The organism is Marinobacter sp. L-13 (assembly GCF_056857715.1).
The window spans coordinates 1-54,672 of record NZ_JBSXNQ010000030.1; the positions used below are offsets into that span (position 1 = coordinate 1).

Genomic DNA, 54,672 nt, shown 5'->3' on the forward strand with positions numbered 1-54,672 from the left:
GCGTCATTGGTTCAAAGCCCCGGCTTCAGCTCAAAGTAAGAGTTGGGTGCTGTATGGCAGAACCAATCAGCGACTGTTCAGTGGAGCCATTCTGTACCGACTCGTCGGTGACGGGAAAAAGCGATTCCGGTCGCGTCTTCCGGAGGATGATCCCTACCTGAGGACACAACCCAGAAACACTTGCACCTCGCGCTTTCCTGAGGTCGCTATGGCAGTGTCCAGCGTTTAAACGGAGAGCCGGATGCGCTGAAAGGTGCACGTCCCGTTCGGAGAGGAGAGGCAGGGAAATACTCCGACTACGCGCTGGCTCTTACTCTACTGGGATCGAACTATGAAAATATTCCTGGCCAGATGGACCGGCTTTTCGAACAGCATGAAAGCATCCTCGAAGCCTACGGCTGGGATACGAGACTTGCGGGCGCTCAGTTGCTCGGCAAGGAAACGGCACAGATTGCCAACAAATCAACGATGAAAGTCCTGCGACGCCTGCTCAGTAAGGATCTGATTGCCCACCTGACTAGGGATTCGGGCAACACGTGCGGCGATTTCACCGAAGAAGTTGTGTCAGCGTTTATTGGCGGACTTTTTGGCTCAGAAGTAACAAATGTACAAAATTGACTCAGAAGCCAACCGCATAACACCAATGGCGGTAACTTCTCAGAATGCAAGATTTTAGAGCGAAATCACTGTCAGGAATGGCTCGAAAACGCTCCCGAAGCCTTCGGCGAAGAGCTTCCGATTATCCAGAAAGAGTTCGACGGTTTTGAAGATACCCGTGGACGCCGAGATTCACTTGTTCTCGACAAAGACGGCAACCTGGTCATTATCGAAAAGAAGCTGGATGACATCCGATCGTTATGTGGTCTGGCAGGCGCTGAAGTACGGCGGCTACTCCGCGAATCTGAGCAGTTCCTAGCGCCTGATATTCGTGGCGGCTAAATTCCGCAAAGAAGTCACCAATGTGGTGTTATGGCTCAGCCAGTTCTGATTGCATTCTCTTCCTTGCGCTTGTCTTCTACCGCCTGACACGGCCGGTTTCCTCCAGAAAACGGCAAAAAGGGGTAGAGGCGCAATCAGGTTTAGGTATCGATGCCATTCGCAATCTGATCAAAGCCAATCCCCTGGAGGCCGCGTTGATGGCGTTCGCAGTGGGTATCGCAGAGCAGAAGGATCCCAGGCTCAAATCATTGCTGATGGAAGGTGGCATGGTGCTGATGAAACGGGCCGAGTCGTCTGACCCCGACCGGGTCGTTGCATATAAGACTCCCGAGAACGAGAGTGAAACCAAGCCAGATTCTAATACCCCTCAATAAGTCAAAGTTGTTGTTTTTTCGAGGTTAATTGCGGATTACGGGATCTTAGTCCGGGTTTAACCCGGTAGGGCAGGAATTCCTAGTAGGGTGAGTTCAGGTAATTGAAAGGCAACTTTCGATTTCCATGGAATGAAAGGATATTTGAACTCATTAGGAGGAACGCCCTATGAATTCCGCAATCCGTTTTACCAGCGCCGCACTGTTCACAGCCTCGTTTGTTACTGCGCCCGTCGCATTAGCTCAGAGCAACGTGGAGAGGGACCAGTCAGGCCCGTATGTCAGCGGCAGCTACGGTGGCTACAAATCACACGGCGGCGAGTTCGAGGACGAAAACGATCTGCTTGGCGCCGCTGTTGGCTACCAGTTCAATCCGTTTTTTGCCTTGGAGGCGGAATACATTGATTTTGGGAACTTTGGCGAGGACGAGGTTGAAGGCAAGCTGAAAGGCTTTGGCCTGAGTGCTGTTGGCCGTCTGCCTCTGACCGACAGCTTCGGCGTCTATGGTAAGGCCGGCGCGTTTGCGTCTGCGTTCGATGTTGATGCATTCAACGAAAGTGAAACCTACGATGAAGTATCGCCCTTTGTCGGCGCCGGTGTGGATTTCCGGGTAACGCCCGCGCTGACGGCATTCGCGGAATACAATCGCTATAACGTCGACATTGATAAAGAGGACTTCAACGGCCAGGTAACCAACAGCGGACCGGAGTTTGATACCGGTCGGGTCGGCCTGAAATATCAGTTCTGATGAGTGCAGGGCGCAGCGCGAGGCTGCGCCTTTCTCTTTTACTGAACGTTTTCCTGCTCGCCAAACTGGCCGGCGAATAACGCGGTGGAAAGATAACGCTCGGCGGTATCCGGCAGCACCACCACAATGTTCTTGCCCTGGTACTCCGGCTGTTTGCTGATGCGTACCGCAGCCGCCACCGCTGCGCCGCAGGAAATACCGCAGAGAATGCCCTCTTCCTGCATCAGCCGATGGGCCATGTCCATGGCCTCTTCGTTGCTGACCGTCTCCACCTGGTCAACCATTTCCAGATCCAGATTTTTGGGCACGAAGCCCGCTCCGATGCCCTGAATCTTGTGGGGCGCCGGCTTGATGTCTTCGCCGTTCATCATCTGGGTGATCACCGGTGAGTCGGTAGGCTCGACGGCAATGGTGGCGATCTGTTTGCCCTTGGTGCCTTTGATGTAGCGGGAAACGCCGGTCAGCGTGCCACCGGTGCCTACGCCCGCCACGAAGATATCGATTTCACCATCAGTGTCTTCCCAGATTTCCGGGCCGGTGGTGTCCTCGTGGATTCGGGGGTTGGCTGGGTTCTGGAACTGCTGGGGCAGGAAATAGTTTTCCGGGTCTGACGAGAAGATCTCTTCGGCCTTGGCGATGGCACCCGGCATGCCTTTGGCAGGTTCGGTCAGCACCAGTTCGGCTCCCAGTGCCTTCAGGACTTTGCGACGCTCAAGGCTCATGGAGGCGGGCATGGTCAGGATCAGTTTGTAGCCCCGGGCGGCTGCCACGTAGGCCAGGGCGATACCGGTATTGCCGCTGGTGGGTTCCACAATGGTCATGCCCGCCTTCAGGGTGCCGCGCTTCTCGGCGTCCCAGATCATGGCAGAGCCGATCCGGCATTTAACGGAATAGGCCGGGTTTCGGCCCTCAATCTTGGCCCAGATCGTGGCGCCGTCGTTCACGCGGTTCAGTCTGACCAGTGGGGTGTTGCCGATGGACAGGGAATTGTCCTCGTAGATGCGAGCCATGGCGTTCTCCTTGTTACTTTGTTTTTATTCAGTCTAGCACCACTCAGGAACCCACTGAACGCGCTTCCAGCCGGTTGCGACCGTTCTGCTTGGCCTGGTAGAGCGCCTGGTCTGCCTGTCTGAGAAACTCTGCTGGCGAGTCGTCGGGGCCCGGTATGCCAGTGGCAAGGCCAATGCTGATGGTGAGGTGAACGTCGTGTTCTCCGCACACCGAGCAGCTTTTTTCGACGTGTTTGCGGAAGGATTCCAGTCGGTTACGGATTTCGCTGTTGTCCTCATAGCTGGCGAAAATAACGAACTCTTCGCCACCGAAGCGCGAGAGCCGGTCGGTTTCCCGCCGGAAATGTTTGCGCATAAGCTCTGCCAGTGTTTGCAGGCAGATGTCGCCCGCTTCATGGCCGTAATTGTCGTTGATCCTTTTGAAGTGGTCGGCGTCGACCATGGCCACTGCAAAGCCAGAATTGTGGCGCTGGCACCACTGGAAGCTCTTCCGGAATTCCTGGTCAAAGTAGCTTCGGTTGCCCAACTTTGTCAGGTCGTCGGTAACGCTGAGTTTCGCGAGCGTCTCGTTGGCCTCGGTCAGATCATGGTTGAGGCGATTCAGCTTTCTATTCCAGTAAACCAGTAGGAAAGCGATCACAATGGCGGCGATCGACAGTTGCCAGATCAGGGTGTAATCCACAGGCTCTTTGAGGCGGATGTTGCGCCATTGCCTTTCGAGGTCTTTGCGTTCCTGGGTGGTAAGACTGGATACCAGTTTCTGCATGATGCCCAGAACAACAGGCTCGTCTTTCCTGACTGCAATAGACAGCGACCAGTCTGCTGGAATCCGCCCGATGACCTTCAAATCAGCGAGGCCGAGTTCCTGCATATAGTAACTGGCGGTTGCCAGAGTGGTGATGTAACCATCCAGTTCGTTGTTCTGCAGTTGCCTCAGGCCAGCTTGTTCATTGGGAACTTCGACCAGGTTCAAGGAGGGATAGCGGCTTTGGAGCAGCTCTGCGAACGCGTAGTCCTCGACAACGCCAATTTTTTGGCCACGAAGATCGCCCACGCGCTCTATAAATGGAGCTTCGATCCTGCCCAGCACAACGGTAGGCACTTCGAGATAGGGTTCAGTAAAGTTGAGGAACTCCAACCGCTCCGGCGTTTGCATCGCCATGGTAAAAATCTGACATTTACCCTGTTTGATCGAGGCAATGGATTCGGTCCAGCTGTCCGTGGCAACCAGTTCGAAGTCCACTGGCGATCGTTTGGAGAAGAGTCGCGCAACCTCTGCGGATAATCCGGCATGCCTGCCTTCCTCGTCCAGGCCTTCCAATGGGAACCAGTCCGGATCAATACAGTAGCTGAGTTGATTGTTATGCGTCCCGAGCCAGGCGAGCTCAACGGCGTTCAGAGAAACCTCACCAGTTTCCTGGACTTCCATATCAACACTGGCGCCCAACCATCGGCTCTCGATGGTGTGCATTTCTTCCGGCGTTATTGCTGCCAATGCATCGTCAAGGATGTCCGCGAGCGGCGCGAGCCCCGGCCTCACACCGAACCGCAGATCTTCTCCCGTCTGTTCGTCCAGAACCAGCTCGCCGGCGATCCGGACACCCGGGATGCCCAACTCTCGAATCCAGAAGTTGCCATTGGGCAGGGCGGCCAGAACAACATCCACCTCGTCTCGGGATAGCGCCTGGAACATGGCCTCCTGGGTCGTGAATATTCGGGCATTTTCGCCCAGGGCCTCTCTGACAGGCTCTTCGTAGTAAATACCGGAACCGAGGGCAACACGCTGATTTTTGAGATCAGCCAGGGTCTCGGTTCTCAGGGTTGGGTCCCGGGTAAAAGCGACGTTCGGGATGGTGTGATAGGGCTCGGTGAAACGAGTGAAAGCCTGCCGTTCAGGTCTGAAAGACATGTTGGCCAGGACATCGATCTCGCCATCCCGGAATAATGGCAACAGTTCTACCCATTGCCCCTCAACCGGTATCACCTGTAATCCCGTCAGGTCCGATATCCGATTGAGGATATCAACGGTCAAGCCGTGAATTCGTGTCCCGCTTTCGAAGCTGTAGGGTGCGTAATCCCGCATCAGGCCAACGCGAACAGGGCCCGTTTCAGCAATGAACCGGCGCTGTTCTGGCGACAGGGAAAAACTGGTTCCGCTTACGAGGCTGTTACCTCCAAGGTCCTGCCAACGCTGAAGTAGTTGGCTGATTCGCTCTTTCGGGACCTGTTCCAAACCAGAGGCGATCTTCTGATACAGGTCCTCGTTGGACTTTAAAACGCCAATGCGGAAATCTTCGGTCGCCAGATCGCCGAGTGGCGCGGGGCCGGCAATTTCGAGAAAACCGAATCCGGCCTTGTTGGCATAGTATTGGAGCGTAAGCCTGGGGCCGACAACGACATCCACCCAGCCGAAGGCAAGGGCCCGAATGAGGCTGTGAACGGAATCGTAGCTCGTGAGGGAGACACCTTCTGCCTGGAGGGCGTCGCGGTAGTACACGTCGCGCACAATGCCGACCCTAAGTCCCTTGAGATCTGAAATGGTGTTGATGTCTCCCAGTGGCCTCTGGGTGTTGTGCATCAGATAGGTCTGGCGAAGGTGGTAGGGCTCAGTGAACAGGATGTTCTCTGCACGCTCGGCACTGAACGAGATGCCGTCGATAACATCCAGTTCGCCCCGCAAAAATGCATCGTAGATTTCCGGCCAGCTGCCGGCGCGAAACTGGAAGGTCAGATCGGCCTTGCGGGCGACTTCCCGAAGCACATCAACAGAAAAACCGGAGGCGCCGGGGCCATCGTCGAACGAGTAGGGTTTGTTGTCGCCCACGATGCCGACAGTCACGGTGTCGTCCGCCTGTTCGGACATCGCCAGTGGGGATGCGAGCAAAAGGCAAAGGGCCCAGAGGACTGTCGCGGCCACGCTCCGGTATCGAGTTTCTTTGTGAGTATCGGAAGTCTTCATCGGCGAGCCGGCGATCCTTTACAGCTTCACAGCTTCGACTTAAGTGTAGCCTTAACCGACTCGATTGAACATTACTCAGGTGCTCACTGGGCGGCCGGTGTAATCGGAGAAATCCGGCTTTTTCGGATGATGCTGGTCGTCTGTCATATACGCTGAGGTAAGAATGAATTCGGCAGTTGCGCGGTTGCAGGCCACGGGAATGTTCCAGAGCGCGGCAATTCGCAGCAGTGCCTTGATGTCCGGGTCATGGGGTTGAGGTTCCAGGGGGTCCCAGAAGAACACCAACAGGTCGATTTCTCCCTCGGCGATCTTGGCGCCAATTTGCTGGTCGCCGCCCAGTGGACCGCTTAGCAGGCAATGGATATCGTCCCGCTCCAGGTTATCCCGGAGCAGCCGGCCGGTGGTGCCGGTGGCGTAGAGTTTTAGCGGGGCGAAGCGGGTGCGGTTTTCGGAAACCCAGTCCACCAGTTCCTTTTTCTTGTTGTCGTGTGCCACCAAAGCGACGGATTTTACGGCCATTTGGGGTAAAGTCTCCTGTTATCAAGGTTTTTACGGTGTCAGTGTTTCACAGGCTGGCCCGGTTCGGAATAGGAAAGAGGTTTATGTCCGCGACAACATCGTTTGACTGGCAATCCACACCGGCGGCTGTCTGGCGTCGGCATCGCTCGGGGCTGCGCGCCATCCGCCGGCTCGATCCGGTGCAATGGCAGGATCTGAAGGGCATCGACCGACAGCAGCAGGCTCTGGCCCGCAATACCGAGCGGTTTCTGGCCGGTGAACCCTCCAACAACGCGTTGCTCTGGGGCTCACGCGGCACCGGCAAGTCGTCGCTGATCAAGGCCCTGTTGAACCGCTACCAGGAACGTGGGCTGCGGATGATCGAGGTGGACAAGGATGATCTGGTCAACTTGCCGGAAATCGTTGACGACATCTGCGAGCTGCCGTTCCGGTTTGTGATCTTCTGTGACGACCTGTCGTTTGACGTTGGTGAGTCCAGCTACAAGGCACTGAAAAGTGTGCTGGAAGGTTCCCTGGAACTGCCCCCGGAGAACGTAAGGGTGTATGCCACCTCCAACCGCCGCCATCTGATGCCGGAATTTATGTCCGATAACCTCAAGAGCGAGATGCGCGACGGTGAGCTGCACCCGGCCGAGGCCATCGAAGAGCAAGTGTCCCTGGCGGACCGGTTCGGTCTTCAGCTTTCGTTTTATGCGTTTTCGCAGGCTGTGTACCTGCAGGCGGTGGACGCGCTGTTCCCCGACTTTGATGATCGGGAAGGCCTGCATCGGGAGGCGATCCGCTTCGCCACTGCCAAGGGCGTACGCAATGGTCGCACGGCCCAGCAGTTTTACCGGCAGTTTGCCGGCGAGCAGGATCTCGGCAGGCTGAAGTAGCTACTGCCGTTTTGCCATCTTGATGAAGTGATGGTGGACCACCCGAACCCCGAGAAACACCAGGGTCATTACCACCGGAATGGCGATGCCCAGAACCAGGGTCTTGTTGAAGACGACACCGGCTTCGTAAACCGAATCCAGCCCGAATTTGAGCAGGCCGATCAGGTAATAGGTGATGGCCACCACCGAGAAGCCTTCCACCGTATGCTGCATCATCAACTGGATCTTGGAGCGCCGGTCCATGGAGCTGAGTAGTTGCTGGTTCTGGCTCTGAATGGCCAGTTCCACCCGGGTGCGCATCATGTCCGAGGCACGGTCGACCCGTCGGGAAAGGTCTTCCAGCCGTTCGCTCACCGCTTCGCAGGTTTTCACTGCCGGAGTCAGTCGGCGGGTCATGAATTCGGTCAGGGTCAGGTGGCCGGAGAGTTCGTCTTCCCGCAATTCTTCCAGGCGGGTCAGTACCAGCCGGTGATAGGCGCGGGTGGCAGAGAAACGGAACGTGGAGTGGGCCCGGAAGGCCTCGATACGGGCCGCAATGTTGGTCAGTTGGGCCAGCAGTTTTTCTTCGTCCACATCCTCATTTTCCGCCAGTGACCGGGTGATCACGGCCAGTTTTTCATCCATATCGTTCAGCGACGGTGTGATTTCCCGGGCAACGGGGAGTGCCAGCAGTGACATCAGGCGGTAGGTTTCGATTTCCATCAGGCGCTGGGTCAGACGGCCCAGCTGGCTGTCCGACATGTGGTGGTTCATCACCATGAACCGGCCAAAGCCGTCACTGTGTAGCCGGAAGGTGCCCCACACCCTGGCGGCACCCTCCTGGGGACTGCTCCCGACCAGTCGCATGCCTTCGAAGTGCTTGCGTACATAGTCCAGGTCGCCTTCGGTTCCGTCAGCGGCCGGCCGTACTTCCAGGTGGAATGCCGCAATCACTGTACCGGTCAGCTGTTCCAGCCACCCCTCCGGCAACGGTGTAATGCCGGTCTCGCTAAAGGGTGTTTCCTCACCCGCAGCCAGGTTGATAAAGGTGTAGGACGCGAATTCCATGTGCATCTCGCGACGCACCCGCAGGGCACCGAAGGTATGTTCAAAGCAGCCCACCTCGTTCTCCGGGACCGGATGCCCCATCAGCCGATGGAGTTCCTGCAGGTGCCGGAATTGTTCCTGCCGTTGCTCAGGTGTTGTCAGAACCGCCATCTGGGTAACCCGCGCCGGTGTCGGTAGCACCTGGAACGGCCTTGAGTGCAGCTCGTTGTAGAGATCGTTCCGAAGCGGGTGAATGTCGAGGGATTCCAGGCGTGCGCTCACGGCAGGGTGGTCCTGTGGTCAAGAGTGGATAGCTGGGATCATAACCCGGAAGCACACACCGTCAATGCCACCTTGGGCGCGGTTCCGGGCTTCCACATGGGCACCATGGTAGTCGGCAATCAGGTTGACAATGAGCAGCCCCTGTCCAAGGTGGCCCTGTTCCTGGCCGTCCCGCATTGAAACGAAGGGGCTGAAGATGTCAGTTGTTGTGTCTTCGGGCAGCGTTGAACCCTCGTTGAAGACCGATAGACACAGACCTTCCGAAGTTGTTTTCAGGCCCACCTGAATCAGGCCATCCTGTGGTGTGAAATCCCGGGCGTTATCGACCAGCTTGTCGAGCAGTTGCACCATCAGTTCTGGCGAACCCGTGATCTTGCAGCCTGTCTGCGGCCCCGAGTAGCGGATCTGATGGCTGCTGTCGAGGGCCTGATACGCAGCGGTTGCTTCTGCGGCCACCTCCGCCAGATCGAACTGTTCTTTATCCGCATGGTCCAGGCTCTGTTCCAGGCGCGTCGCTTCGCTCATGCCATGGAGTATCTGCCGGAGGCGTTCGGTGGCGGAAGCGGCCCTTTCGATGTATTGCCTGCGCTCTTCCTCCGAATCGCTGTGGTTGAGGTTTTCCAGCGAGGAACGAACCACGGCGACAGGTGTTTTAAGCTCGTGGGAGAGTCGCCGGGAGAAGCTTTCCAGGTACCGGTTGTACCCGTGGAGACGATCCACCATCAGGCTGAAGTGTCGCTGCAACTGGCCCAGTTCGTCCTTGCTTCGGGCATCCGGCACTCTGCCCGTGATCCGGCCGTCTTCATCAATACTGGCGCTGACAGCACGCTGCAGCCGGGTAATCCGCCAGGACAACCAGCTGGCATAGCCAAGCAGAACCAGGGTGAGAGCGACAATGATGAGGGTGCTGCGGGCAATGACCGAGCCCAGGGCAGAGCCGGAGAGAGTAAGAAGCTGATCCAGCGATTGCTCCAGAATCAGCGTGCGGCCACCGAAGACCTCCCGAGTGGTCAGCAGCCAGACGCTGTCATCTTCATGACGGACCAGGCTCGTTTCCGGTAGCGCCTCAACGTCCACACGGTTGGTGTCGGTTTCGATTGAGGTGGGTTCTGGCTGGTAGAGGCGTACCAGGCCTCTGAGTGCATTGAGACTGATCTTTTCGATCACCTGCACCGGGCTGAGACTGTCGAACTCTGGCGCTGTGACGGCTGAGTCAGCCTGTTGTCTCGCGATGACCCATCCGGCCGGTTCAACCAGTCGGGCCTGCTGGCCGGGGTTAAGTTGTGGTTCCAGCTGTCGCTCCAGGGCGAGATTTCGACTGACCAGCACCGGCAATGGGTCAACCGACGTGGAGACGCCGGTTACCTGATCACTGCCCCATAAGGCGGCAAAACCCAGGCGGCTGCGGTCGACAGGCATGGGCAGTTTCAGTTCCAGCTGCCAGCCATCGCCGGCGCCCTGCAAAAAGCCGGAGAGGCGATAGTCGGGTTGGCCGCCTTTCTCTTCAAGGCCATAGAGCTGGCCGGGAGCCGGTGTGCGCAGTAACCACGATTGCCGGCCGGATTCCTGGGCGAGGTTGCCGCCAGAGGTTTCCAGCCAGAGCCTCAGCCGGTCATGGGCCTGTTCCGGGCTGCCGGGATTAAAGAACACGGGTTGCCTATGGCTAACGCGAATCAGCAGATACAGGTTCCGTCTATCGGTAGCGGCCTGCCATTGCAGAGCCGTTTCCCCGGCTTTGCCGCTGGCGACTCTTTGCCAGTTTCTCGCCTGGTTTTCCTCGTCATACCCCGGCCAGTCATCGCCATAACCATCCAGATTCAGGTTGCCGGTCAGCGGTTCAACGTAGATGGCGGGTTCATCAGCCCTGACAACCGGGGTGCCGATGATCTGATCGCCGGCAGTCTCGGCCAGTCTCACGGCCTGGGCCTGCAGTTGCTGCCGGGCCTGTTGTCGGAGGGCATCGTCCAGTTCCAGGACAAACTGCAGGCCTGCCCAGGGAATCAGCAGCATCAGCAGGCTGGCAACGAACAGCTGGCGCTTGAGGTTCAAGAATCAGACCTCACGGGCGTTCCAGCGGTAACCCATGCCGTAGGCGGTCTGTATGCCGTCAAAGGTTGCGTCAATCTGCTGGAACTTGCGGCGGATACGTTTGATGTGAGAGGTGACCGTGTTGTCGTCCAGCACGGTGCTGGCCGCTTCCATCAGTTGTTCGCGGCTGCGCACATGGCCCGGATGCTGGACCAGCGAGTGCAGCATCCAGAATTCGGTGACGGTTAGGTCGATGGGGGTTTCGTCCCAGGCGACGGTCATGCGATCCACATTGAGGGTGAGCTTGCCCCGCTGGAGCACTTCGTCCGGCTTCTGGAGGGCTTCGGCCCAGGCATCGGCCCGTCTGAGCAGGGCGGTAACCCGGGCCAGCAGGTGGTCCAGGCTCATGTCCTTGGTGACGTAATCATCGGCCCCAAGGCGCAAACCGTGGACGGAATCGATGTCGCTGTCTCGGGCGGTCAGGAAGATAATCGGCAGGGTCTGGGACAGTGATCTCAGGTCCTGACACAGGGCAAAACCGCCTTCCGGTTCATCGCCCAGCCCGACGTCGATAATGGCCAGGTCGGGTAACGACTGACGCAGCACCTGCCAGGCGGAAGCCCGGTCGCCGTGTGCGCTCACACGATAGCCACGGCGCTCAAACGCAGCGCGATAGTTGTCGCGGATGGCGGGTTCGTCTTCGATCAGTACAACGTGTTTCTTCATGGTGGCGGCTGCTTCCCCTTGCCGGTGTGTGCCTATTTAACCACGGCAGGTGTTGATAACAAGTTTGAAGGGCGTTGTTGCCACAATTCATCATTTTTCGAGGGCGGTTTGTCGCAATCTGCCATGGGAGTTCCTTTCTGGATTGCTGAAATGGCGGTGTTTCGCACAGTCATGCAAGTCACAAGGATTCCCTCATGATTATTTCCAGTTCCCTTCTAAGGCTTTATTCACGTCCCTTCGTTAACAGCGGCCAGCGAATCCGGTTAAAGCGCTGCCTGGAGGGCATCAGCCTTTGGCTCGCCGTGATGTTGATGCTGTTTGTCCACCCACTCTATGCCGAGGCGAATGAGACCGACAACGTTGGCCAGTTCCATTTCGTTGACGGCCAGGGTCAGTGGCAGGAGCCGGCCCTGGTTCTGGAGAGCGATTTCGATGTGCGGATCAGCGGTTTGATTGCCGACTCCCGGCTGCTGAGGCGTTTCCGAAACACCAGCGACCAGTGGCGGGAGGGCGTGTTTGTGTTCCCGTTGCCGGAAAAGGCCAGTGTGTATGGACTGACCATGACAGTGGGCGAGCGGACGATCGAAGGCAAGGTGCAGCCGAAGGAGACGGCGCGCCGGACCTATGAGAAAGCAAAACAGGCCGGGCAGCACGCGGCGAATGTCGAGCAGCAGCGGCCGAATCTGTTTACTGCACGGGTGGCCAACATTCCCCCGGGGGAGACGGTATCGGTGGAGCTGAAGTATCAGCAACCGGTGCAGTATCAGGCCGGCGTGTTCGAACTCACTGTGCCAACCACGCTGACGCCCCGTTACATGCCGGGAAAGGCGCTCAGTGCAGCGCCGGATCAGTGGCAGGGTGGTTGGGCAGTGCCGACGACCGAAGTGCCGGACGCCGGTGCCATCAGTCCCTTTACGGTCAATCCGGGTGATGTGGCGGACGATAGCCATCGGGCGGTGATCAATCTGGTGATTGATTCCGGGCTCCCCCTTGAGAGCGTCTCCAGCCCGTCGCACCGACTTGCGACCAGTCAGGACGGCCAGACGTTCAGAGTTCGTCCCGATGGGGGCGAAATCCTTATGGACCGGGATTTTGTGGTGCGCTGGCGCCCGGTTGCCGGGCTGGAGCCCTCGGCAGCGGTGTTCCATCAGTCCTGGGAAGGAGAGGACTACCTCATGGCCATGCTGGTGCCCGGAGAAAGCGGCGCCATGGCGTTGCCCCGGGATCTGGTGTTCGTGATCGACACCTCCGGTTCCATGGCGGGCGAATCGATCCGCCAGGCCCGAGATGCTCTTCAGGCCGGTCTGGACACACTGACACCGAGGGACCGGTTCAATGTCATCCAGTTCAACAGCCAGACGCATTCCCTGTTCATGCAGCCTGAAGTGGCCACCGGTAACAACCTTGCCCGGGCGCGTCAGTATGTGGATCGCCTTCGTGCCGACGGTGGCACCGAGATGGCTCCAGCCCTTTCCAGAGCCCTGGAAGGCGGAGGCGAGACTGAAGACGGCGCACGGGTGCGCCAGGTCATTTTCATTACCGATGGCGCGGTGGGAAATGAAGCTGCGCTGTTCCGGCAGATCCGCCAGCAGCTTGGAAACCAGAGGCTGTTTACGGTGGCTATTGGCTCTGCGCCGAATCGGCACTTCATGCGCGAAGCCGCCCGCTGGGGGCGGGGTACCTACACGGCGATTCACTCGCCTTCCGATGTGGATGGACCTCTGCAGGCCCTGTTCTCAGCCATGGAGTCACCGGTTCTGACCGATATCGGGGTCAACTGGCCCGGCCAGAAAGCCGGTCAGGAGTCGTTTCCGAGACGCCCGGGCGATTTGTTCCAGGGCGAGCCGCTGATTCATGTGGTCCGTGGCGTCCCGGCCATGGGGCAGCTGGAGGTGTCGGGGCGCCTGCCGGGTGGCAGGGACTGGACCAGAACGCTCGATCTGCAGCAAGCCGCTCCCGCAACGGGGCTGCATCGGCATTGGGCGAGGGAGAAAATCGACAGTTTGGAGGATGAGGCTAAGGTCACAGGCCGGGAGCCGGATGAGGCCGGCCTGACCGAGCTGGCGGTTCAGCACGGCCTGATGTCTGCCTACACCAGTTTTGTGGCCGTGGATTCCACACCCGCCCGAAGTTCAGAGGCGCCCATGGAATCGGATAATTTGCCCACTCTTCTACCGGCGGGCAGCCAGGCGGGCATGCTGCGCTATCCACAGACGGCAACATCGGCGCCGTTGCTCATCGCGCTCGGTTTGGTGGGGTTGATGTTTTCACTGGCGATTGTGCTGCTGCAGAGGAGGGCGTTCTCATGACCCGGCTTCTGCTTCTGTTATTGACCAGCTCTGCTACCTTGTTGGTATTCGGGTTATGGATTCCGCTCAAGGCGGTTATCGCCCAGGAATTACTGGCGATCGCCTGGGCTGAAAGCCAGGCCCGGCAGACGGAATCGCGCCCCTGGCCGTGGGCGGACACCTGGCCGGTAGCCCGGCTGGCTATTCCGGAACTGAACGACTCGATGATTGTTCTGGCCGATACCCATGGTGAGAGCCTGGCCTTTGGGCCGGGCCGATTAACCGGGGGCGCAGATGTTGGGGGAGCCGTGATCATTGCCGGGCATAGGGATACACATTTCCGGAGCCTGAAAGCACTGGAGACCGGCAATGAGGTGCGTCTGCAGGGCAGGGATGGCCGTTGGCAGAGTTACCTGGTGGAGGGTGCCCGGGTGGTGGACAGCCGTTCAGAGCTGATCGATACCCAGCGTCTGCCAGAGGGGACGCTTCTGCTGGTGACCTGTTACCCGTTCGACAGTGTCGACGCCGGTGGGCCGCTGCGATACGTCGTCAGAGCCTCGGCAAAGGGTAAACAAAGGGAACAAATTGACACTGTTGCCGGAATATAAAGTTGGCGTACACTTGTGCGCCAAAATTTCGCTGCAGAGTTTGGTTGCATGGGTATTATCAGAAAACTGCTGGCGTGGCTGAGCGTACCGATCATTTGCCTGTTCGCGCTCGTGTTCTACGCGGCGAGGCCGTTCAATCCGGACAACAACCGTATCCTGGCGCGCGTCGTCGCTCGTTTCGGGCGGGCGGTTCTGGGTATGGAGCGCCCTCTTGAAGGCTGGGAAAACATGCCGCAGGACCGGCCTACCGTCGTCATTGCCAATCACCAGCACAATGACGATCTGTTTGTTGTGGGCGACTTGTTGCCGCCGCGCACCGTCACGGTTGGTAAATCGTCACTGGTCTGGGTGCCTTTCTTTGGCCAGGTCTTCTGGCTGGGCGGTAACGTTATCCTTAATCGCGGACGCTCCCACAAGGCCATTGCGGTCATGAAGGCCACAAGCAGCGCCATCGCACGGGATCGAAAGAGCCTCTGGGTGTTCCCCGAAGGCACTCGCAGCAGAGGCCGGGGACTGCAGAAATTCAAGAAAGGCGCGTTTCACGCAGCGGTAGCATCAGGCGCGCCCATCACCATGGTCTGTGTTCAGGAGTACGCCGATGAGGCCGTCGGCTGGACAGGCCGGCGTGAGTCAGTGGCCATTCGGGTTTTACCGCCCATCGAAACCGAGGGTCTCACGGTTGATGATATTCCGGAGCTGATCGAGCGTTGCCACAAAAAAATGTCGGAGACGATTGCCACATTGTAATCGCCTCGTCTGGAAGTGCTTGAAGCACTTCGGTAAACAGGGCAGTCTTGCGGGACTGATCGTTTCGTTCAACGACCCTCAGGGAGAGGCAAGAGATGAATCTGATTCTGTTTTTGATTATAGGCGGTGTGGCCGGTTGGCTGGCTGGTTTGATCATGAAGGGCCGTGGTTTCGGCATTCTGGCCAACATCGGTATTGGTATTGTCGGCTCGTTTCTCGGCGGTTTTGTGTTCCGCCTTCTGGGTCTGGCGGCCCAGGGTGCTGTTGGTGAGCTGGTCACCGCAACGGTAGGCGCTGTGTTGCTTCTCGCTATTGTTAGTGCAATCAAGAAGGCCTGAGCATGATCGTACCCGTAACCGGAGTGTTTGCCGCAGTTATCGGCATTCTTTTGCTGGTGTTGTCGGCGCAGGTCGTCAAATTTCGTCTGAAGTACAAAAAGGGCCTGGGCGTCACCGATGATCGGGATTTCGAGGCCGCGGTCCGGGCCCACGCCAACCTGGTGGAGTATGCGCCACTCGGTCTGCTCATGCTGGCTATCGCTGAGCTCAACGGCGTTTCCAGTACTCTGATTTACTGGACCGGTATGGCGCTGGTGGTTGGCCGCATTCTTCATGCCTTCGGCATGATCAACGGTCGCGGCGGCACCCACTGGGCCCGGATGATCGGCATCCTGCTGACCTGGCTGGCAATCCTGGTGGCTGCATTGCTGCTGCTGTGGAACGTCTGGCAGGTTTACGGTTAACGGAAACGCTACTGGCAAGATTTGCAGAGAGTGAATCCAAAAGGGGGCCTGGCCCCCTTTTTTCGTATGTAAGCGATTTGTCAGAGCGCCCGGGCCACATCCAGAGTCAGATACTCCAGCTCAACCCGCCGGTTGGCAGCCCGATCTTCCGGAGTTGCCAGAGGGCGGGCCGAGCCCCAGTGACTCATCAGAATCCGCGATTCCGCAACGCCTTCCTGCATGAGAATCCGCGCTACCGCGTTGGCCCGCAATCGGGAGAGGAACCGGTTGTAGTCTTCCGAGCCGAAGTTGTCGGAGTGGCCATGAATCCTGACGCTGACGGAAGGGTGTTCCTTCAGATAGGCGGCATGCTGCTGGAGGAACGCCATGTCATCATTGTCCACCGAGTGCTTGTTGAAGCCGTAATGGAACTTCATGCGGTGCGGGCGCCTGGTTCCAGCCTCGAAAGTGGCAGTGGTGAAGCCGGCAGCTATCGCGGCATTGGCAATCAGCTCCGGGTTATCCAGTACGAGTACGGTCATCTGAAAATCCTTGGTTCGGTATCCGGTTTTTCTTGTTATTCCTGTTCACTATTGGCTGGAGCAGGAACAACGGCAATTGGCGAAAGGTCGATATATGGCCCGGTACAGTCCGTCGATGGAACCGATTAAATGTCATTTCTGTGACATCCCAATGACAACCGGACCAGTCGTTTGGGCTTTCCCGACTCTGTGGGGTGTGCCACATTTCCGGGATTGACCCGCAACGACCTTTGCGCTGGATTCCATTTGAGCGCGAAAAGAAGGCCTGGGTGTGGTAAAAAACACTCTTTCAGGGACAGATTATGATGAATTGTGACCGCCCATGCTGATTATCCCCGCCGAAAACGCCATCAACTGGAAACGCCCGCCCTGGGTCACTCTTGGCCTGATCATGGCCTGCCTGCTGGTTTTTCTGTTCTACCAGGGGGATGACAGCCGCAAACTCGAGCAGGCCGTTGAACAATACCTGGCCGCCGATCTTCATCAGCTGGAGGCACCGGCCTACGAGGATTACCTGCAGCGGCAAATACAGTTTCAGGGCGAAGAGAGCCGGGTCTACGAGCTCCAGCAGTTTCAGCAACTTCGGGAAGAGAACGAGAACTTCTGGCTGGCCATCAACCTGATGATGGACCGGGAGTTCTACCAGTACCTGCTGCAAAATCGGGATGTCATCTGGGCGCCGGCGGAACGGGCGCACTGGCAGGAACAGCGCGGCGCCATCGAGCAGCAATACCTTCAGAAACTCAGTGCCAACCAGCTTGGTCTGGTGCCGGCGGATCTGTCGCTGTATACCCTGATTACCTACCAGTTTCTACACGGCGGCTGGGGCCACATCATCGGCAACCTGATCTTCCTGTTCCTGCTCGGATTTACCGTTGAGAAAGCGTTGGGGCCGGGCCGGTACCTGATTGCCTACCTGGTGTGCGGCGCCCTTTCCGGCCTGATGTTTACCGCGGTTTCTGCAGGTAGCTATGTGCCTCTCGTGGGTGCCTCGGGCTCGATCTCCGGCCTGATGGGCATGTATGTGGCCATCTACGGGCTGCAGAAGATCCGTTTCTTCTACTTTCTTGGCGTTTACTTCAACTATTTCCGTGCTCCGGCTATTGCCCTGCTGCCCGTATGGGTGGGCAAGGAAATCTACGATTACTGGTACGCCGGTGCCACCGGCATCGCCTACATGGCCCACGCTGGCGGTCTGATCGCTGGTGCCGGCCTGGTCTGGCTGCTGGGCAAGAGCTGGCTGCAGGTGCGAGAGGAATTCTTCGAGCCGGAAGAGGAAGAGCAGGATGCCAGGTTCACCACCGGTTATGCCCAGGCCATGGCCAGCCTCGGCCGAATGGAGTTCGATTTGGCCCGGCGGCAATTCGAGGCTCTTCGTGAGCACTATCCGGAACGCCATATTCTGCTGGAACACCTTTACCAGTTGGCCAAACTCCGCCCGGACTTGCCCGAATATCGTGATCGCGCCAAAGAGCTGATGAACGATGCCCTCAGCCGGCGCCAGCCAGAGCAGATGATTGCGATCTGGCAGGAATACCTGGGTAAAGGGGAAAGCTATCAGCCGTTATCGGCGCAGGACCATAACCGGGTGTTGTTTACCAGCCTGAAACAGCATGATCTGAAAGCTGCCGAGAAAGCCTTTGAGCGATTGAAAAGCACCGGCGATGACATGCTGACAACCGAGGCCTGTCGGTTGCTGGTGGAAGAGTTTGAGAAGCGTCAGATGGCACCCAAAGCACGCCATTATCGCCAATTATTGCAGGCCAATTGACACAGTTCGGGGCAGGGTATGGGGGCGGCTTCCCAAAACTGTGCGGAGCCAGGGATGGCGGAGCCAAGCGTACACGGATGTATTTACAGCGTGTTTTGGGAAGCCGCCCCCATACGCTGCCTTACTCCTGAACCGAAAAAGACGCCTTGGGACCCTTCAATGGCTCTTTATTCTGCGCCTGCTCCAGATAAACCGTAATCTGCTCATGCAGCGGATGATTCACACATTTTTTCTGGATAAACGTCAGGAAGGCCGTTGCCTTTTCCCACTGGGACAAGCCGTTGGCCAGGGTCTGGGCGACCAGCAGATAGGCTGGGGCCAGCTGTTCGCTGTCCGGGAAGCGTTTGTGGAAATCCTGAAGCACTCGCAAGGCCGGTTTGAACTGGCCCCGGTGGTACAGGGCCCGGGCGCAGCGCACTGAAAGGTCCGGATCCTCCAGTTTGAAGCCGGGTTCTGCTTTCTGGATCGTATTCAGCACACCGGCGATGCCTTCGCCGTCGTTGCGGTCGGCCAGCCAGCCCAGGATTCGTGGATGGTAGCGGTAGAGTTCGTCGGTGTCCTGGCGGGCGGTGAGTAGCTGGTACAGCTGGCCGATCCTCAGGGCGTTATCCCGGTCCCGCTTCAAAGCTTCCCTCAACATGTTCTGCACCCGATCGTAGTTGCCGTCTTTCAGGTTCATATCGATATCGGCATCAAAGCGGGCGCTGCGGTCGCGCTGGTGGGTGTCCTGACCTGCGGTGTCATCCTGGATATCCGAGGCAAATCCCAGCTCTTCCTGGTACTGGAACAGCAGGTAGCCAAGCATGTGGAACAGGATCAGGGTGAAGGTACTGTTCAGGAAGCCGGCGAGGGGCTGGGCAACCCAGAACGGAAAATGATTCACCGCAAAGTCCTGGGCCGCGCCCGAGGCGAGGGTCAGCAGGATCAGGTAGCCGTACAGCAGGAAATAAGGGGTGCCAATTCGCGAGATCAGCACCGCTAGGTTCATCGGATTCACCGCAGCACCCACCGAGCGTTCCATGGCCAGAACCATGATGCTGGCCGGTAATGCCAGAATGACAAATGCCAGCGCCAGCAGCATCAGGATGGGGCCGCCGAGCATGGCAGCCGCGCCAACCAGCCCGCCCATCAGCACGAAGACCAGCAACTGCAGGATGACAATATCAAACCCGCTGCCGGTGAAGGCGACGGACACGGCGGGCGGTTTCAGGTGGCCTTCAGCGGTGTGGTTGATCACCGCATAGGTGTACTTGAAGAGCGCAAGCGCCAGCACCAGCCAGATCAGAATGCCGATCAGGTTGGCGGGGGCGACTACCGGCACCAGGGTACAGATGGCGATCACGATCAGCGGATCGGTATGGAACGGGTAGCGGAAGAACGCGCCGAGTCGCTGCCAGAACGGGACCACTTCGGTGGCGGCGCCCAGGTATCGCATGGCCTTGCTGCAGTGCGGACACAGGGCCCGACGCTGTCGGGTATCGGCGTCGGGCATGCAGCGGCTGCAGTAGTGAATCTGGCACTCCCCACAGTGCCATTTGGCAGGGTCGCCGGGGTGGTAGTGGCAATCGTGTTTCACAGGTGCTTGTGTCCTGGTCCATCAGAAAATCGATGGCTCATGATGACAGATGTCGGTTTTGATCGCAGCAAACCAGTTAACAGGTAGACTATTGTCAGTTCCCGGGCGTATCCAACCGGGCACATCTGATTCTCCGGAGGTTGCTTGGAACACCCGCAAAACAGCGTAACCGGTATCGATACTCGAGAAACCCGGCAGCAGTACACCTGGCGGGACATCTTTGGGCTTGCGCTCAAGCACAAGCCAAGACTGGTGCGTGCCAATCTGCTGGCTATCATGGCCACCGTGATGAGTGTGCCGGTGCCACTGCTGCTGCCGGTTCTGGTGGACGAAGTGCTGCTGGACGAGCCTGGCCCGGTGTTACCGGTAATGGATTCCTTCCTGCCGGGGAGCTGGGAAACACCGGTGGTCTATATCGGCCTGATGGTTGTGGTGGCATTTCTGCTTCGTGTGGCGGCACTGTCGTTCAACGTTTTGCAGTCCCGGGAATTTTCCAAGGTTTCCAAGGATGTGGTGTTCCGCATCCGGTCCCGCCTGCTCGGGCGTTTGCAACGGGTGGCCATGTCCGAGTACGAGACCCGCGGCTCCGGCGGGATCAGCAGTCATTTCATCACCGACCTGGATACCGTAGACCAGTTCCTGGGCACCACCATCAGCCGTTTCCTGGTGGCCAGTCTCACGGTATTCGGTACCGCCCTGGTACTGCTCTGGGTGCACTGGCAGCTGGCACTTCTGATTCTGCTGTTCAATCCTCTGGTCATCTTCGCCACGATTCTGATCGGCAAGCGGGTCAAGGAGCTCAAGCGGCGGGAGAACAGCGCTTACGAGGAGTTCCAGGGGGATCTGACGGAAACCCTGGATGCGATTCACCAGCTGCGGGCAGCTAATCGGGAAAAGCATTACCTGCGCCAGCTGATCGACCGCGCCCGCAACGTGCGGGACCACGCGATCCAGTTCGAATGGCGCAGCGATGCAGCCAGCCGGGCCAGTTTTGCCCTGTTCCAGTTCGGCGTCGACGCGTTCCGGGCCGCCGCGATGGTAACCGTGCTGTTCAGCGACCTGAGCATCGGCATGATGTTCGCCATTTTCGGCTACCTCTGGTTCATGCTGACGCCGGTTCAGGAAATGCTCAACATGCAGTACGCCTGGTTCGCCGCCAATGCGGCGCTCGGGCGTATCAACCGGTTAATGGATCTGAAAGAAGAGCCCCGCTATCCGGCGCTGGAGAACCCGTTCCGCGACCGTCATACCGTGGGGCTTACCCTGCGCAATATCCACTTCGCTTATGGCGAGGAGCAGGTGCTCCGGGGCATCAATCTGGAGTTGGCGCCCGGCGAAAAAGTGGCCCTGGTGGGCGCCAGCGGTGGCGGCAAGTCGACCCTTATTCAGGTCATCCTCGGCATGTACACACCGCAGCAGGGCGAGGTGCTGATTGATGGAGTGCCTGTTGAGCGCATTGGCTTGCCCTGCCTTCGTGAACATGTCGCGACCGTGCTTCAGCACCCGGCGCTGTTCAACGACACCGTTCGCCAGAACCTGACCCTTGGCCGGGACAAGCCCGATGCCGCGCTCTGGGATGCCCTGCGAATCGCCCAATTGGACGGCACGGTTGCGGCAATGCACGACCAGCTTGATACCGTTATCGGCCGACAGGGCGTGCGCCTGTCGGGCGGACAGCGTCAACGCCTGGCCATTGCCCGGATGATCCTGTCAGAGCCTTCAGTGGTGATCCTGGATGAAGCCACCTCGGCTCTGGATGCGGAAACAGAGTTTCAGCTCCATCGGGACCTCGAAGCTTTCCTCAAACAGCGCACCACGCTGATCATTGCCCATCGCCTCAGCGCCGTTAAACAGGCAGATCGTGCCTGTGTTTTCGAAGACGGTCGGATAATCGAGGAGGGGCATCACGATGAACTGATTGCCAGAGAAGGTCTCTACGCCCAGCTTTATGGCGATCGCCAGACGTAATCCTGTCCCTAAAGTTTACTTCTCATTACAACAAAAAAGATCTGTCGCTTTTTGCGTCCGTAAAAGATTGCAAATGCAAGTTCTAGGGGCTAAACGTTGCGTAATGCACCTATAGCCCGGTTTCAAACTTCTCTGCAAACTTGCGCCGATCTTTCACGGACAGGAAAAGTGAACAGGAAAACGACAAGTATTCTGCTTTTCGCCGCAGCTTTCCTTTTGGCACTTGCGCTCCCGGTGATGCCGTCGCTGCTCAACAACAGCGGGTTTTACGGGATGGCGATTGATGAGCCGGGGGAGAACCTGGATGGCTACCAGCCTCCGCAGAACGGGCTTTCCGTTATTTTCTTTGGTTATCGCCAGTGCGGAACCGTTTGCCCGGTTCAATTGGTCAATCTGATGGAGCTGAGCCAGCTTTTGGATGGGACTGAGATCGAGTTCCTGTTTGTCACCCTTGACCCGGAAAACGACACACCGGAAGTCCTTGACCAGACCATGGAGAGTCTTGGGCAGGCGTTCAAATACTACCGGCCGGAAACTCACCGGGCCGCTCAAAAACTTGCTTCAGCTTACAACGATTTTGCCGTTAAACAGGGTAGTTCCGAGGATGATCTCATTGCTCACAGCGCACATCTGCATGTAGTGACGGGAGAGTTCCGCAGAAGGCTGGTTTACACAACACCAGATCTGAATCTCAAGCTGGTTGAACAGGATCTTCGCCGCTTACTAAAAGACAAAAATAGCGAGAGTTCCACATGACGACCGCAGTAAACAGTCAGTCTTATGAAGTTGAAATCCGGGAGCGCACCGATCGCCAGATGTTGTTGATCCTTCTGGCTCATATTCCGGTGGTCGGCTTGCTGGTGCCGATGGGCTATGGCACCACCACGTTTGCTCTGATTGCGTCGTTGTTAGTGGGAGGTCTTGCAACTGCCGGTTTCTTTACGATGCGTGGAACAAGGGCCTTGTCGTCACTGTTCGCAATCTGCCTGATGCTCTTCTCAGCCATCATGATCCAGGCGCAGTTGGGTCGCATTGAAATGCATTTCCACATCTTTGCCGCCCTGGCTCTGGTGATCATTTATCGGGACTGGCTGCCGGTGGTGGTCGCGGCAGGTACCATCGCTGTTCATCATTTGGCGTTGACGGGCCTGCAGCTGAGCGGTGCGTCCTTTGGCAACATGGCATTGATGATCTTCAACTATGACTGCAGCTGGTCGATCGCATTTCTGCACGCAGCTTTCGTGGTTTTCGAGGCGGCGATTCTGGTGTTCTTCGCAATCCGAATGGGCGAGGAGCAAAAGCAGTCGATCAGGATTATCGAGATTATTCGGGGCTTCGACAGCAACAACGATCTGACAGCCCGTCTTGATGAGGCAGACAAGAGCGTCACGGCCAGTTCCTTCAATAATATGCTTGAGCGGTTCGTTGAGTTGATTGCCAGACTCAGGGAACTGTCAGAGCAGCTGCGCTCAAACGCTAATGAAATGACCAGCGTTAGCGATACCACGACGCAGATCACCAGTGAGCAGCAGGTCCAGACCGATCAGGCGGCAACAGCTACCAACGAGATGTCAGCCAGCATCCAGGAGGTGGCCAGCAACGCCCAGTTGGCTTCTGATGCGGCTGGTAACGCATCGGCTGCGGCAAGCCGGGGTGGCGAGGCCATGACCAATGCCTCAAAGCTGACCGAGGCCACTGACGAGGCGCTTGAGAGCAGCGCCAGTCGGGTCGATGAACTGAGCGAAAAGATTGAATCCATCGCTTCTGTTGTCGGTTCCATCAACGCCATTTCCGAGCAGACCAATCTGCTGGCCCTGAACGCCGCCATCGAAGCCGCGAGGGCCGGAGACCATGGCCGTGGATTTTCAGTGGTAGCGGATGAAGTAAGGGCGCTTTCCCTTCGCACCCAGGAGTTTACCGATCAGATTCGGACGACAGTGGGCGAATTGAGTGAAATCTCCGAAGCCACCAAGGCATCCATGGAAATGGGGCGTACACGCTCTTCCGAATCCACCCGGGCAATGCGGGAAACCGGCGAGGCAATCCGTGAGGTTGAAGCAGCCATCGGCGAGGTTTCGCGAATGAATTACCAGATCGCATCGGCCTCGGAAGAGCAGGCAGCCACGTCGCTTCAGATCAATGAGAACATCCATTCCATCGCCAACCGGAACAACGATGTGGTATCCGAGGCGGAGCGGGTCAGAACCATGGCTTCAGACCTTGAGGCGGTCACCGAAAAACTGAATGAACTGGTGAAGCTGTATCGCATCTAAACCTTCCAGGAACTGATGTCGGAGAGTCGTCCGGCTCTCCGACGTTGGTCTGATATTCACCGCGCTGATGCCGAACATTCACCGGCCCGCGGTTGAACTCTCGTTAATTGCTGCAATAGTTAAAGGTGACTTCATGCTGTGGAGTCCTTTCATCAGGCTATTGCCCGGTATGGGATTGCTTTCCCGGTCGATGCGTTGCTGAAAGGGCTTCGAAAGAGCCTTCCGGACTACGCGGATAACGACGAAAAAGGAGGCACCACATGTCGAACGAAAGTCTCAGTAAAGACAGTCTGAATACCCTTTCCAGCCTGGATGCTGGCGGTAAAACCTTTCATTACTACAGCCTGCCCAAGGCTGCGGACACCCTCGGCGACCTGAATCGCCTGCCGTTTTCGCTCAAAGTGCTGATGGAAAACCTTCTGCGCAATGAGGATGGCACCACCGTGGACAGAAGCCACATTGATGCCATGGTGCAGTGGATGAAGGATCGCTGTTCCGACACTGAAATCCAGTTCCGGCCTGCCCGCGTGTTAATGCAGGATTTCACCGGCGTGCCCGGCGTCGTCGACCTGGCTGCCATGCGTGAGGCGGTCAAGGCAGCCGGTAAGGATCCGGCGATGATCAACCCGCTGTCGCCGGTGGACCTGGTGATCGACCACTCTGTGATGGTGGACAATTTTGGCGACGCCTCTGCGTTCAAGGACAACGTTACCATCGAGATGGAGCGCAACCAGGAACGTTACGAATTTCTGCGTTGGGGCCAGCAGGCCTTCGACAACTTCCGTGTGGTGCCGCCGGGCACGGGTATCTGCCACCAGGTGAACCTGGAGTACCTCGGCAAGACCGTCTGGCAGAAGGACCAGGACGGCAAGACCATCGCGTACCCGGACACCCTCGTGGGCACAGACTCCCATACCACTATGATCAACGGCCTGGGCATTCTTGGCTGGGGCGTTGGCGGCATCGAAGCGGAAGCCGCCATGCTGGGCCAGCCCGTCTCCATGCTGATTCCGGAAGTGGTGGGCTTCAAGGTCACCGGCAAGCTTCGTGAGGGCATCACCGCAACAGATCTGGTGCTCACCGTCACCGAAATGCTGCGCAAGAAAGGCGTGGTGGGCAAGTTCGTGGAGTTCTATGGCGACGGCCTGAAGGACATGCCGGTGGCAGACCGGGCCACCATCGCCAACATGGCCCCGGAATACGGCGCCACCTGCGGGTTCTTCCCGGTAGATGAGCAGACCATCAAATACATGCGCCTGACCGGCCGTGAGGAAGAACAGCTGGAGCTGGTGGAAGCCTACGCCAAGGCCCAGGGCTTGTGGCGTGAGCCCGGCCATGAGCCGGTGTACACCGACAACCTGGAACTCGACATGGGCGAAGTTGAGGCCAGCCTTGCCGGCCCCAAACGCCCGCAGGATCGTGTTGCCCTGAAAAACATGAAGTCGTCCTTTGAGCTTTTGATGGAAACCGCTGAAGGGCCGGCTGAGAACCGTGAGGCGAATCTTGAGTCTGAGGGCGGCCAGACTGCCGTAGGCGTCGATGACAGCTACGAGCACCATGCCAGCCAGCCCCTTGAGATGAATGGCGAGAAAAGCCGGCTCGATCCGGGCGCCGTGGTCATTGCGGCGATCACGTCCTGCACCAACACCTCAAATCCGAGCGTTATGATGGCCGCAGGCCTGATCGCCCAGAAAGCGGTCCAGAAGGGACTGAGTACCAAGCCCTGGGTCAAGACATCGCTGGCGCCGGGTTCCAAAGTCGTCACTGACTATCTGAAAGTGGGTGGCTTCCAGGACGATCTGGACAAACTCGGCTTCAACCTCGTCGGCTATGGCTGCACAACCTGCATCGGCAACTCCGGGCCTCTGCCGGACGCGGTAGAGAAAGCCATCAGTGATGGTGACCTGACCGTGGCCTCTGTGCTCTCCGGCAACCGGAACTTCGAAGGCCGGGTGCATCCGCTGGTGAAAACCAACTGGCTGGCATCGCCGCCTCTGGTGGTTGCCTATGCGCTGGCCGGCAACGTGCGCCTGGATCTCTCAAAAGATCCGTTGGGCAACGACAAGGATGGCAACCCGGTGTACCTGAAGGACCTCTGGCCGAGCCAGCAGGAGATCGCTGAAGCGGTGGAGAAAGTGAAGACCGATATGTTCCGTAAGGAATACGCGGAAGTCTTCGACGGCGACGCCACCTGGAAGTCCATCAAGGTGCCGGAAAGCAAGGTGTACGAGTGGTCTGATAAATCCACCTACATCCAGCATCCGCCGTTCTTCGAAGGGCTCAAGGAAGAACCGGACGCGATCGACGATATCAAGGATGCCAACATACTGGCACTGCTGGGCGATTCGGTGACTACCGACCACATCTCACCGGCCGGTTCCTTCAAGCCGGACACCCCTGCCGGACAATACCTGCAGGAGCACGGTGTTGAGCCCAAAGACTTCAACTCTTATGGCTCTCGCCGGGGTAACCACGAAGTCATGATGCGCGGCACCTTTGCCAATGTGCGCATCAGGAACGAAATGCTCGACGGCGTGGAAGGCGGTTACACCAAATTCGTGCCCACGGGCGAACAGATGGCGATTTACGATGCCGCCATGAAGTATCAGGAGAAAGGCACGCCGTTGGTGGTCATTGCCGGCAAGGAATACGGTACCGGCTCCAGCCGCGACTGGGCGGCCAAGGGTACCCGTCTGCTGGGTGTAAAAGCTGTGGTGGCTGAATCCTACGAGCGCATCCACCGCTCCAACCTGATCGGTATGGGCGTAATGCCACTTCAGTTCCCGGATGGCACGGACCGCAAGAGCCTCAAGCTCACCGGTGAGGAGACCATCAGCATCGAAGGCCTGTCGGGCGAGATCAAGCCGGGTCAGACCCTCAAGATGACGGTGAAGTACAAGGACGGATCCACGGAGACCTGCGAGCTGAAATCTCGCATCGATACCGCCAACGAGGCCGTCTACTTCAAGCATGGCGGCATCCTCCATTACGTGGTGCGGGAGATGTTGCGCACTGCCTGAGTGGACAGGGTGAAATGGCATAGCGGGCGGCCGCTATGCCGAATTCAAGAGATCAATGAGAGAAACGAGAGAGACATTATGACCGATCAACCGTTTCTGACCGACGTGAAAACCCTCAGAGAGCGGGCCCGTAAGCACATCGAAGAAGGGGCGCTTACCGAGGGCTACGGTGCCAACCGCGACAATGTCGTGAAAATCCTGAATGAGGCGCTGGCAACCGAAATTGTCTGCACCCTGCGTTACAAGAGCCATTACTTCCGTGCCGATGGCATCAACGCCAATGTCGCTGCCCAAGAGTTCCTGGAGCATGCAGACCAGGAACAGCAGCACGCCGATTGGCTGGCCGAACGTATCGTGCAGTTGGGTGGGAAACCGAACTTCTCGCCCGAAGGTCTTTTAACGAGGTCCCACGCCGAGTTCGTTGAGGGCGATACATTGCGGGAAATGGTAGTGGAAGATTTGGTGGCGGAGCGGATTGCCATCGACAGCTACCGCGAAATTGCCCGTTATCTGGGAGATCAGGACCCGACATCACGGCGGATTATCGAGGAAATCCTGGCTCAGGAAGAGGAGCACGCCGACGATATGGCGGGCTTACTTGAAGGTCTGGATAGCTAAGCCGCCTGACCGTAGACAGTAAAAGTGCTGCCTTTCAGGCAGCGCTTTTATTGCCGGTTTAGGCGACTGGCAAACTCAACCAGAAACAGGCGCCATGCCCTTCCTCTGAGTCAAACCCCACATCTATGCCTTCACTTGCTCCAACGGCAGTTCCAGCCAGAAAGTTGAGCCCCTTTCTTCCCGTGACTCGAATCCGACATCTCCTCCCATCTGGGTCATGATTTCTTTCGTGATCGCCAGACCGAGACCTGTTCCTCGTTTGCCACGGGTGTCGGAACTGTCTGCCTGAGCGAATTTCTGGAAAATTCTGCCTCGGAAGTCATCAGGAATGCCGGATCCCTGATCAGTAACGAGGATACGGACAAGACCATTTTCGATCCTGGTGCATACCAAAACCTCACCTTCAGGGGGTGAGAACTTGATGGCATTGGACAGCAAATTGAGAAATGCCTGGCCCAGACGCGATCGATCGATTTTCGCCATGCAGTTTGCGCTGCTGTCTTCGATCTGCACAGAAACGCCGCTGTCCAGGGCGTAGGTTTTGAGACGTTCTGCCGACTCCTCAATGACGGGGCCAAGTTCCTGTATACGCAGGTTCATGGTCATCTTGCCGGAAACAAGTTTTTCCATGTCTAACAGGTCGTCCACCAGTTGTTTCAGCTGCTCGGCATTACGATGGGCGATAGACACCATACGCTCAGCCTGTGAGGGAAGCGCGCCCAAAGTTCCGCTTTCGACCAGGCCAAGAGAACCCGATATGGAGGTCAGCGGCGTACGGAGTTCATGGCTTACCGTTGAGATGAACTCGCTTTTCATCCGGTCGACTTTTTTGCGCTCGGAAATATCTTCTATGAGGGTCCAGATCAGCGGTTGGCCAGAGGGGTTGCTGATTCTCATACCGCGGACGATGGCAGGATAGGTTGAACCATCCGCGCGCACGATCTCGACTTCATAAGGCCCGAAACGTCTTTCGCTCTGAAGTTCGGCGATGATTTGCTGTCGATGGTTTTCGAAGTCCGGGGGCAGAAGCTCAAAATAGTCCATTGCCATCAATTGGTCACGGCTGTATTGGGTAGGACTTAGCAGAGCCTCGTTCACGTCAAGAAACGCTCCTGATACATAGTCATTCAGCGCTATGCCAATGGGCGACAGTTCGTAGAGTCTCCGGAGCTGAACTTCGCTTTCCTGAAGGGCCAGTTCGGTTTGTTTTGCCTCATCAATGTCAGCAATATAACCTTGCCACATGGTGCTGCCGTCTGGCATCCGTTCCGGTGATGACTTGCCCTCTACCCAGCGCCAGCCGGATTTGCCATCTGTTACCCGGTAGTGACTGTGCCAGAGCGTCAAGGACTCCTCAGATCTCTCAATACTGGCTGCTACCTTGGGCAAATCATCGGGATGGATCTTGGTGAAGCAGATCGAGGCATCTTCATGTGCCTCCTCTGCTGTAACACCGTAGATGTCCGTGATGCCGGGACTTGTGTAGGGAAACGAAACACGGCCATCCGGCCACTGTTGATACTGATAGAGCATGCCCGGCGTCTGTTCTACCAGTTTGGTGAGCATCTGCACACTGAGCTGCCTCTCAATGAGGGCTCCAACCCAGCGTGCCAGGAGAGTCACGAACTTGATTTCAGTATCCGAGAAGTCCTGTTCCCTCGGTTCTGGCGAAGAAAAGTTGAGGGTTCCGTACAAACGGTCTTTGATGAAAATGGGCGCAGCCAGGTAGCTCTCAAGCCCGAACTTGTCGTAGCACCGGTGATCGCGATAGCTCGATCTGGCCATGTGTGCAATGGCCAGGCTTTCCCGCGAACCGAGGAGCATTGAACAATAGGTGTCTTTCAGTGGAAAGCTGGCATTCTGCTCCAGTCCGGCATCCTCGGGGGCGACGAACCACCGGATGGAATAAACGTTACTATGGATCTCGCTGACTATTCCGAGAGGCAGCTTCAGGTAGTCAGACCCGAGCCGAAGGGCTTTTTCGATGCGAATGTCATCATTGGTTTCGGTGTCCAGGGCCAGATCATTGAGAATGGCCAGCGCTTCGTTCTGATGCTGGATCTTGCTCAGGTTGCTCATTTCCTCTGTGATATCGGCGTGGGTGCCATACATCATCAGTGGTTCGCCGTTCAGGGTCCATTCAAATACCTGGCCGCGATCATGCACCCAAACCCAATGGCCGTTCTTATGCTTCATCCGACACCGGTAGTCGTACTCGGACAATTCACCGGCAAAATGAGCTTTTAGCAATCGCTCTGATTCAGGCAGATCATCCGGATGTGCGAAGGCTAACCATGTCTCGATACTGACAGGCTCCAGCTCATCAAGCGTGTAGCCGCAAATGTTGGCCCAGCGCTCGTTGAAAACGGTTTCCCCGGTTTGTACGTTCCACTCCCAGGTGCCAATTCTCGTACCTTCAATAATAGCCCGTGACCTTCGCTCGCTGTGTTTGAGTTCCCGGTAGAACTCGGTTGCCGCCTGCATGTTGATTTCGCGCTCGACACAGTCGGCCATTTCACGAAGAAGGGATTGGTCCTCCTTATCGAAGGAGCGCGGAGTCGCGTCAATCAGGCAGAGCGTCCCCAATCTGAAGCCTTCGCTGTTGTGGAGGGGGGCACCTGCGTAGAACCGTATATTCGGGGCCTCGGTAACCAGCGGATTATCGGCAAAGCGAGGATCCTCCATGGTGTCTTCGATGATCAGGATGCCCGAGTCGTGAATGGCGTGACCGCAGAAGGATACGTCGCGGGACGTTTCCGAAGCTGCGAGCCCCTGGCAGGACTTGAACCATTGCCGGTTTTTGTCCACCAGGCTAACCAGCGCAATGGGAACCCGGAATGCCTTGCGGGCCATACGGGTGTAACGATCAAACCGCTCTTCAGGCTCCGTATCGAGCAGGCCCGTACGTTCAAGCGCCGCCTGGCGCTCAGTCTCCTCGGGGGGGATTTCTGGCGCTTTCATTAACCTTATTCCTACTGACCATGTTTTGGGGTAGCTCAACCCAGAAATTGGCTCCGTTGTCGTAAAAATAGCCGACTTCACAGTTCATGAGCTTTGCCAACTCCCGGCAGATCGCGAGGCCAAGCCCCGTCCCGGCTTTGGACCTGGCGGAGCCAGAATCGGCCTGGGCGAATCGCTGGAACAACCTGGGCAGGAAGCTCTCCGGAACGCCTGGGCCTTCATCTGATACGGTAATTCGAACCATGCCAGATGAGGTTGATTCTGACGAGATCCTTACAGAGCCTCCTACGGGAGAAAACTTGATGGCATTGCTGATGAAATTATCCAATATTTGTCTAAGTCTGGTTGGATCAGCGGTGACGAATTTCTCTGTGCAATGTCCAAGCGTCAGAGGAATGCGGTAGTGGCTCGCCATGGCCCGATTTCCATCGCAGGCATCCCTTATAGCTGTTGCAGGATCAACTGTCTCCAGATCGATGGGCATCTGCCCTGCCATGGCTTTGTTGAAGTCCAGCAGGTCGGATATCAGCCGTTGCAACTGTTCGCTATTCCGAAAAGCAACGTCGACCATCGAGTCAGCTTTATCTGGCAGTTTCCCCGCTGCGCCTGAGCGCAGCAGTTTCAGTGCGCCGTTTATCGAGGTCAAAGGCGTGCGCAGCTCATGGCTTACGTTCGAGACAAAGTCGTCTTTCATGATGTCCAGCGCCTCGCGTTCCTTCATCAGCTTGTTAAAGGCGCGGGCTACGTTTCTGACCTCTGGCGGGCCTTTAAGAGACAATCGGTTTGCCGCAAAACCCTCCGTCGCCATTTCCCGTATCCTGAGCGACATTCTCTCCAATGGAAGCGTTGTTGCCCGGGCGAGTAGCCAAGCTATGGCTGCCAGTGCCAGAAGAGCCACGGCACTGGCAGCAAGGAACTTGTCGAAAGAGGCCCGTGCCGGTTGTGTTGCCTGTTGGTAGGGCACTGCTCTTAGAAACATCCAGCCCACGCGGTCAAGATGTTGCGTAGCGTAGATCCACTTTTTTCCAGAATGGTCGGAAACAACGCCTGAGGTCTGGCCGGACAATGCCGCATCAATAATCAGATCCTCGCCTGGTGGCGGCAGATCGGGCATCGGATTGGCGACGGAGAGCGTATCCACCTGCATGAAATGGCCGGTGTCGATGACCTTGAACAGGGCGCCAAAAGAGGCATCTTCCTGCTTCGGTATGATCCCGGCCTCGGCCAGGTTGATGATTCCTCCGGCGAAACCAAGTAAATCCCCATCGTCACTACTGATAGGGTAAAGAAAAGATAGGAGCAGAAGCCCGGTTGTCCTGCCAATAATTGGCCGGCTGATGACGGGTTCCCGGGTTTTGTAGGCCTCGCGAAAGTGCTGCCGGTCAGCGTAAGAGGTGCCTATACGATTGGGTACGTAAACGTTTTCGGCGATTGCCACGCTGTCTTCGTCGAAGACCAACAGGCCTGCCTCGAAGTACTCGGATAAAGCCGATTGCCGACCGAGCAGAGCTTCGATGCGATCTTTTGAGAGTCGGTTTTTACCATCCGTCAGAGTAGCGGCGAAAGCGCCCAGAGCCTGTATGCGCACCTGGAGATCCTGATCGACTCGATTGGCGATTGACTCGGCGTCCAGAAGCTGGCGCTGGGTGAGAACGTTTTCGAAATCCCGGATCAGCTCGTTGTAGGCTGTCGCTGAAAGAACGACGACAGTCAAAAAGCTACTCAAGACAGCAATAAGGGCAACGCGGCTGCCAATAGAAAGATTCCTCAAATTCAGCCCTTCAGGTCGTAGCGGTAGCAGTTGAAACGTGTTTTCATTACCGAGAGAGTAATTGAATTTGCCGGCGTGGCAAATAGTCCACCAGGAGTATTGATGTGGCCTTGGAGTCGACAGGCAAGATTTCTTCACGGCTGGAAGTGCTCAGGCAAAGATTTCTTGAGCGGGCCAAAGAAGATATTCAGCAATTGCGAACATTGGCAGAGAAAACCCGGCGTGGTGAGTTCTCTGCCGACGGATTGTTGTTTTGCTATCAAAGCCTGCACAAGTTGTCCGGTTCGGCGGGGACATTCGGCCTTCCAGAGCTAGGTGAAGCTGCCAAGGCACTGGAAAAGGAGTTAAAAGGTCAAGCTGAGAGTCTTGGCGCTCTCGACGACGTCCTCAGCCATCCTATCGACATTCCCGACGGATTTGCAGATGGAATAGACGCGCTCGCAGAGCTTGTTGAAGTCAAGAGTCAGGCGGTTGACCAGGATAGTAGCTTTACCGAGGAGCCCACGACCTACAAGGGTAGCCAGGGCATGCAGGTGAGCGTTCTGCTCGTGGAAAAGGGGGAAGAACGCCTCGCGATGCTGGAGAAGGAGATGGCTCCGTATGGCTTTTCCTTCACCCGTGTAGATTGTAATGATGCCGGCGCACTTGGCAACGCATTGGCTGAGGTCCGCGGAGCAGCGGCCATTTTGTGTCGGGAATCGGCTCTTTCAGATGTTATGTCCATACGGAACACGTCTTTTGAGGAAAGCTCTCGTCGTCGCCTGCCGGTAATCTGCCTTGGCAGCGATAATTCTTTCCAGAACCGCTACAGAGTGGCCGAGACCGGAGCGTATGCATTCTTCCCGGATCCGGTGGACATACCTGAACTTGCCGAAAGGATTGAGTCGCTTGCCATTGAACGCAGCGCCAATGTACAGGGGCGGGTGCTGATCGTCGAAGACGATGCCGAGCTGGCCGAACACTATTGTCTGGTGTTGCAGGCGGCCGGTATTGAGGCGCAAGCAGTGTCAGAGCCTTTTCACCTGACGTCCAGCCTTGCAGATTTTGTGCCGGACATCGTCCTGATGGATGTTCAGATCGGCGACTATTCCGGTGTCACGCTCGCCCGGCTGATTCGGTTCGAGCCACGGTGGTTGAGCCTGCCAATCATTTATCTCTCTTCTGAGGATGATCGCGAAAACCAGCTGGAGGCTTTGTCCAAGGGCGCGGATGAATTCCTGATGAAGCCGGTCTCGGATAGTTATCTGGTCCGGTCGGTGCGCATTCGTTGTTACCGGGCCCGTCAGCTTTCCGAGCTTATGAACCGGGATAGCTTGACCGGTCTTCTGAAACATTCATTGATCAAGGAAGAGGTTGAAAAAGAACTGGCAAGATGTCGTAGGAGTGGTCACCGGTCCTGTGTTGTTATGCTTGATCTCGATCATTTCAAGACGGTAAACGATACTTGGGGCCACTCGCAGGGTGATATCGTGATTCGCACCCTTGCCAACCTTCTGAGAAATCGGTTGCGCGAGACTGATATGATCGGTCGTTACGGAGGCGAGGAGTTTCTGGTGGTTTTACCTGAGTGTGATGTTTCTGCGGCCAAAGACCTGATTCGTGGAATTGGTGAAAGCTTTTCCGAACTTTCTTTCGTGGCGGGAGAGTCCAGCTTTCAGGTTACTTTCAGCGCAGGCATTGCCGCGATTAATGATTTTACCAACGGTGAGGATGCCCTGAATGCCGCCGATCAGGCGCTTTATGAGCGCAAACGCGGTGGCCGTGACGGGGTGACCGTTTACTCTTCCAAATAATGTCCGTTGTACGCTTAGGGTGGTCATTTGAAAGCGCTGATTCTTGAAGACGATGATCTCATTGCAGAGTTGCTGGAAACTGTCGTCGCGGGCCTCTACTCGGGTGTGTCTGTTGTGCTCGCCGATACTCTCGGTGAAGCGCTCAGGCAGGTAAAAAATAACCGGTTTGACCTTTACATTGCGGACAGAAATCTGCCGGATGGATCGGGGCTGGAACTTGTCAGGCAGGTGCGTCAACTGGATCGTGATGTTCCCATTGTGATGGTTTCCGGCCGCTCTGATCGGGAGTCTGTGTTGCAGGCGGCTCATTACGGGATCGACGGTTACATGACCAAACCCTTCGATGTGGCGAACCTCCACGAACGGCTTGGAAAGCTACTGAAAGTCGATCAGACCTCTGAAGCGCCGGACCTCAAGACATTGCTCCGTGATTCACTGGAGGAAGTGATTCAGTTGCCCTCCGATGTGGACCCTTCGGACATTCTTGAATTAATCGGTCGCCAGGGAGATCTTTCCGCGGCGCAGCTGGCTGAGCGCTGGCGAGAAGAGGCCAGCCTCACCGCCCGTTTGCTGGATGTGGCCAACAGCAGCTCATTCAGGCGTTCCGGCAAGCCCGTTGAAACTCTGAGAGATGCTATCGGGTCTCTGGGCGTACCTCTTGCACTGAACCAGGCTTTGGCGTTGTCGCTGGATGTATCCAACAAGCTGCAGCATGAGCCGCTACGCGAGCTTTCAAAAACCTACCACGAATGCGCCTTGCAGGTGGCAAAAGAGGCCCAGCGATTGGCGATCAGCCTGAAGAAACAACCCCTCCCGCTTCAAAAAGCCGGGTTGCTAAGCCGCCTGGGCGAGCTCGCTGTTCTCAAGGTACTCAACCAGTATGCTGCAGCCGGAGGTGAAATCGGAACGGCAGAGGCGGAAAAGGTTCTGGAGGAGTGGGCACAGGCTTATGGAAACCGGCTCAAGGTTCAATGGCGCTTGCCGCTGGGGGTCCGGGAGCTGATCGGTGCCGTCCATTTTCTGCCCAACGATTGCACCCGTGAGGAACGGCTGATTATGCGTGCTGCCTCTCTTTTGGCTTCAGGCGAGCAGGACTCCGAGGAATGCCGCAGGCTGATTAGACGCATTGGTATGGAAACCGAAGAAACAGAGCGGGAGAAAAGTAATGGAGAGTAAACAACAAAACTTGCCTCAGAAGATTCTGTATGTTGAGGATGATCCGGATATTCGGGCAGTCGCGGAAATTGCTCTGGAGGATGTCGGCGGCTTTTTAACGGCGATTTGCGAGTCCGGCGCTGAGGCTGTGGAGAGAGCCCCAGAATTCGAGCCGGAACTGATTTTGCTGGACGTTATGATGCCGGGAATGGATGGTCCTACGACGTTGCAGGCACTGCGTGAGCTTGATGGGATGGAGACAGTGCCAGTCATCTTTATGACCGCCAGGCTACAGAAATCCGAAATCGAGGAATATCAGGCGTTGGGAGCGCTCGGTGTCATACCGAAGCCCTTTGACCCCATGAACCTTTCAGAACAGATTGCTCAGATTCTGGCAGATGCGGTGGGGCGAGATTTCCGGTAGTCTGGCCAGCCTGAGCCCTGTTTAGACTGATGAGGTAGTCATGTCATCCTCCCCATCCCGGGACGAATTGAAAGCCAAGCTGAATCTTGAGACTTCTCGCATCCGCTGGCACGATCTGCAGACCTACTTTGCGAGGGGGCAGGTCGTCAGGGTGTCGCCGGACCTGGATCTGCTTGAAGTGGCGACTGAGTTGGCGGCGGATAACAAAGCCCGTTTCGAACAGTGGATGAACGATGGACGCGTTGGTGAGGTTGCGCCGGACACCGCGCAGGATTGGTATGATCGCAATGCGGAACTCTGGGCGGTCGTCATCGCACCCTGGGTTCTCGTGCAGGACAGGTCAGGGCATGTTCTGCACTGACAGAATGGCATCATGAAGCTCCACTATTTCCACGGCCGTAGCCCGCTTCGGGATCTCGTCATGGTGAAAGACGGCCAACGCATCGAGCTACACATCCGGCCAGCAGGCGGCGGTCATTGGGGCCTGGTAGCTCTGGCTGGCCCTGACCGGGGGCGCCCGGATGGGCAGTTCTGCCGTGGGCCCTGGCCAACCCAGGCCCGGGCTGAATCGGTTCTCAGAAGCGTCGCCGGCACCATGATGGGAAAAGGCTACGAGCCGAAGCCCGGAGATTATGCGGTCTGGTCCGTTACCGCCCAACGTCTTGCCCGCACCATCGGCGTTCCGCAGGGTGAACAGGCCAGCCCGGATGCCGACCCCGACCAGTTCAAACCCCTGACCTGATAACCCCCTTTTCGTTTCGAGGACGCCATGCTGACTGGAGCCTTGCTCATTCTTGCTCCCCTGTTCCTGGGTTTTGCCATCGCCCTGGAAAACCGCCGGGCCATGACGGTGATCCATTACATGGTGGAGGCACTGGTTTACTTCATCCTGTTGCTGCTGGGCCTGGGGCTTGGCCAGATGGAGGGCCTGGCGGCGCAACTAGGTGGCATGGCGACTCAGGTACTGGCACTGGTGCTGGTGCTTTTCGTCGCCAACATGTTTGGGCTCTGGATGTTCCACCGCTGGCAGCCAATGTCCATCGAGCGGGTCGAGGGCAGTGTCAGCCCCGGATACCGCCGGCTTTTTCTGGCTGGCCTGAAACCGCTGGTGGCGGTTATTGCCGGGCTGCTTGCCGGCTACTACCTGTTGCCGGACATGCCCATGGCGGAACAGCTGGCGACCTGGTCCCTGATGTTGCTGCTGTTTCTGATCGGCCTGCAGTTGCGCAATGCCGGGCTTTCGCTGCGCAAACTTCTGATGAATCGTCAGGGGCTCGGTATCGCGCTGGCTCTGACGCTCAGTTCCCTGGTGGCCGGTGCCCTGTTGATACCCTGGCTTGGGTTGCCCTGGCACGACGCCCTGGCGGTTGCCTCCGGGTTTGGCTGGTACTCGCTGTCCGGCATTGTCATCGGCGAAGCCCTTGGCCCTGCCTGGGGCGGCGTGGCCTTCCTCAATGATGTGCTCAGGGAGATTGTTGCGTTGGCAATCATCCCCTTGTTGATTGCCAACAGGCCGGCCATGGCTATTGGTTATGGTGGCGCTACCGCCATGGACTTCACCCTGCCGGTTATCCGCAGCAGTGGCGGGCTGACCTGTGTTCCGGTGGCGATCGCCTCCGGTTTCTTGCTGTCTTTTCTCTCGCCGGTGCTGATGGGGGTGTTCCTGTCTTTGGGATAAATTGACGCGGTGCAAGGCAAGTTGCGGTTTTACGGGTAGTATGTGAAGCAGTAAACTGTCGTTTATTGACAAATGTTAATGTCTTTGCCCGGTCCGGAGCCTGATGCAACGCCGTGAATTCCTTGGTCTATCGATAGCAGCCGGACTGTCCGCGGCGGGATTGCCGGGTTGCAGTGATTCCGGCCCGCTGAGGTTCGGTATCCACCCCTGGATCGGCTACGAGCCGCTGTACCTTGCCCGTGATTTCAACTGGTTGCCGGATACGGTTGCGCTGGTGCCGGGCACGTCTGCCAAAGACTCCATGGAGGGCCTTATTTCAGGGGCGCTTGATGGGGCGGCGCTGACTCTGGATGAAACCATACGGGTCCGGTCGAGTGGGCTGGAACTGGTTGTGGTTGCCGTCGCTGATGTGTCCGCCGGCGCCGATGTACTGATGGTCAAGCCATCGATCACGGAATTGACAGCCCTCAAGGGGCAGCGTATTGCGGTGGAGCTGAACGGCGTCTCGGGCGTTATGCTGTTTAAAATCCTTGAGGTAGCGGGGCTCGGTCGCAGCGACGTGATAAAAGTGGATTTGCCGGTAAGCCAGCATGCACAAGCCTGGTCCCGCGGTGAAGTGGATGCTTCCGTGTGCTACGAGCCAACAGCGTCACTCATAGAGAACGCCGGAGGCGTCAGACTCTTCGATAGTAGCGACATTCCGGAAACCATCTTCGATGTGCTGGTGGTGACCCGGAAAGCGGCAGAGAGCAATTCCAGAGCGGTTCGCGACCTGTTGACCGGACATTTTACCGGCCTGCAGCACCTGGTGCGGAGCATGCACGACTCAATGTACCGGATTGCCACCCGTCAGGGGATCAGTCCGGACGAGGTTCGCATGGCACTGGCCAGCGTTATGCTGCCGGATCTGGCCGCGAACCAGCGTTATCTCAGAGCAGCCGGACCCATCGAAACCATGGCCGGATCCCTGTCTCGCCTTATGCTGGCAGAGGGGATGATTGACCAGAATCCTGGCATCCAGCGCATGTCAGATCCTTCGTTTCTGCCAGCGAGGGTCTCTTGAATATTCGCCGGTTTGTTGCCTGTCTTTGTTTTCTGTTTGCCACGGAATTTGTGGCGATGGCATCAGCCAGTGCCGATGAAACACTGACTATGGGTGTATTCGCCTATCGGCCGGACAGTGTGCTTCAGGAACGTTACCAGCCTCTGACGGACTACTTGTCCAGGGAAACCGGCATATCCGTAAGGCTGGAGGTTCTCAATCAGGAGAATATGAGCCGGGCGATCGCCGCCAACCGGCTCGATTTTTTTCTTACCAATCCCAGCCATTTTCTACTGATCCGAAGCGAACGCAGTCTGACCGGCGTTCTGGCGACTCTGGTCAGGCGCTCCGGCCAGTCTTCGACCGGCAGTCTTGGTGGCGTGATCTTTACCAGGGCCGAGCGCGACGACATTGAACAGCTTGCCGATATCCGTGATAAAACCATTGCCTCGCCCGGTGTCCATTTCCTCGGGGGCTACCAGACCCAGGTTCTCGAGCTGATGGATGCCGGTATTGATATCCGCAGAGTGAATCTGATCCGGTTTATGGGCACCCACGACCGAGTGGTTCGTTCGGTTCTCTCCGGAGATGCCGATGTAGGCTTTATCCGAACCAGCATTCTGGAGCAGATGGCGCAGGAAGACCCTGATCTGTTTACCAAGGTAAAGGTTCTGAACCGTCAGCGGCTGGCGGGTTTCCCTTACGTTGTTTCAACCCGTCTATACCCGGAATGGCCCCTGGTGGCGCTGCCCCATGTAAACGAGCGGGCTGTCCGTCGTATCGCGTCGGCGCTTTTTGCCATTGAGCCGGAAGACGAGGTGGCGCTGTCAGTGGGCATTTCGGGTTTTTCGCCGCCCGCAGACTACCAGTCGGTTGAGTACCTGGCTCGCACTCTGCGGGTAACGCCCTACGACCAGGTGCCCCAACTTACCTGGGTGGATGCGTTGCACCAGTATCGGCTCTGGGTCTTTACCATTCTGGTGTTGCTCATGTTGCTGGTGGCATTGTCGCTCTGGCTGGGCAAGAGCAAGCGGCAGCTGGCCGCGGAACAGAGGCGTCTGCGCCAGCTTATCCGGGGTTGGCCACAAGCTGCATTGCTGATCCGCGGTGGACTTTTCATCGACACCAACCGGGCTTCTGTTGACCTGCTCAGGTACACCTCCAGTGAATCACTGGTCGGCAAGGATCTGGCGGTCTTTTCGCCGGAATTCCAGCCAGACGGGCAGATCTCCCGACAGAAAATGGCGCCCATGCTGGCCCGGGTTTCGGCGGGTCAGGTGGAACAGTGCGAATGGGTTCTGAATCGCTCTGACGGCACGGAGATCTGGGTGGAGCTTACCATGGCGCCCGTCCACACCGAGGACGAACCGGAAGCTCTGATTCTTTGCTCCCTGTATGAAATCACTCTCCGGAAACACGCGGAACAGCGGCAGCGGCTGGCGGCGAGCGTCTTCGAATACGCCCGCGAGGCTATTTTCATTACTGATAATCACGGCATCGTGATTGATGCCAACGATGCGTATCTGGCGATAACCGGCCGACCCCGCAAACGTGCTATTGGACGACTGCCCCCCTTACCGGTGGAGGAAGGCAGCGGTATTTTCGCCAGTGCCCGGTCTCAGGGCTTCTGGTCCGGAGAGTTTGCCAGCAGGCGCAATGATGGCGAGCCGATTACCTTGTCGGTAACACTCAGCAGCGTTCGTGGCGATCATGGCGCAGTCTCGCATTTTGTCGGTATTTTCAGTGACATCAGTCGGCTAAAAGAGCAGGAAAGAAAGCTCCGGATCATGGCCCATTACGATGCCTTGACCGGAATGCCTAACCGGGTTCTGTTTGCCGACCGATTGCAGCAAGGCATGGCTCTTACCCGGCGTCAGAGCGGCAAACTGGCGGTGGTTTATATTGATCTGGACGAGTTCAAGCCGGTAAACGATGCCTTCGGTCATGAGGCGGGTGACCAGTTGCTTGTCGAGAATGCACACCGAATGCGTTCGGAACTCCGGGAAGAGGACACCCTGGCGCGGATCGGAGGTGATGAGTTCGCGGCCATTGTCATGAATGTTCAGGACGATCCGGCCCTGGAAAGCCTCTTGATGCGTTTGCTGGCCCGGGTGGCCGAACCGGTCTGGGTAGCGGACCACAGCGTCGAAGTTTCAGCCAGTATCGGCTACACGCTGTTCCCGCAGGCAGAGGATCTGGACGGCGACCAGCTCCTGCGCCAGGCCGACCAGGCCATGTATCAGGCCAAGCACCGGGGCCGCAATCGCTATGTCCGATTCTCTGATCCATCTTCCTGATAGCAGCTGTTGAACCACTCTATTCCGAGCTGTCCGCGGCTGTCAGCGTTCTCAGGCGAGGAATTTCCTGACATCAATCTTGTAGGTTTCCGGATCAACGGCTCGCAGAATCCGGTCCTGTGTGCCCGGTTTCGCGAGATCGAGGGTATCTACTGTGATCGGCATGCGGAATTTGGTGTGGTACATAACGCGCACAGTCGGCAGCCTCTGGTCACTTTCATTGGCTTCAACCACGACGCCAAGGCGACCACTTTCCAGAAGCACCAGCGAACCCACCGGGTAAAGGCCCAGGCACCGGATAAACTGTTTGACCAGACTGGGATCGAGGTGAGTGCCGCTCCACTCCAGAAGCTTCTTCAGACCCTGTGTTGGTGTCATGCCCTTGTGATAGACCCGGTCTGCGGTGATGGCATCGTATACATCGCTGATCGCCACCATGCGACCGTATTCCGAGATCTCATCACCCTTCAGACCCTCTGGATAGCCTGTGCCGTCGAGGCGTTCGTGGTGCTGGGCCGCCGTGATGACGGTGAGCTCGCCAATGCCCTCTGTGGTAGCCAGAATGTCCCGTGAATGGCGGGCGTGGAGTTTCATCACTTCAAACTCCTCCGGGGTCAGGCGTCCGGGCTTGTGCAGTATCTCGTCGGGTGTGAGGATTTTGCCCAGGTCGTGGAGCAGGGCGCCAACGATAGTCTGGTGCAGAACGTCAGACGACAGGCCCCGGTAATTCCCGAAAAGTGACATCAGGACACTCAGGTTGACCGAGTGTTCCAGCAGATAATTGTCTTTTTCCCGGATTCGTCCCAGACAGCTCAGGGCGTTGGCATTTCGGAGCACTGAATGCTGTAGTTCGTCCGCCAACTGATGGATGGGGGCCACATCAATGGCGCCGCCAACCTTGGCGTGGTTCATGAACTCGCCCACCAGCCCCTGGGCCTGACTATGGATCTGCTGGGCAATCACGATTTCTTCCGCAAGCGGAACATGGGGCCGCAAGCCCGGCGTCAGTTCACCCGCCTTTTGCAGGGCCGACTCATTCCGGCGATCCACCTCGGCGGCGGTTTCCGAGTCCTGGGTATCGAGCCCCTTCGAGGCATCGATATAGACGAACTCCACGCCCATACGGCGGATTTTCTCGATGGTTTCCTCTTTTTTGATAACACCTCGCTTGCGCTGGGTGTTGTGGGGAATCCAGTCGTTGTTCAGGTCGGTTATGTACATGCCGACCTTGAGTGCGGAAATGGGGACGCGCTTGATCATTCGCTGGAGAAAAACGTCCTCAGGCTGTTGTGATACGTCTTGCCAATCACTTCGTCCAGAGGCAGTTCTTTCACCTCTGCGATTTTCTCGGCCACAAACGGCAGGTAGAACGGTGCGTTTTCCTTGCCGCGGTAGGGTACCGGGGTAAGGAAGGGGGAATCGGTTTCCAGAAGGATCTGGTCAATCGGAGCCATACGCACGATGTCGCGTACATTCTCGGCCTTGTTGAATGTCGTGATGCCGTTAAAGCCCAGGCACCAACCCTGATCCAGGGCATACCGGGCAAGTCCCGGGCCGGACGTGAAGCTGTGGATCACGCCACGGCGTTTGAGTGTGTCCTCAAACTCGGCAAGGATCTCGATGGTGTCCTCGTCGGCCTCCCGACTGTGGATGACCACAGGCCGATCAGTGTCGCAGGCGATCTGAAGCTGACGCCGGAACACCTCGCGCTGAACATCTCGGTCGGCGTTGTCGTAAAAATAGTCCAGCCCGATCTCGCCCACCGCAACGATCTTCTCGTCCCGGGCGTGGGCACAGATTTCGGCTTCCACGTCATCAGAATAGCTTTCAGCATCGTGGGGGTGGATCCCCTGAGTACCATAAACCCAAGGCGCAACCTGGCTGAGTTCGCGTACTCTGGCAAGGTTGTCCGGGGACACCGCAATGGTGATCACTTTCTCGATATTGACCCCTTTTGCCTGCTCCAGGGTTTCCTCGAGCGGACGGTCCTTGAGGTAATCCAGGTGACAGTGGGTTTCGATGATCGGGTGATCGAATACGGGAATCTCGCGACGTTTTTTACTCATTGCCGGGTACTACACTCCATCGCAACCTGCGTCCAGGCTGCTATTCTGTGAATTCAAGCTCACAAGTTTACCAGTTTGTACGATTGTTGACCTGTATTACATTCATAGGGACTTGCACGGAGCATTGGATGAAATTGTCGGCGTTTGCCAGTTCTTTTCTCTACGACCCTGGAAAACCCAGATTCCGGGATTACCCGACTTTTCTGGATGGCGATGACACCACCCTGCCAGGGTTGGAAGCCAGTCTGGATCAGATCGGTGAATACCAGCGCCGGCTCTGGGCCAACCAGTCCAGGGCGGTTCTATTGGTTGCCCACGGCCCGGACACCAGTGGAAAAGACAGCCTGATCCGTACTCTGGCAACCTACGCCGACCCCGCTGGTTTCCATGCCTGGTCGTTCAGCCGGCCCAGGGGGACCGAAACCCGCCATGATTTTCTCTGGCGGGTCACGCCCTTTCTGCCTGGCTTTGGCGAGATGGTCGCCTTCAATCGCAGCCATCATGAGGCTGTGATCGCCGAGCGGGTATGGCCTGTCCACGAGCCTGACAGTTATAACTGGGAGAACCGTTACCGCTCGATCCGGAATTTTGAGAACCATCTGGTGGAAGAAGGCACTACGGTCATCAAGATCTGGCTCAACCTGTCGGAAGACGAGCATCGTCAGCGCCTCCTGAAACGCCTGGACAAACCGCGTAAGCGCTGGAAGTTTGATAGATCGGATATTGACGGCTGGGAGAAGCGCCGCCAATACGAGTCTTTTGCGGAGGAAGCACTGGCCGCGACTCACACAGAGCAGGCGCCCTGGTTCATTGTTCCGGGTGACCGGAAACCCCAGGCCCGTGCCATTGTTGCGGCAGTGCTGGCGGAACAGCTTCAGCAACTGGCGCCGAACTACCCGAAAGAAGATGAGAACGTCTTGAAAGAATACCGACGCCTGTTGGCAAAAAATGGCGTGAAATAAACACAGCGGAGGAATGCATGCACATTGTTGTAGTCGGTGGCGGCGTGGTGGGAATGACCACGGCCTACGAGCTGAATCGCCGGGGCCACCAGGTGACTGTGCTGGAGCGCCACGCAATTGCCGGGAACGAGACCAGCAAGGCCAACGCGGCCCAGCGATCCTATGGCGTGGTCTACCCCTGGGCCGATCCCTCGATTGTGTTCAAGGCCATACCCTGGATCCTCAAACAGGATGGCCCGTTGAAACTGCGGTTTCCGCCGTCTGTGGAAACGCTGAAATTCATGTTCGCCACCCTCCGTTACGCCTGGTCCCCGGGCCTGTTCGGATTGAATCGCCGCGCCATGTTGCGCCTGGGCATCCATAGCCGGGAACGGTTCCTGGCTCTGGAAAAGGAGCTTGATCTGTCCTTCGATGGCGACCATCAGGGCCTGCTGCACCTGGCCAGCACCCCGGAGGCACTGGAAGGCTACCGGACAACCCATGAACTTCTTAACGAACTCGGGATTTCTTCCCGTTTACTCACACCGGAAGAGGTACGCGAGGCCGAACCCGGCATGATCGGCAACGGACCGCTCTATGGCGCCCTGAGCTACGACACCGACGGCACCGGCGATTGTCACCAGTTCTCCCGGGAGCTGGCGAAGGCCTGCGAAGCCAGGGGAGTGGTGGTTCGCTACAACGTGGAAGCCGAAAAGCTGATTGCCGATGACCACAAGGTTAGCGCCATTTCCGTCACAACCAGCGATGGCGTCATGGAAACCCTGGAGGCGGATGCCTTCGTGATCAGCGCCGGTTGCTGGTCCAACCATCTGGTTCAGCCTATGGGCCTGGAACTGCCCATTTATCCGGTGAAAGGCTACAGCCTGACGGTTCCCATGAAAGATTCAGAGCGAGGCCCGAACTCCACCATCCATGACGACAACTACAAGGTCGTCGCTACCCGTTTGGGAAATCGCTTGCGGGCCACGGGTTTTGTCGAGCTGGCGGATTTCAACCGGGATATTCCAGAAGCCCGACTGGCAACGATCAGAAAGTCGGTGGAGTCCCGGTTCCCGGGTTGTGCGGATCTTGATGCCGCCGAGACCTGGACCGGTTTCCGCCCCATGACCCCGGACGGCCCGGCGATTATCGGGCGAGGTCCGCGGGACAATCTCTACCTCAACACCGGCCACGGCACCTTTGGCTGGACCCTGTCCGCCGGTAGTGCCGATGTCATCGCCCAGGTAATTGAAGGTGAACAACCCGCCATCTGTCTGGATGCCTTCCGCCCAGGAAGATTCCAGGAGTAGTCTCAACAAATCATTGCGCGCAAAAGGCCCGGGAGCAGGACGGATGAGCCCTCCCGGGATCGTCGAAAACATGGATGTTTTCGTCGAGCGTACATGGACGTATTCACAGCGTATCCCGGGAGGGGCTATCCGTCCTGCTCCGCCTCGGAATTCGAGCGCGACTGAGATCTGCAATCCACAGCGCGCTCAATGTTCGAACACAGCGTATGAACAAACCCGATATCCCGATCAGACAACAAGGGCAAACGCTCGAAAACCCACTGGGACAGTTTTCCCTCAGGCGGTGTGTCCAGTTCCGGTAGCAAGGTTTCGAGTCGTCCACGAAGCGCGCCAAGACGATGTTCACCTGCGGGCTCAATCTGGCTCTCCGTAGCTACCGATAGCCCGGACATTTCCCAGGCATAGAGCATCACCGACTGGGCAAGGTTCAGGGAGGGGTAGGTGACCTTCATGGGGATGCCGGTTAACAGATCGCAGAGAGCCAGCTCTTCATTGGACAGCCCGCGATCTTCCCGGCCAAACACCAGTGCTGCGGTTGCCACGGACGCACCCTTCGTGGCCAGAACCTTCCGCAGATCTGAGGGGCCGTGCCAATCCTGGCGCTGATGCCGGGTCTTGGCGGAGGTCCCCATCAGCAGGTCTACGGAGTTTCTTACCGCAGCCAGATCGGGGAAAATGCGCGCATTGTCCAGGATATGGTCGCTGCCATGGGCCAGCCAGTGGGCTTCCGGGCGGGTGTGCAGGTCGGAATTGACCAGCCAGAGCTCGCCGAAGCCCATCGTGCACAGGGCGCGGGCGGCCGCACCGACATTTTCCGGAACCTTGGGTTCAACAAGTACAAAGGCCAGTTGCATGACGTTACCTCCGGCGGCGAGTTTACACCACGGCGCGGAATCTTTTTACCAGCATTGGCAGCAGCTGAACGACTGGCTGGTACAGCATTCCGAGTTCTGGCAACCGGCGCCGTTCATGACGCCGGAGCCTGCCTGGGCGCGTCGTTATCCGGAACTGGGCACCATGCTGGCGGAACTAACCGATGGGGAATGCCAGCAACTGGATGGCAGCCCGGTTGAGTTGGCGGCTCGGGTTGCCTCATGGTTGCCGTCCCTCGACCGTTACGCCGACATGGTTCAACTGCCGGAGCTGTTATCGGCACCCGAAAAGGCATCAGAGGCGACTCTCCCGGAAATCCGGGCCACGGATATGCCCGGTCGGAAACGCCTGCAGTCGGGCGCCTTTACGGCGGCACTGATACCGCTGGAACACCCCGCCCTGGACTGGTGTTGTGGTAAGGGCCATCTGTCCCGGACACTGGCGCCGTTTTGCCCCGGTGAGATACAGGGTTTTGAGTGGAATCCGGAGCTGGTGCGCGATGGCAACCGACTGGCACAACAGTTCGGAGATCCAGTGTCGATCCGCTGGCAGGATGTCATGGCGGAGGAGTTGTCGCTTCCCAGCCGTCACCACGGTGTTGCACTGCATGCTTGTGGCGATCTGCACCGACAGTTGCTGAAGCGAGGCAGTGAATCCGGGTTGCCAAGATTGAGCGTCTCGCCCTGCTGCTACCACCTCACCGAGATGGAACACTACCGGCCGCTTTCAAAGCGGGCGGCGGATCACCAAAAAGCGCTGCAGCCGAGCCGTAACGATCTTCGGCTTGCGGTTCAGGAAACCGTGACGGCACCGGCCCGGGTGAGGGAACAGACCCGTCTTGTCAGCCAGTGGCGCCTGGGATTTGATGGTCTGCAGCGGCAACTTCGTGGGTGTGATGAGTATCTGCCGGTTCCTTCGAATCCGCCCCGCCTTTTGAACGAAGGCTTTCCCGCCTTTTGCCGTTGGGCGGCGGCAAAAAAACAGCTCCGATTACCCGATACGGTGGACTTTGATCACTGGCAGGCGTTTGGCGTGCAACGGCTGGCCGAGGTTCGCCGCCATGAGCTGGTCAGGCATCTGTTCCGGCGTCCTCTGGAGCTCTGGATGGTGTTGGATTACGCGCTCTTTCTGGAAGAGCAGGGGTACAGGGTCAGGCTGGGGCATTTCTGCGACCGTTCACTGACACCCCGCAACCTGCTGCTTGATGCGGTCAGGGTTTCCGGTACTCAACCCGTTCAACACAGCCATCCCTGAAATACACATAGGTCAGCTCATAGAGCGCGCCATAATAGCGGGTCTGGTAGATCCAGACTTCCTGGGGGCTGGTGTAGGTTTCAGGAGGGTTACCAAAAGCACGGCGCACGTTGTCCCGGGTCATGCCTCGCACCACCTGCTCACGAACCAGATAACGACGCAAATCGGTGGAGTTGATAAAACGGCATGTGCCGGCCTCTTTTTCTTGTTCTGACTCTTCGGTCTGTTCTTCTGGATCAGGGGACTCCTGCACCGGGAGGTTCTGATTGAAACTGCCGCCAATGCGGTTATCCCGTAGCTCAAGCGATTCAGCATCCTCGCCGCAGGGCTGGTCCGAGAACACCGTATTGCCGTCTTTTTCGCAGCGAAAAACCTGAGCCTGAGCCGGCACGGCCAGAACAGAGAGGGCGAGCATCAGTGCCATGGCTCTCAGCATCGGTTCCTCGCATTTTTGCAGAAACAAAAAAGGCGCCCGAAGGCGCCTTTTCAAACCACTCAGGTAAAAACCTTCAATTAACGGCGAACCTGAATGCGCGCTTCAACCCGGCGGTTGGCAGCTCGGCCGTCCGCTGTGTTGTTGGACGCGATCGGCTGCTCCTCACCGTAACCTACGGCTTCCACTCGTGCCGGATCAACACCCAGAGGCCCGGTCAGACGACCGGCAACTGCTTCAGCGCGACGCTGGGACAGGAACTGGTTGTAGTCGGCAGCGCCACGGCTGTCGGTATGACCGGCGATTTCCACGATGGTTTCGGGGTTTTCCTGCATAAAGTCAGCGACGCGACGGATCTCCGCATCGTAGGCATTGCCGATGACCGAACTGTTGCTCGGGAACTGGACTTCAATGGTGAAGGTTTCGATGGTCTCGGTTACACCTTCACAACCTGTCTCATCAACCTCTGCGCCTGCGGTCGTATTTGGGCACAGATCCTGGCTGTTGACCACGCCGTCATTATCGCTGTCCAGCTCACATCCACGGCTGTTTACTTCCGCACCGCGCGGTGTGTCCGGGCACTGGTCACGACTGTCGGCCACGCCGTCGCGATCCGAATCCGGCTCGCAGCCATTGCTGTCAACGGTTGCGCCTGCCGGGGTGCCGGGGCACTGGTCCCGCGAATCCGGCACGCCATCACCATCTGCATCTGCCGGGCGCACAGGCGCCGGCGCTGCTTGCGCCACGGTGCGGGTAAACGCAAAACTGATGCCCAGAGAGACCTGAGTGTCGAAGGTGCTTTCATCAATGCCGTGGAATTCACGGAGGTCACCGCGCAGTGATACGGCGTCGCTGATGTTGTAGCGGAAGCCGGTACCCACGTTCACTCGGGTTTCGTCATGGTTGCTGCCCGCGGTGCGAACGCCACTGTTGTCCGAACCAAAGTCTGCATGGCCTGCGCCCAGAGAAACGTATGGGTTCCAGGCTTCGTCCGGCCCTGCAAAGTAATACGTACCGTCAACCCGAACTTCATCAAATTCCGATTCGCCCGGCACGTATTTGCGGTCTGCATCGGCACGTGAGTAAAGCGCCTCCACCGACCAGTGGGGACGGAAGCGGTATTCCACACCAACGCCGAAGGTGCCGGTTTCGCTCAGATCGCGCTTGTCGTCAAACAGCTGAAAACCTGCAAACGGGTTGATGTAAACGGTTTCCTGACGATCGGCCATGGCCGGGGTTGCCAGGGTAGCGGCCAGTACAGCCGCGGAAATCGGACGCATGACGTTCATGCAGAACCTCCTGTTCGTTATCGTTGTGGTACCGCACTTCCTCATGAAAAGTGCTTGTATACCCGGAATTTAGGCCAGTAGGCCAAAAAAAACAAAAAAATGATACGGATTGTTACGTCCGCAATTGTACCCAGCTGACCTTTACGACCCCGAGGTCGTTTCAGGTCAGAGCGGAAAAATACAGATGCGCGCTCTTTTTACTGAAGTTAAGCACCTCGCCGTTGTCGAAATGTACCTCGAAAGAATTCTCATCTTCGGCGACCACCGAGCCAGGACCAAAGATCGCGTGGCCAAGACGTTTTTGATGCCAGAGTGGTTCCGTTGAGTTTTCGGATGTTGCCGCCTGGCCCTCAAGGGTGACGCTCTCCCGGTCGGCGTAACGCTGGCTGACCGGTGTCAGGGGGGCAGTTAACCGAATGGTTGATGTTTCTGCCGGAGATCGATCATCCAGACAGCGACCGAATTCCTCGGCAAGCTCAAAGCAGCACTCTTCCACGAAACGGCTTGGGCCCAGATCGCCGTCCAGGTGCGGTTGCTTGCTGGCCGGTCGGGTGATCAGGTGCAGCTGCTGGCGTGTGCGTGTCATGGCCACATACAGCAGCCGTCGCTCGCTTTCCAGAAATGCTCTGGCATTGTCCTGGGGGCGGGGGCTGTACGGCAGGTATTTCTCCTGTAGTCCGGGAATGATAACTGTTGGCCATTCCAGACCCTTGGTGCGGTGAATCGTTGAGAGCAGCACCCCACCCTGCTGTTTTTCTCCCGCCTGTTGTTTGAGGGTTTTCAGGTGTTCCAAGGCGCCTTCAGCTGTGACATCAAGGCTTTTAAGGTACTGCCGGAATCCTTGTATCGTATCGATCCGTTCCTCGGCACTCTCATGCGTCAGCGCCAGGCTGCGGATGCCCTCGTAAAGATCAGTGTGCTCGGCATAGACGCTGATCAGTCCTGCAACCGGACCTCCGTAGCTGCGCAGTTGGGCAAGCACTTCGCCGAGTTTCCGGAGCTTGCGGGCGGCCATGGGCGCCAGCGCGTCGAAGTCCATCGCCAGCAGACGCTCGTGCCAGCCACTGGAAAATCCTGCCAGGAAACGCGCCAACTGCTCCAGCTCCGGCTCTTTCAGACCCACATGAGGAAAGCGCAACAACTGCCGTGCCAGCTCCAGGCGATCCTCGTCCGGCAGGTTTTCCAGTTTCCCGGTCACCACCATCAGAAGGGCAGTGATCGCCTGAACTTCCCGGCTGAACAGCGCGCCCTTGCCGGCATCAATCCGGTAGGGAATCTGACGAGCCAGCAACTTCAGCTCGATAGGGACACTCTGACTCCAGACCCGGAACAGTATGGCCGTGCCTGCCAGAGCCGGTTCCGGTTGGCCCTGAAGAATTTGAAGCACGGCATCGGCATCGCTTTCCGACCGATGCAGGGTGATCTCCGTGCCGGGTGTGGAAGCGTGGGAATGGCAAAGCACATCCTTGCGACCGGTGTTGTGGCAAATCAGATGGTTGGCGAGCAAAGCGACGCGATGGCCGTACCGGAAGGTATAGCTGAGCGTCTGCTCCAGCGGGCTTTCGAACTCATCGCTGAACCGCTTGAGAATAAACTCGGGCTTTGCGCCCCGGAACTCGTAGATCGTCTGGTCCGGGTCGCCAACAACCGTCACCCGGGCCCGGTCTCCAGCCACGTAGCGCAGCAGCAGGTGCTGGATTTCATTGGTGTCCTGGTACTCATCCACCAGAATCAGATCCATCTTGTTGCCCACCAGCCGCTGCAACGGCGGATTCTGGTGAATCGCCATCACCGGCTCGTACAGCATGTCGGCGTAGCTGATCCGTCCCTGGCTTTTACGCCACTGTTCAAAGCTGTGGAACAGGTCAATGAGGTATTTGTGCTTGTCCGAGTACCCCAGTTCCTCAAACACGATTTCCGCCGGCGACAGCGTTGTTTTCACCAGATCAATAAACCCCGTCGCCGTCTCGACAAAATCCTTCTTGTTGCGCCGGATTTCATCCGCCAGATCCTCCGGCGCCAGCCGTCGGGTCAACTGCCAGGCCTGGAAGCTGATCTCCTGCTCGGTCAGGATTTTGTCCGAAAACCCCGGTAGATAGCCCTCCCGAACAAACCTCTTGTACAACCTCAAGCCCATGGCGTGATACGTCCGTATCTCTGGCAGCGCCAGCCCGCTCCGGGCGCACACCTCCTGCAGCTTGCGCTCGAAATCCACCCGGGCGCTGCGGTTGAACATCAACACCAGCATCCGGTCCGGATCGTGGCCCTGTTCCAGCAGATACCGGATTCGCCAGGCCAGCGTCGACGTCTTGCCACTGCCAGCTACGGCGGTAATCACCGAATGCTCATAGCCCGCGGTGATAATCGCCCGCTGCTCATCGGTGAGGAAATCCGGAAGGTTGGTGGTCTCAGGAATTTGGGGTTCGGTCGGCATGGCCGGTATTGTAACGGCCTGCTGGTAGAGCGGATACCGCTCCCGCATAATTGCGATCAAAACATGAGAGCGAAAGGGTCTTAAACATGGAAATGTCCGAATCGGTAAACGTACTTGGCGAAAAACTCGAAACCTGCGGCAAAGACCCGATCACCGGCTTTTACCGCGATGGCTGCTGCAACGTCGGCCCGGATGATTTTGGCCTGCACGCCGTCTGCGCCGTGGTCACCGACGAATTCCTCGAATTCTCCAAAGCCCAGGGCAACGACCTCAGCACCCCCAGGCCTGAATTCGGCTTCGAAGGCCTGAAAGCGGGTGATAGCTGGTGCCTGTGTGCCGGCCGGTGGCAGGAAGCCTTTGAAGCTGGCTGTGCCCCCAGGGTCCGACTGCGGGCCACCCATCGGGCTGCCCTTGAAAAATGCGCCCTGGACGACCTCAAGTCTCATGGTGCCGACCTTAGCTGATGAGCCATTCCGGACCCGATGCCAAAGCGGATCCGTCCGCATGGCGTGCCCTGCAGGACAGCCTCACCGCCAACGGTGAACGCCGACTGGTTCTGCTTGAGGGTGATCGGGAACAGAACCTCAGGTGGCTTTCCGGTCTGTTACCCGGGCTGGAAATACAGAGCGGCCTCTGGACGGGACCAGCGGATCATAGCCCCGATACCCGGCTGACCCGGGTCACGCCTCCCGGGGCTCGAAAGTGGCTCGGGTGTGAAGTCTCGCTTATCGTCTGGGATGGCTGGCACGGCAATCCTCCGGATGCCTTTGCCGCGCTCTCGGGTGCGCTCACCGCTGGTGGCCTGCTGTTCTGGCTGATGCCGCCGCTGGCAGAGTGGTCCCGCTTTGCGGATCCCGATTACTCGAGAACCGGTCTGGAGCATGGTCCGAACCATCCGTTTGCTGCCCGCATGGCCGACCTGCTTGCCGACGATGATGCGGTCATCCGGGTGTCACCCGACCGTCCGGAATCACGGCCGCCGGTTCCGCCCCTGCCTGAGAAACGCTTTCGAATCGCCGCCACCCGGGATCAGGAACAATTGGTTCAGCGCCTCGTCCGTTTTGGCCTGGGCCGACGGCGCCGGCCGCTGATAGTGACGGCGGACCGGGGCCGTGGCAAATCTGCAGCGATGGGTATGGCTGCAGCCGAATTGTTGCGCCAAGGCAGGCAGGACATCGTGGTTACCGCGCCCTCGGAGCAGAATGTGGAGACCCTCTTTCGCCACGCCCGTGAGTCTCTCGGGGACGAATTGGCCGAAGCCAGCCCGGGGATACTCGCCTCCCGAACCGGTGGCCGCCTGAGGTTTATTCCGGTGCGTGACTTGCTGGCTTTGCGGCCGGAAGCCGAAGTGGTCCTGGTGGATGAGGCAGCAGCGATTCCGGCGCCGCTGCTGAAATCGGTTCTGCTCGGCTGGCCGAGAGTGGCGTTCGCCACCACGGTCCATGGTTACGAAGGGGCTGGCCGTGGCTTTGCCATTCGTTTTCGACAGGTCCTTGATCAATCAACGCCCCAGTGGCAGTCGGTAACGTTGAGCGAGCCGGTACGCTGGGCCATGAACGATCCGCTGGAAGCCCTGATCAGCCGACTCTTTTTGCTGGCGGCCGACGGTGGTCGCTTGCCCGGGAAAACTGAATACAGCGCCGGCGAGCTGGTCATCGAACCCTGGGAGCCGGCAACGGCAAGTGACGAAGCTCTGTCCCGTGCCTTTGGGTTGCTGGTGGATGCCCATTACCGGACCAGCCCCGCTGATCTGAGGCAGTGGCTGGATGACCCGGCCGCCCGTAGCTGGCGTGCGCGAATTGGCGATCAGATGGTTGGTGTGCTCTGGTGCGCGCTCGAAGGTGGCCTTCCGGATGAGCTGGCACAGCAGGTCAGTCTGGGTACCCGGCGAATACGGGGCCATCTGCTGCCGCAATCGTTGGCCAGCCACAGCGGCTATCCCGAGGCCGCGGTCCTGCGGGGTCTGAGGGTTGTCCGCATTGCAGTATCAGACGAGGTCAGACGCGCGGGCATTGGCCAAAGCATGGTGCAGGCTGCCAGGGCGTATGCCGCCGAGCAGGATGTTGATTACCTCGGAACCAGCTTCGGTGGCAGCGCTGACCTGCTCGCGTTTTGGCAGACCTGCGGTCTGCACGTTGTCAGGGTTGGCTTGCAGCAGGAAGCATCCAGTGGCGAATACCCACTGCAGATGGTGGCCGGCTTTTCGCAGGCTGGTCGCGATCTGGAAGAACGCATCCGCAGCCGCCTGGCCGATCATTGGCTTACTCTCTTGCCCGGCAACTGGCAGGGGCTGGAGCCAACATTGCTGGCCGGGATAACCGCCGATCTGCCCACCGGGCCGACACTGGACAAGGATGATTTGCGGGATCTCCGCAATTTCGCCAATGGGCATCGTGGCTTTCAGGTTACTGTCCCGGTATTGCGGAAGCTGAGTCAGGTGCCCGGGATCATGGCGTGGCTGAATAGCCATGAGGCGCTTGCGGTCTGGTGCCAGGGTGTTCTTCAGGGGCGGCCCTGGTCCGCGCTGCAGGCGGACAGGCTTTGCCTGGGCCAGAGAGAAGGCGAAGATCGTCTGCGACAGGTGGTGCGTGATCTTTTGAAGGATGGCCGGGGTTTGTGACTCGCTCGATTTAATTTCCGCCGGTGTCTGCCCAGAATGGGCCCTCGTATCCTTTAACGAGATCCACAGAGACTGTTTTTTATGGCCAAGGGAACCGGCGCCTTCCGTTTTTTGCTCATATTGCTTCCGCTTGTTGTTTTCCTGTCCGCCTGCGCCTCCCCGAACCAACCGGTTGCCCTGAGCCCCGAGGCCCTGGCCGAGGCGGATGCACTGCTGGTTTCAGCCGCCGGGAATGGTGAAAAGCGGCGCGTGCAGCTGTTGTTATCGGCCGGCGCCGATGTGAACACCAGTGACCCGTACGGGTATACCCCCGTGATGCGGGCGGCGGAAAACGGCCATCTGTCGGTGGTGAAGGTATTGGTGGCAGCCGGTGCCAACGTCAACGTGAGTCAGGGAGGCGAATCTTTGCTGATGAAAATCGTGGCCAACGGGGATTTGCTGACGGCGGAGAGGCTGGTGGCGGCCGGAGCCGACGTCAATTACGAGGCGAGCGACGGACAAACGGCACTGGACGTTGCCCGCGCCACCAACAATCGGGATCTGGAAATGTTGCTGGTGCAGGCGGGCGCCGAATTCTAGGGGTCTGCGCGGCAGAAGTATTTTGAGCAAGTGACCCCGCCGCGTCGAATCACAGTTCGGCCCGAGAACGTATCCACAATATCCAGCCGAATAGAGTCTCGATTCTCTCTATTCAGTCAGTCAAGACGGTTATCAGC

The 54,672-nt window shown here is 57.8% G+C and carries 45 protein-coding genes; 29 read left to right on the top strand and 16 right to left on the bottom strand.

Features of this window, described 5'->3' with window-relative positions; all coding sequences use genetic code 11:
• The first annotated feature begins 351 nt into the window (after positions 1–351).
• The 3 genes from AC13DD_RS01785 (at position 352) to AC13DD_RS01795 (ending at position 2,058) form a co-directional block, all read left to right on the top strand.
• A complete protein-coding gene (locus AC13DD_RS01785; RefSeq protein WP_482930760.1) occupies positions 352–618 on the top strand; it encodes a hypothetical protein in 267 nt (88 codons plus the stop codon).
• Positions 619–959: 341 nt separating this feature from the next.
• Positions 960–1,313 (top strand): hypothetical protein, encoded by a 354-nt coding sequence (locus AC13DD_RS01790; RefSeq protein WP_008175757.1) that lies wholly within the window; start codon positions 960–962, stop codon positions 1,311–1,313.
• Between the two features lie 166 nt (positions 1,314–1,479).
• Entirely contained in the window at positions 1,480–2,058 is a 579-nt protein-coding gene (locus tag AC13DD_RS01795; RefSeq protein ID WP_482930761.1) for an outer membrane beta-barrel protein, read from the top strand.
• Positions 2,059–2,096: 38 nt separating this feature from the next.
• Here AC13DD_RS01795 and cysK read toward each other — a convergent pair whose 3' ends face one another.
• From cysK to AC13DD_RS01810, 3 genes are all read right to left on the bottom strand, one after another.
• Positions 2,097–3,068 carry a cysteine synthase A gene (cysK, locus tag AC13DD_RS01800; protein WP_482930762.1) on the bottom strand — a complete coding sequence of 324 codons (972 nt, stop codon included), beginning with the start codon at positions 3,066–3,068 and terminating at the stop codon, positions 2,097–2,099.
• A 43-nt stretch (positions 3,069–3,111) separates the two neighbouring features.
• Positions 3,112–6,027, bottom strand: a complete 2,916-nt coding sequence (locus tag AC13DD_RS01805; protein ID WP_482930763.1) for a transporter substrate-binding domain-containing protein — start codon at positions 6,025–6,027, stop codon at positions 3,112–3,114.
• A gap of 75 nt (positions 6,028–6,102) precedes the next feature.
• Complete coding sequence (locus AC13DD_RS01810) at positions 6,103–6,546, bottom strand: methylglyoxal synthase (protein WP_062785831.1); 444 nt, start codon at positions 6,544–6,546, stop codon at positions 6,103–6,105.
• Positions 6,547–6,629: 83 nt separating this feature from the next.
• On the opposite strand from AC13DD_RS01810, the gene AC13DD_RS01815 reads away from it, so the two are divergent.
• The gene (locus tag AC13DD_RS01815; protein ID WP_092034293.1) at positions 6,630–7,421 is read left to right on the top strand and encodes an ATP-binding protein; all 792 of its coding nucleotides are present in this window, start codon (positions 6,630–6,632) and stop codon (positions 7,419–7,421) included.
• Here the strand turns inward: AC13DD_RS01815 and AC13DD_RS01820 are convergent, their stop codons facing one another.
• From AC13DD_RS01820 to pdsR, 3 genes are read right to left on the bottom strand one after another with little or no spacing between them, the layout of a single operon-like run.
• On the bottom strand, positions 7,422–8,729 hold the full coding sequence (locus AC13DD_RS01820; protein WP_008175769.1) for a DUF3422 family protein: 1,308 nt from the start codon (positions 8,727–8,729) through the stop codon (positions 7,422–7,424).
• Between the two features lie 18 nt (positions 8,730–8,747).
• Positions 8,748–10,778, bottom strand: coding sequence for an ATP-binding protein (locus AC13DD_RS01825; RefSeq protein ID WP_474545839.1), 2,031 nt, complete (start codon positions 10,776–10,778; stop codon positions 8,748–8,750).
• 3 nt (positions 10,779–10,781) lie between these two features.
• Positions 10,782–11,483, bottom strand: a complete 702-nt coding sequence (gene pdsR, locus AC13DD_RS01830; protein ID WP_474545838.1) for a proteobacterial dedicated sortase system response regulator — start codon at positions 11,481–11,483, stop codon at positions 10,782–10,784.
• Between the two features lie 194 nt (positions 11,484–11,677).
• Between pdsR and AC13DD_RS01835 the strand changes: the two genes are divergently transcribed.
• The 5 genes from AC13DD_RS01835 (at position 11,678) to AC13DD_RS01855 (ending at position 15,868) form a co-directional block, all read left to right on the top strand.
• Positions 11,678–13,792 carry a marine proteobacterial sortase target protein gene (locus AC13DD_RS01835; protein ID WP_482930764.1) on the top strand — a complete coding sequence of 705 codons (2,115 nt, stop codon included), beginning with the start codon at positions 11,678–11,680 and terminating at the stop codon, positions 13,790–13,792.
• Positions 13,789–14,379, top strand: coding sequence for a class GN sortase (locus AC13DD_RS01840; RefSeq protein ID WP_053113239.1), 591 nt, complete (start codon positions 13,789–13,791; stop codon positions 14,377–14,379). Before AC13DD_RS01835 ends, AC13DD_RS01840 begins: the two co-directional genes overlap by 4 nt.
• A gap of 48 nt (positions 14,380–14,427) precedes the next feature.
• Positions 14,428–15,126 (top strand): lysophospholipid acyltransferase family protein, encoded by a 699-nt coding sequence (locus tag AC13DD_RS01845; protein WP_405417414.1) that lies wholly within the window; start codon positions 14,428–14,430, stop codon positions 15,124–15,126.
• Positions 15,127–15,221: 95 nt separating this feature from the next.
• Complete coding sequence (locus AC13DD_RS01850) at positions 15,222–15,464, top strand: GlsB/YeaQ/YmgE family stress response membrane protein (protein ID WP_008175780.1); 243 nt, start codon at positions 15,222–15,224, stop codon at positions 15,462–15,464.
• Between the two features lie 2 nt (positions 15,465–15,466).
• Entirely contained in the window at positions 15,467–15,868 is a 402-nt protein-coding gene (locus AC13DD_RS01855; protein ID WP_482930765.1) for an MAPEG family protein, read from the top strand.
• An 80-nt stretch (positions 15,869–15,948) separates the two neighbouring features.
• Here the strand turns inward: AC13DD_RS01855 and AC13DD_RS01860 are convergent, their stop codons facing one another.
• Positions 15,949–16,389 carry an OmpA family protein gene (locus tag AC13DD_RS01860; RefSeq protein WP_482930766.1) on the bottom strand — a complete coding sequence of 147 codons (441 nt, stop codon included), beginning with the start codon at positions 16,387–16,389 and terminating at the stop codon, positions 15,949–15,951.
• Between the two features lie 322 nt (positions 16,390–16,711).
• Here AC13DD_RS01860 and AC13DD_RS01865 point away from each other — a divergent pair, with 322 nt between their 5' ends.
• Positions 16,712–18,160, top strand: coding sequence for a rhomboid family intramembrane serine protease (locus tag AC13DD_RS01865; RefSeq protein ID WP_482930767.1), 1,449 nt, complete (start codon positions 16,712–16,714; stop codon positions 18,158–18,160).
• Between the two features lie 121 nt (positions 18,161–18,281).
• Here the strand turns inward: AC13DD_RS01865 and AC13DD_RS01870 are convergent, their stop codons facing one another.
• Positions 18,282–19,736 carry a hypothetical protein gene (locus AC13DD_RS01870; protein ID WP_482930768.1) on the bottom strand — a complete coding sequence of 485 codons (1,455 nt, stop codon included), beginning with the start codon at positions 19,734–19,736 and terminating at the stop codon, positions 18,282–18,284.
• Positions 19,737–19,880: 144 nt separating this feature from the next.
• Here AC13DD_RS01870 and AC13DD_RS01875 point away from each other — a divergent pair, with 144 nt between their 5' ends.
• From AC13DD_RS01875 to AC13DD_RS01895, 5 genes are all read left to right on the top strand, one after another.
• Positions 19,881–21,704, top strand: a complete 1,824-nt coding sequence (locus AC13DD_RS01875) for an ABC transporter ATP-binding protein (protein ID WP_482930769.1) — start codon at positions 19,881–19,883, stop codon at positions 21,702–21,704.
• A gap of 96 nt (positions 21,705–21,800) precedes the next feature.
• Positions 21,801–22,460 carry an SCO family protein gene (locus AC13DD_RS01880; RefSeq protein ID WP_476158363.1) on the top strand — a complete coding sequence of 220 codons (660 nt, stop codon included), beginning with the start codon at positions 21,801–21,803 and terminating at the stop codon, positions 22,458–22,460.
• Entirely contained in the window at positions 22,457–23,977 is a 1,521-nt protein-coding gene (locus tag AC13DD_RS01885) for a methyl-accepting chemotaxis protein (RefSeq protein WP_482930770.1), read from the top strand. Before AC13DD_RS01880 ends, AC13DD_RS01885 begins: the two co-directional genes overlap by 4 nt.
• 260 nt (positions 23,978–24,237) lie before the next feature.
• Positions 24,238–26,997, top strand: a complete 2,760-nt coding sequence (gene acnA / locus AC13DD_RS01890) for an aconitate hydratase AcnA (RefSeq protein WP_008173037.1) — start codon at positions 24,238–24,240, stop codon at positions 26,995–26,997.
• A 78-nt stretch (positions 26,998–27,075) separates the two neighbouring features.
• Positions 27,076–27,615, top strand: a complete 540-nt coding sequence (locus AC13DD_RS01895) for a ferritin-like domain-containing protein (RefSeq protein ID WP_008173036.1) — start codon at positions 27,076–27,078, stop codon at positions 27,613–27,615.
• Between the two features lie 123 nt (positions 27,616–27,738).
• On the opposite strand, the gene AC13DD_RS01900 is transcribed toward AC13DD_RS01895, so the two are convergent.
• Both AC13DD_RS01900 and AC13DD_RS01905 read right to left on the bottom strand, forming a co-directional pair.
• Positions 27,739–30,576 (bottom strand): PAS domain S-box protein, encoded by a 2,838-nt coding sequence (locus AC13DD_RS01900; RefSeq protein ID WP_482930771.1) that lies wholly within the window; start codon positions 30,574–30,576, stop codon positions 27,739–27,741.
• A complete protein-coding gene (locus tag AC13DD_RS01905; RefSeq protein WP_482930772.1) occupies positions 30,542–32,290 on the bottom strand; it encodes an ATP-binding protein in 1,749 nt (582 codons plus the stop codon). Before AC13DD_RS01905 ends, AC13DD_RS01900 begins: the two co-directional genes overlap by 35 nt.
• A gap of 161 nt (positions 32,291–32,451) precedes the next feature.
• On the opposite strand from AC13DD_RS01905, the gene AC13DD_RS01910 reads away from it, so the two are divergent.
• The 8 genes from AC13DD_RS01910 (at position 32,452) to AC13DD_RS01945 (ending at position 40,736) form a co-directional block, all read left to right on the top strand.
• A complete protein-coding gene (locus AC13DD_RS01910) occupies positions 32,452–34,140 on the top strand; it encodes a diguanylate cyclase domain-containing protein (protein WP_008173031.1) in 1,689 nt (562 codons plus the stop codon).
• Positions 34,141–34,167: 27 nt separating this feature from the next.
• On the top strand, positions 34,168–35,316 hold the full coding sequence (locus tag AC13DD_RS01915) for a response regulator (RefSeq protein WP_008173029.1): 1,149 nt from the start codon (positions 34,168–34,170) through the stop codon (positions 35,314–35,316).
• A complete protein-coding gene (locus tag AC13DD_RS01920; protein ID WP_008173027.1) occupies positions 35,306–35,719 on the top strand; it encodes a response regulator in 414 nt (137 codons plus the stop codon). The genes AC13DD_RS01915 and AC13DD_RS01920 overlap by 11 nt, the downstream gene beginning before the upstream one ends.
• Positions 35,720–35,759: 40 nt before the next feature.
• The gene (locus AC13DD_RS01925) at positions 35,760–36,080 is read left to right on the top strand and encodes a DUF2288 domain-containing protein (RefSeq protein WP_008173025.1); all 321 of its coding nucleotides are present in this window, start codon (positions 35,760–35,762) and stop codon (positions 36,078–36,080) included.
• Between the two features lie 12 nt (positions 36,081–36,092).
• Positions 36,093–36,461: a PA4575 family protein gene (locus tag AC13DD_RS01930; protein ID WP_008173024.1), complete on the top strand. Its 369-nt coding sequence runs from the start codon at positions 36,093–36,095 to the stop codon at positions 36,459–36,461.
• 27 nt (positions 36,462–36,488) lie between these two features.
• The gene (locus AC13DD_RS01935; protein ID WP_008173021.1) at positions 36,489–37,397 is read left to right on the top strand and encodes a LysO family transporter; all 909 of its coding nucleotides are present in this window, start codon (positions 36,489–36,491) and stop codon (positions 37,395–37,397) included.
• A gap of 103 nt (positions 37,398–37,500) precedes the next feature.
• The gene (locus AC13DD_RS01940) at positions 37,501–38,460 is read left to right on the top strand and encodes an ABC transporter substrate-binding protein (protein ID WP_008173020.1); all 960 of its coding nucleotides are present in this window, start codon (positions 37,501–37,503) and stop codon (positions 38,458–38,460) included.
• A gap of 56 nt (positions 38,461–38,516) precedes the next feature.
• A complete protein-coding gene (locus AC13DD_RS01945; RefSeq protein WP_482930773.1) occupies positions 38,517–40,736 on the top strand; it encodes a PhnD/SsuA/transferrin family substrate-binding protein in 2,220 nt (739 codons plus the stop codon).
• A gap of 51 nt (positions 40,737–40,787) precedes the next feature.
• On the opposite strand, the gene AC13DD_RS01950 is transcribed toward AC13DD_RS01945, so the two are convergent.
• A complete protein-coding gene (locus tag AC13DD_RS01950; protein WP_482930774.1) occupies positions 40,788–41,996 on the bottom strand; it encodes a cyclic di-GMP phosphodiesterase in 1,209 nt (402 codons plus the stop codon).
• Complete coding sequence (locus AC13DD_RS01955) at positions 41,993–42,802, bottom strand: TatD family hydrolase (RefSeq protein WP_273157422.1); 810 nt, start codon at positions 42,800–42,802, stop codon at positions 41,993–41,995. The genes AC13DD_RS01950 and AC13DD_RS01955 overlap by 4 nt, the downstream gene beginning before the upstream one ends.
• A 128-nt stretch (positions 42,803–42,930) precedes the next feature.
• Between AC13DD_RS01955 and AC13DD_RS01960 the strand changes: the two genes are divergently transcribed.
• Together AC13DD_RS01960 and AC13DD_RS01965 are read left to right on the top strand one after the other, a co-directional pair.
• Positions 42,931–43,764 (top strand): polyphosphate kinase 2 family protein, encoded by an 834-nt coding sequence (locus tag AC13DD_RS01960; protein ID WP_482930775.1) that lies wholly within the window; start codon positions 42,931–42,933, stop codon positions 43,762–43,764.
• Positions 43,765–43,781: 17 nt separating this feature from the next.
• Positions 43,782–45,053: a D-amino acid dehydrogenase gene (locus tag AC13DD_RS01965; protein WP_482930776.1), complete on the top strand. Its 1,272-nt coding sequence runs from the start codon at positions 43,782–43,784 to the stop codon at positions 45,051–45,053.
• Positions 45,054–45,178: 125 nt separating this feature from the next.
• On the opposite strand, the gene AC13DD_RS01970 is transcribed toward AC13DD_RS01965, so the two are convergent.
• Positions 45,179–45,907 carry a tRNA/rRNA methyltransferase gene (locus AC13DD_RS01970; protein WP_008173009.1) on the bottom strand — a complete coding sequence of 243 codons (729 nt, stop codon included), beginning with the start codon at positions 45,905–45,907 and terminating at the stop codon, positions 45,179–45,181.
• On the opposite strand from AC13DD_RS01970, the gene AC13DD_RS01975 reads away from it, so the two are divergent.
• On the top strand, positions 45,906–47,180 hold the full coding sequence (locus tag AC13DD_RS01975; RefSeq protein ID WP_482930777.1) for a methyltransferase: 1,275 nt from the start codon (positions 45,906–45,908) through the stop codon (positions 47,178–47,180). The two genes, AC13DD_RS01970 and AC13DD_RS01975, sit on opposite strands and share 2 nt — an antisense overlap.
• Here AC13DD_RS01975 and AC13DD_RS01980 read toward each other — a convergent pair.
• The 3 genes from AC13DD_RS01980 to AC13DD_RS01990 form a co-directional block, all read right to left on the bottom strand.
• Complete coding sequence (locus tag AC13DD_RS01980; RefSeq protein WP_405417379.1) at positions 47,137–47,616, bottom strand: DUF4124 domain-containing protein; 480 nt, start codon at positions 47,614–47,616, stop codon at positions 47,137–47,139. The genes AC13DD_RS01975 and AC13DD_RS01980 overlap by 44 nt on opposite strands.
• Before the next feature lie 77 nt (positions 47,617–47,693).
• Complete coding sequence (locus AC13DD_RS01985) at positions 47,694–48,902, bottom strand: OmpA family protein (RefSeq protein WP_053113221.1); 1,209 nt, start codon at positions 48,900–48,902, stop codon at positions 47,694–47,696.
• Positions 48,903–49,062: 160 nt separating this feature from the next.
• Positions 49,063–51,384 carry an ATP-dependent helicase gene (locus AC13DD_RS01990; protein WP_482930778.1) on the bottom strand — a complete coding sequence of 774 codons (2,322 nt, stop codon included), beginning with the start codon at positions 51,382–51,384 and terminating at the stop codon, positions 49,063–49,065.
• A 38-nt stretch (positions 51,385–51,422) separates the two neighbouring features.
• Here AC13DD_RS01990 and AC13DD_RS01995 point away from each other — a divergent pair, with 38 nt between their 5' ends.
• The 3 genes from AC13DD_RS01995 to AC13DD_RS02005 all read left to right on the top strand — a co-directional run bounded on the left by AC13DD_RS01995 (position 51,423) and on the right by AC13DD_RS02005 (position 54,535).
• Positions 51,423–51,800, top strand: coding sequence for a DUF2237 family protein (locus AC13DD_RS01995; RefSeq protein ID WP_008173000.1), 378 nt, complete (start codon positions 51,423–51,425; stop codon positions 51,798–51,800).
• Positions 51,800–53,956, top strand: coding sequence for a tRNA(Met) cytidine acetyltransferase TmcA (locus AC13DD_RS02000; protein ID WP_482902148.1), 2,157 nt, complete (start codon positions 51,800–51,802; stop codon positions 53,954–53,956). Before AC13DD_RS01995 ends, AC13DD_RS02000 begins: the two co-directional genes overlap by 1 nt.
• Positions 53,957–54,037: 81 nt before the next feature.
• Positions 54,038–54,535, top strand: a complete 498-nt coding sequence (locus AC13DD_RS02005; RefSeq protein ID WP_288367424.1) for an ankyrin repeat domain-containing protein — start codon at positions 54,038–54,040, stop codon at positions 54,533–54,535.
• Positions 54,536–54,672 lie beyond the last annotated feature (137 nt).

Coding starts and splice junctions, on each gene's coding strand:
- AC13DD_RS01785 (WP_482930760.1), top strand. CDS start 352: ATGGACCGGCTTTTCGAACAGCATGAAAGCATCCTCGAAGCCTACGGC.
- AC13DD_RS01790 (WP_008175757.1), top strand. CDS start 960: ATGTGGTGTTATGGCTCAGCCAGTTCTGATTGCATTCTCTTCCTTGCG.
- AC13DD_RS01795 (WP_482930761.1), top strand. CDS start 1,480: ATGAATTCCGCAATCCGTTTTACCAGCGCCGCACTGTTCACAGCCTCG.
- cysK (WP_482930762.1), bottom strand. CDS start 3,068: ATGGCTCGCATCTACGAGGACAATTCCCTGTCCATCGGCAACACCCCA.
- AC13DD_RS01805 (WP_482930763.1), bottom strand. CDS start 6,027: ATGAAGACTTCCGATACTCACAAAGAAACTCGATACCGGAGCGTGGCC.
- AC13DD_RS01810 (WP_062785831.1), bottom strand. CDS start 6,546: ATGGCCGTAAAATCCGTCGCTTTGGTGGCACACGACAACAAGAAAAAG.
- AC13DD_RS01815 (WP_092034293.1), top strand. CDS start 6,630: ATGTCCGCGACAACATCGTTTGACTGGCAATCCACACCGGCGGCTGTC.
- pdsR (WP_474545838.1), bottom strand. CDS start 11,483: ATGAAGAAACACGTTGTACTGATCGAAGACGAACCCGCCATCCGCGAC.
- AC13DD_RS01835 (WP_482930764.1), top strand. CDS start 11,678: ATGATTATTTCCAGTTCCCTTCTAAGGCTTTATTCACGTCCCTTCGTT.
- AC13DD_RS01840 (WP_053113239.1), top strand. CDS start 13,789: ATGACCCGGCTTCTGCTTCTGTTATTGACCAGCTCTGCTACCTTGTTG.
- AC13DD_RS01845 (WP_405417414.1), top strand. CDS start 14,428: ATGGGTATTATCAGAAAACTGCTGGCGTGGCTGAGCGTACCGATCATT.
- AC13DD_RS01850 (WP_008175780.1), top strand. CDS start 15,222: ATGAATCTGATTCTGTTTTTGATTATAGGCGGTGTGGCCGGTTGGCTG.
- AC13DD_RS01855 (WP_482930765.1), top strand. CDS start 15,467: ATGATCGTACCCGTAACCGGAGTGTTTGCCGCAGTTATCGGCATTCTT.
- AC13DD_RS01860 (WP_482930766.1), bottom strand. CDS start 16,389: ATGACCGTACTCGTACTGGATAACCCGGAGCTGATTGCCAATGCCGCG.
- AC13DD_RS01865 (WP_482930767.1), top strand. CDS start 16,712: ATGCTGATTATCCCCGCCGAAAACGCCATCAACTGGAAACGCCCGCCC.
- AC13DD_RS01885 (WP_482930770.1), top strand. CDS start 22,457: ATGACGACCGCAGTAAACAGTCAGTCTTATGAAGTTGAAATCCGGGAG.
- acnA (WP_008173037.1), top strand. CDS start 24,238: ATGTCGAACGAAAGTCTCAGTAAAGACAGTCTGAATACCCTTTCCAGC.
- AC13DD_RS01895 (WP_008173036.1), top strand. CDS start 27,076: ATGACCGATCAACCGTTTCTGACCGACGTGAAAACCCTCAGAGAGCGG.
- AC13DD_RS01900 (WP_482930771.1), bottom strand. CDS start 30,576: ATGAAAGCGCCAGAAATCCCCCCCGAGGAGACTGAGCGCCAGGCGGCG.
- AC13DD_RS01920 (WP_008173027.1), top strand. CDS start 35,306: ATGGAGAGTAAACAACAAAACTTGCCTCAGAAGATTCTGTATGTTGAG.
- AC13DD_RS01925 (WP_008173025.1), top strand. CDS start 35,760: ATGTCATCCTCCCCATCCCGGGACGAATTGAAAGCCAAGCTGAATCTT.
- AC13DD_RS01930 (WP_008173024.1), top strand. CDS start 36,093: ATGAAGCTCCACTATTTCCACGGCCGTAGCCCGCTTCGGGATCTCGTC.
- AC13DD_RS01935 (WP_008173021.1), top strand. CDS start 36,489: ATGCTGACTGGAGCCTTGCTCATTCTTGCTCCCCTGTTCCTGGGTTTT.
- AC13DD_RS01940 (WP_008173020.1), top strand. CDS start 37,501: ATGCAACGCCGTGAATTCCTTGGTCTATCGATAGCAGCCGGACTGTCC.
- AC13DD_RS01945 (WP_482930773.1), top strand. CDS start 38,517: ATGGCATCAGCCAGTGCCGATGAAACACTGACTATGGGTGTATTCGCC.
- AC13DD_RS01950 (WP_482930774.1), bottom strand. CDS start 41,996: ATGATCAAGCGCGTCCCCATTTCCGCACTCAAGGTCGGCATGTACATA.
- AC13DD_RS01955 (WP_273157422.1), bottom strand. CDS start 42,802: ATGAGTAAAAAACGTCGCGAGATTCCCGTATTCGATCACCCGATCATC.
- AC13DD_RS01960 (WP_482930775.1), top strand. CDS start 42,931: ATGAAATTGTCGGCGTTTGCCAGTTCTTTTCTCTACGACCCTGGAAAA.
- AC13DD_RS01965 (WP_482930776.1), top strand. CDS start 43,782: ATGCACATTGTTGTAGTCGGTGGCGGCGTGGTGGGAATGACCACGGCC.
- AC13DD_RS01975 (WP_482930777.1), top strand. CDS start 45,906: ATGACGTTACCTCCGGCGGCGAGTTTACACCACGGCGCGGAATCTTTT.
- AC13DD_RS01970 (WP_008173009.1), bottom strand. CDS start 45,907: ATGCAACTGGCCTTTGTACTTGTTGAACCCAAGGTTCCGGAAAATGTC.
- AC13DD_RS01980 (WP_405417379.1), bottom strand. CDS start 47,616: ATGCTGAGAGCCATGGCACTGATGCTCGCCCTCTCTGTTCTGGCCGTG.
- AC13DD_RS01985 (WP_053113221.1), bottom strand. CDS start 48,902: ATGAACGTCATGCGTCCGATTTCCGCGGCTGTACTGGCCGCTACCCTG.
- AC13DD_RS01990 (WP_482930778.1), bottom strand. CDS start 51,384: ATGCGGGAGCGGTATCCGCTCTACCAGCAGGCCGTTACAATACCGGCC.
- AC13DD_RS01995 (WP_008173000.1), top strand. CDS start 51,423: ATGGAAATGTCCGAATCGGTAAACGTACTTGGCGAAAAACTCGAAACC.
- AC13DD_RS02000 (WP_482902148.1), top strand. CDS start 51,800: ATGAGCCATTCCGGACCCGATGCCAAAGCGGATCCGTCCGCATGGCGT.
- AC13DD_RS02005 (WP_288367424.1), top strand. CDS start 54,038: ATGGCCAAGGGAACCGGCGCCTTCCGTTTTTTGCTCATATTGCTTCCG.